At 62.3% G+C, this 57,671-nt stretch carries 48 protein-coding genes (2 of these 48 cut by a window edge); 21 read left to right on the forward strand and 27 right to left on the reverse strand.

Annotation, left to right across the window (positions count from 1 at the left end; all coding sequences use genetic code 11):
• A protein-coding gene (locus MA07_RS21950; protein WP_036356803.1) for a lytic transglycosylase domain-containing protein crosses the window boundary here: on the reverse strand, window positions 1-115 show its beginning. It extends 386 nt beyond the left edge of the window; only the first 115 of its 501 coding nucleotides appear in the window; its start codon is at window positions 113-115; its stop codon lies beyond the left edge, outside the window.
• A gap of 219 nt (window positions 116-334) precedes the next feature.
• Window positions 335-1,549 carry a polysaccharide lyase family 7 protein gene (locus MA07_RS21955; RefSeq protein ID WP_160195474.1) on the reverse strand — a complete coding sequence of 405 codons (1,215 nt, stop codon included), beginning with the start codon at window positions 1,547-1,549 and terminating at the stop codon, window positions 335-337.
• A gap of 819 nt (window positions 1,550-2,368) precedes the next feature.
• Here MA07_RS21955 and MA07_RS21960 point away from each other — a divergent pair.
• The 11 genes from MA07_RS21960 to MA07_RS22015 all read left to right on the forward strand — a co-directional run bounded on the left by MA07_RS21960 (window position 2,369) and on the right by MA07_RS22015 (window position 22,443).
• Window positions 2,369-3,679, forward strand: a complete 1,311-nt coding sequence (locus tag MA07_RS21960; protein WP_036356805.1) for a UDP-glucose/GDP-mannose dehydrogenase family protein — start codon at window positions 2,369-2,371, stop codon at window positions 3,677-3,679.
• Window positions 3,600-5,192: a glycosyltransferase gene (locus MA07_RS21965; protein ID WP_081929115.1), complete on the forward strand. Its 1,593-nt coding sequence runs from the start codon at window positions 3,600-3,602 to the stop codon at window positions 5,190-5,192. The genes MA07_RS21960 and MA07_RS21965 overlap by 80 nt, the downstream gene beginning before the upstream one ends.
• 30 nt (window positions 5,193-5,222) lie before the next feature.
• Complete coding sequence (locus MA07_RS21970) at window positions 5,223-6,428, forward strand: PilZ domain-containing protein (RefSeq protein ID WP_036356808.1); 1,206 nt, start codon at window positions 5,223-5,225, stop codon at window positions 6,426-6,428.
• Between the two features lie 54 nt (window positions 6,429-6,482).
• Window positions 6,483-7,901, forward strand: a complete 1,419-nt coding sequence (locus MA07_RS21975; protein WP_036356811.1) for a mannose-1-phosphate guanylyltransferase/mannose-6-phosphate isomerase — start codon at window positions 6,483-6,485, stop codon at window positions 7,899-7,901.
• A complete protein-coding gene (locus MA07_RS28070; RefSeq protein WP_081929116.1) occupies window positions 7,879-11,619 on the forward strand; it encodes a right-handed parallel beta-helix repeat-containing protein in 3,741 nt (1,246 codons plus the stop codon). Before MA07_RS21975 ends, MA07_RS28070 begins: the two co-directional genes overlap by 23 nt.
• A 7-nt stretch (window positions 11,620-11,626) precedes the next feature.
• A complete protein-coding gene (locus tag MA07_RS21985; RefSeq protein ID WP_052003426.1) occupies window positions 11,627-12,724 on the forward strand; it encodes an alginate lyase family protein in 1,098 nt (365 codons plus the stop codon).
• A 137-nt stretch (window positions 12,725-12,861) separates the two neighbouring features.
• Complete coding sequence (locus MA07_RS21995; RefSeq protein ID WP_160195475.1) at window positions 12,862-15,654, forward strand: SEL1-like repeat protein; 2,793 nt, start codon at window positions 12,862-12,864, stop codon at window positions 15,652-15,654.
• A 72-nt stretch (window positions 15,655-15,726) separates the two neighbouring features.
• Window positions 15,727-18,579, forward strand: coding sequence for a sel1 repeat family protein (locus MA07_RS22000; RefSeq protein WP_081929118.1), 2,853 nt, complete (start codon window positions 15,727-15,729; stop codon window positions 18,577-18,579).
• Between the two features lie 102 nt (window positions 18,580-18,681).
• Window positions 18,682-19,977 (forward strand): SEL1-like repeat protein, encoded by a 1,296-nt coding sequence (locus tag MA07_RS22005; RefSeq protein WP_160195476.1) that lies wholly within the window; start codon window positions 18,682-18,684, stop codon window positions 19,975-19,977.
• 490 nt (window positions 19,978-20,467) lie between these two features.
• Window positions 20,468-21,124 carry a response regulator transcription factor gene (locus tag MA07_RS22010; protein WP_160195477.1) on the forward strand — a complete coding sequence of 219 codons (657 nt, stop codon included), beginning with the start codon at window positions 20,468-20,470 and terminating at the stop codon, window positions 21,122-21,124.
• Between the two features lie 776 nt (window positions 21,125-21,900).
• Entirely contained in the window at window positions 21,901-22,443 is a 543-nt protein-coding gene (locus tag MA07_RS22015; protein ID WP_160195478.1) for a response regulator transcription factor, read from the forward strand.
• Window positions 22,444-22,531: 88 nt separating this feature from the next.
• Here MA07_RS22015 and MA07_RS22020 read toward each other — a convergent pair whose 3' ends face one another.
• The 6 genes from MA07_RS22020 to MA07_RS22045 form a co-directional block, all read right to left on the reverse strand.
• Window positions 22,532-24,172, reverse strand: a complete 1,641-nt coding sequence (locus MA07_RS22020) for a choline dehydrogenase (protein ID WP_036356831.1) — start codon at window positions 24,170-24,172, stop codon at window positions 22,532-22,534.
• A 69-nt stretch (window positions 24,173-24,241) separates the two neighbouring features.
• On the reverse strand, window positions 24,242-25,216 hold the full coding sequence (locus MA07_RS22025) for a branched-chain amino acid ABC transporter permease (protein ID WP_036356833.1): 975 nt from the start codon (window positions 25,214-25,216) through the stop codon (window positions 24,242-24,244).
• A 4-nt stretch (window positions 25,217-25,220) separates the two neighbouring features.
• Complete coding sequence (locus MA07_RS22030) at window positions 25,221-26,108, reverse strand: branched-chain amino acid ABC transporter permease (RefSeq protein ID WP_036356836.1); 888 nt, start codon at window positions 26,106-26,108, stop codon at window positions 25,221-25,223.
• A gap of 6 nt (window positions 26,109-26,114) precedes the next feature.
• Entirely contained in the window at window positions 26,115-26,822 is a 708-nt protein-coding gene (locus MA07_RS22035) for an ABC transporter ATP-binding protein (RefSeq protein WP_036356839.1), read from the reverse strand.
• Window positions 26,815-27,573 carry an ABC transporter ATP-binding protein gene (locus tag MA07_RS22040; protein ID WP_036356842.1) on the reverse strand — a complete coding sequence of 253 codons (759 nt, stop codon included), beginning with the start codon at window positions 27,571-27,573 and terminating at the stop codon, window positions 26,815-26,817. Before MA07_RS22040 ends, MA07_RS22035 begins: the two co-directional genes overlap by 8 nt.
• A gap of 130 nt (window positions 27,574-27,703) precedes the next feature.
• Window positions 27,704-28,912 (reverse strand): ABC transporter substrate-binding protein, encoded by a 1,209-nt coding sequence (locus MA07_RS22045; RefSeq protein WP_052003428.1) that lies wholly within the window; start codon window positions 28,910-28,912, stop codon window positions 27,704-27,706.
• Between the two features lie 308 nt (window positions 28,913-29,220).
• Between MA07_RS22045 and MA07_RS22050 the strand changes: the two genes are divergently transcribed.
• Window positions 29,221-30,711, forward strand: a complete 1,491-nt coding sequence (locus MA07_RS22050; protein ID WP_036356845.1) for an NAD-dependent succinate-semialdehyde dehydrogenase — start codon at window positions 29,221-29,223, stop codon at window positions 30,709-30,711.
• 37 nt (window positions 30,712-30,748) lie between these two features.
• Here the strand turns inward: MA07_RS22050 and MA07_RS22055 are convergent, their stop codons facing one another.
• Window positions 30,749-31,549, reverse strand: coding sequence for an HAD-IIB family hydrolase (locus MA07_RS22055; RefSeq protein ID WP_036356849.1), 801 nt, complete (start codon window positions 31,547-31,549; stop codon window positions 30,749-30,751).
• 189 nt (window positions 31,550-31,738) lie between these two features.
• Between MA07_RS22055 and MA07_RS22060 the strand changes: the two genes are divergently transcribed.
• Window positions 31,739-32,992, forward strand: a complete 1,254-nt coding sequence (locus tag MA07_RS22060; RefSeq protein ID WP_036356852.1) for a glycerate kinase — start codon at window positions 31,739-31,741, stop codon at window positions 32,990-32,992.
• 15 nt (window positions 32,993-33,007) lie between these two features.
• On the opposite strand, the gene MA07_RS22065 is transcribed toward MA07_RS22060, so the two are convergent.
• Window positions 33,008-33,682: a HAMP domain-containing sensor histidine kinase gene (locus MA07_RS22065; protein WP_036356854.1), complete on the reverse strand. Its 675-nt coding sequence runs from the start codon at window positions 33,680-33,682 to the stop codon at window positions 33,008-33,010.
• Window positions 33,683-34,125: 443 nt separating this feature from the next.
• Here MA07_RS22065 and MA07_RS22070 point away from each other — a divergent pair, with 443 nt between their 5' ends.
• A complete protein-coding gene (locus MA07_RS22070; RefSeq protein WP_036356858.1) occupies window positions 34,126-34,302 on the forward strand; it encodes a CsbD family protein in 177 nt (58 codons plus the stop codon).
• Window positions 34,303-34,347: 45 nt separating this feature from the next.
• On the opposite strand, the gene MA07_RS22075 is transcribed toward MA07_RS22070, so the two are convergent.
• The 3 genes from MA07_RS22075 to MA07_RS22085 are packed head-to-tail and all read right to left on the reverse strand — an operon-like array spanning window position 34,348 to window position 36,340.
• Entirely contained in the window at window positions 34,348-34,578 is a 231-nt protein-coding gene (locus tag MA07_RS22075; protein WP_036356861.1) for a sulfurtransferase TusA family protein, read from the reverse strand.
• A complete protein-coding gene (gene mobA / locus MA07_RS22080; RefSeq protein ID WP_036356864.1) occupies window positions 34,575-35,204 on the reverse strand; it encodes a molybdenum cofactor guanylyltransferase MobA in 630 nt (209 codons plus the stop codon). The genes MA07_RS22075 and mobA overlap by 4 nt, the downstream gene beginning before the upstream one ends.
• A gap of 11 nt (window positions 35,205-35,215) precedes the next feature.
• Window positions 35,216-36,340, reverse strand: coding sequence for an Mrp/NBP35 family ATP-binding protein (locus tag MA07_RS22085; protein ID WP_036356866.1), 1,125 nt, complete (start codon window positions 36,338-36,340; stop codon window positions 35,216-35,218).
• 218 nt (window positions 36,341-36,558) lie between these two features.
• On the opposite strand from MA07_RS22085, the gene MA07_RS22090 reads away from it, so the two are divergent.
• The 3 genes from MA07_RS22090 to MA07_RS22100 all read left to right on the forward strand — a co-directional run bounded on the left by MA07_RS22090 (window position 36,559) and on the right by MA07_RS22100 (window position 39,221).
• Entirely contained in the window at window positions 36,559-37,062 is a 504-nt protein-coding gene (locus MA07_RS22090; protein ID WP_036356869.1) for a pyridoxamine 5'-phosphate oxidase family protein, read from the forward strand.
• Window positions 37,063-37,158: 96 nt separating this feature from the next.
• Window positions 37,159-38,451: a nicotinate phosphoribosyltransferase gene (gene pncB, locus MA07_RS22095; protein WP_036356872.1), complete on the forward strand. Its 1,293-nt coding sequence runs from the start codon at window positions 37,159-37,161 to the stop codon at window positions 38,449-38,451.
• Window positions 38,452-38,456: 5 nt separating this feature from the next.
• Window positions 38,457-39,221: a 5-oxoprolinase subunit PxpA gene (locus MA07_RS22100; protein WP_036356875.1), complete on the forward strand. Its 765-nt coding sequence runs from the start codon at window positions 38,457-38,459 to the stop codon at window positions 39,219-39,221.
• Window positions 39,222-39,243: 22 nt separating this feature from the next.
• On the opposite strand, the gene MA07_RS22105 is transcribed toward MA07_RS22100, so the two are convergent.
• Together MA07_RS22105 and MA07_RS28075 are read right to left on the reverse strand one after the other, a co-directional pair.
• Window positions 39,244-40,116, reverse strand: a complete 873-nt coding sequence (locus MA07_RS22105; RefSeq protein WP_036356878.1) for an alpha/beta hydrolase — start codon at window positions 40,114-40,116, stop codon at window positions 39,244-39,246.
• A gap of 111 nt (window positions 40,117-40,227) precedes the next feature.
• Window positions 40,228-40,770, reverse strand: a complete 543-nt coding sequence (locus tag MA07_RS28075; protein ID WP_052003429.1) for a D-Ala-D-Ala carboxypeptidase family metallohydrolase — start codon at window positions 40,768-40,770, stop codon at window positions 40,228-40,230.
• A 336-nt stretch (window positions 40,771-41,106) separates the two neighbouring features.
• On the opposite strand from MA07_RS28075, the gene MA07_RS22115 reads away from it, so the two are divergent.
• Complete coding sequence (locus MA07_RS22115; protein WP_036356880.1) at window positions 41,107-41,544, forward strand: DUF4112 domain-containing protein; 438 nt, start codon at window positions 41,107-41,109, stop codon at window positions 41,542-41,544.
• The gene (locus tag MA07_RS22120; RefSeq protein WP_036356883.1) at window positions 41,545-41,934 is read left to right on the forward strand and encodes a hypothetical protein; all 390 of its coding nucleotides are present in this window, start codon (window positions 41,545-41,547) and stop codon (window positions 41,932-41,934) included.
• Between the two features lie 134 nt (window positions 41,935-42,068).
• Here MA07_RS22120 and MA07_RS22125 read toward each other — a convergent pair whose 3' ends face one another.
• The 9 genes from MA07_RS22125 to mbfA form a co-directional block, all read right to left on the reverse strand.
• Window positions 42,069-42,878, reverse strand: coding sequence for an ATP-binding cassette domain-containing protein (locus MA07_RS22125; protein ID WP_052003430.1), 810 nt, complete (start codon window positions 42,876-42,878; stop codon window positions 42,069-42,071).
• Window positions 42,871-43,596, reverse strand: a complete 726-nt coding sequence (locus MA07_RS22130) for an ABC transporter permease (RefSeq protein ID WP_036356889.1) — start codon at window positions 43,594-43,596, stop codon at window positions 42,871-42,873. Before MA07_RS22130 ends, MA07_RS22125 begins: the two co-directional genes overlap by 8 nt.
• Window positions 43,596-44,318 (reverse strand): ABC transporter permease subunit, encoded by a 723-nt coding sequence (locus MA07_RS22135; RefSeq protein WP_036356892.1) that lies wholly within the window; start codon window positions 44,316-44,318, stop codon window positions 43,596-43,598. The genes MA07_RS22130 and MA07_RS22135 overlap by 1 nt, the downstream gene beginning before the upstream one ends.
• A 139-nt stretch (window positions 44,319-44,457) precedes the next feature.
• Window positions 44,458-45,303: a lysine/arginine/ornithine ABC transporter substrate-binding protein gene (locus tag MA07_RS22140; protein WP_036356895.1), complete on the reverse strand. Its 846-nt coding sequence runs from the start codon at window positions 45,301-45,303 to the stop codon at window positions 44,458-44,460.
• A 228-nt stretch (window positions 45,304-45,531) separates the two neighbouring features.
• Entirely contained in the window at window positions 45,532-46,380 is an 849-nt protein-coding gene (locus tag MA07_RS22145) for a lysine/arginine/ornithine ABC transporter substrate-binding protein (protein ID WP_036356899.1), read from the reverse strand.
• 124 nt (window positions 46,381-46,504) lie between these two features.
• Complete coding sequence (locus tag MA07_RS22150) at window positions 46,505-47,203, reverse strand: fumarylacetoacetate hydrolase family protein (protein WP_036356902.1); 699 nt, start codon at window positions 47,201-47,203, stop codon at window positions 46,505-46,507.
• Between the two features lie 157 nt (window positions 47,204-47,360).
• Window positions 47,361-48,185 carry a DUF4142 domain-containing protein gene (locus tag MA07_RS31250; protein ID WP_036356905.1) on the reverse strand — a complete coding sequence of 275 codons (825 nt, stop codon included), beginning with the start codon at window positions 48,183-48,185 and terminating at the stop codon, window positions 47,361-47,363.
• 240 nt (window positions 48,186-48,425) lie between these two features.
• A complete protein-coding gene (locus MA07_RS22160) occupies window positions 48,426-49,340 on the reverse strand; it encodes a metallophosphoesterase (RefSeq protein ID WP_036356909.1) in 915 nt (304 codons plus the stop codon).
• 54 nt (window positions 49,341-49,394) lie between these two features.
• Window positions 49,395-50,366, reverse strand: a complete 972-nt coding sequence (mbfA, locus tag MA07_RS22165) for an iron exporter MbfA (RefSeq protein ID WP_036356912.1) — start codon at window positions 50,364-50,366, stop codon at window positions 49,395-49,397.
• Window positions 50,367-50,702: 336 nt separating this feature from the next.
• On the opposite strand from mbfA, the gene MA07_RS22170 reads away from it, so the two are divergent.
• Both MA07_RS22170 and MA07_RS22175 read left to right on the forward strand, forming a co-directional pair.
• Window positions 50,703-51,185, forward strand: coding sequence for an NUDIX domain-containing protein (locus tag MA07_RS22170; RefSeq protein WP_036356915.1), 483 nt, complete (start codon window positions 50,703-50,705; stop codon window positions 51,183-51,185).
• Between the two features lie 152 nt (window positions 51,186-51,337).
• Entirely contained in the window at window positions 51,338-51,850 is a 513-nt protein-coding gene (locus MA07_RS22175) for an N-acetyltransferase (RefSeq protein WP_036356918.1), read from the forward strand.
• 134 nt (window positions 51,851-51,984) lie between these two features.
• Here MA07_RS22175 and MA07_RS22180 read toward each other — a convergent pair whose 3' ends face one another.
• The 3 genes in view from MA07_RS22180 to MA07_RS22190 are tightly spaced (at most 13 nt apart) and all read right to left on the reverse strand, a layout consistent with a single transcriptional unit that may run on beyond the window.
• A complete protein-coding gene (locus tag MA07_RS22180) occupies window positions 51,985-54,057 on the reverse strand; it encodes a membrane protein (protein WP_036356921.1) in 2,073 nt (690 codons plus the stop codon).
• A gap of 13 nt (window positions 54,058-54,070) precedes the next feature.
• On the reverse strand, window positions 54,071-56,875 hold the full coding sequence (locus tag MA07_RS22185; RefSeq protein WP_036356924.1) for a DUF4159 domain-containing protein: 2,805 nt from the start codon (window positions 56,873-56,875) through the stop codon (window positions 54,071-54,073).
• A 3-nt stretch (window positions 56,876-56,878) separates the two neighbouring features.
• Window positions 56,879-57,671, reverse strand: partial view of a DUF58 domain-containing protein gene (locus MA07_RS22190; protein WP_036356927.1) — the 3' portion only. Its footprint extends 134 nt past the window's final position; only the last 793 of its 927 coding nucleotides appear in the window; its start codon lies beyond the right edge, outside the window; the stop codon is at window positions 56,879-56,881.

Consider the following 57,671-nt stretch of genomic DNA (forward strand, 5'->3'; position numbering starts at 1 on the left):
CGCCGTGGACCCTGGCATGCTGAGCGACAAGCGAGTTGATCGTCGTGCGATCCGATGCGGCGGCAGGCACGGAGCAGGCGACAGCCGCGCAGGCAAGAAGAAGACGAGAAATCATGCATATCCCCTTGGTTGGGGAAATTTCTCACCATCAATCGTGGCAATAGGAGGTCAGCTTGGCTGTAAGCTGCCGAAAACGGCGCATGCGAGCGCACGCAAGAGAGACACATCCGTTAAATATCGAGCCGTCTACCTTTTCCGGGTGAGAAGCCACTCGTCTCATCCGGCGATTGTCGCCCGATCATGGAGGACACGTCTAAAGCGGAGCGTTCTTTCATTAGATGACCAGGAAGTCGGCTGCCGTTAACTTCAGGCCTGCATCGACCTTGGCAAACTGGATGGCACGGGTTTGACCTGATCCATCAGAATCATAGAACAGACCGCCTGTCTTGTTGTTGTAGATAATGTGATCCTGCTCATCCAACGCCTTGGGTCCAACGACGAAGCTTTCCGCTGGCAGCCTTCCAGATTTAAGGTTCTTGAATACAGTGTCATTGAGGCGGATCGTATCATCCTTGACGCTAAAGTTCAGAATGACGTCAATGTTGCTGGGTCCGAGCCTCGTATCGAACGTGAAGGAGTCCTTGCCGGCCGAACCGACGAGAATGTCGTTCCCGCTCTTTCCCCAGATCATGTCGTTGCCGCCTTTGCCCTCGATCCTGTCGTTCCCGCTCGAGCCCGTGAGCTTATCGGCTTTGCCTGTGCCGGCGTATGTCTTCGACGTGGATGGTAGCCCGTTTGTCTTGAACAGCGCTTGAGGCGCTTTGACGGGGTGGCTGAACTTCAGATCGTAAAATGATGTTTGACCATAGCCAGTCCCCTGCGTTTCGTTCACTCCAAGGTACGTGCCTGCCTTGAAGTAGAAGGCATCGCTTCTCCATGCCTGATTGATATGGTCCGTCGCCGTATAAGTTTGACCGTCGGCCGAGACCGTTACTTTGACGCGGTCGGCTGTGACGTCGATCGAATAGCTAAATCTCTCATTGAGGCCGACGTTGGGCTTTGCGCCGGCCTTGCTGGTCAGAGCAAATTTCGTCTCCTGACCTGTGGCGCCGGCAATGTCATTGACGAAATAGAGGGTGCTCTTCTCCCAATAGAGGCGGACGAGCTCATCGTCCTGGCCATGAACCTGACCGACAACGATGCGCCCCTTTGCTCCATTGAAGAGAGTCGGAGCTTGGTCGATCTCGAGCGTTGCCTTCATGAAACCGCCTTCGGCGACGCTCCATGCTGCCCGTTCTGAACCGTGCATCTCCCGAAGCTCAGAGCGCGCATATCGTGATCCGCTCGTCGTTGCTCCTCCCACAGGAGCTTTGAAGACCATGGCTCCATCAGATGCGGTATAGAAGTACTTCGGGTTCACATAGCCATTGAGGTTCTTCACCTCAGAGGCAGTGCCTGAGACAGTGCCATTCCGGTCTGTTGGAAGAGTGATTTTCCAATAAGTTAGATTGAAATTGCGGCTCGGCGAAAGCGACGAATACAAAGCCATTGATGATGCCCCAGGTCCATGCATTTTTGATCGATCGAGTCTTGATGTAACTCTATTTGCTTTGGTGCCTTCTATAAAGCTGCACTTTCGATCGTATTATCGGAAGGGGCTTGCTTGAGAGTTTCGATGCCGAGAGGTGAAATTCTCTACCGGCAGCAATGGCGGTGTCAAAAGCCTATGGTGCACATGGTAAAGGCGCGCTGCCTGAGCCGCACGCTTTCAGCCAGCTTTCTGCGCTTCGCTCGTCCTGACGAACTGAGCACGCACCAAGGTGCAAAAGCCGATCGTAATGACCTCACTCAAACGGGTTATTCGATATATCGTCGCAATAACCTTCATGCGCCCCATCGATGGAAGTCTTCGACCTAGCGGGGGCATGCCCCTCAAAATTCTGATGCATACGGGGTGAATAGGGAATGCATTCCGATCTCGGTGCCGTTCACTAAGCTGGGATATCGGAAAGAAGAAACTCATGCAGTCCGATTTCTGAGTTGTTCACCGGCGTAGAGAATGCCTTCGGATTCTATCTGCAGTGTCCGCTTATACAATTCAATTGACCCAACTTGCAAGTCGAATTGTAGTATAACTGCAGAATATCTGCCGTGTGCGGTGCAGCATAATAATCAAGTGGGGGCAGGTACTCTTATGAGTTAAGTGGGATCTATTGATAGGAGTAGTTCTCTACTTAACCCCTAGGGGGTATCTCTCCAGCCGAAATAGTGAAGAGCTTTTGAGTAAAGCAGGAGTATTTATTGGCCTGCACCCGGCGCAATTCTATCTGGCGCCTCGATTTCACTGTTAGTTGGCAGGAACAGCCTAATGCAAATTAGTGTCTTTGGGATTGGCTATGTCGGAGCGGTCTCATCGGCGTGCTTGGCCAATGATGGCCATCACGTCATTGCAGTCGATCCGAACCCCCAGAAAGTGGGTCCGCTCAACGAGGGCATCAGCCCGATCGTCGAACCAGGATTGGGAGAACTGATACAAAGTGGGATCAGCAGCCGGCGCCTCATAGCAACCAGCGACGTTCGCGAGGCTGTCAACAGTACGGATCTATCGTTCGTTTGTGTTGGAACGCCTTCGCGTCCAAACGGCTCTCTCGACACCTCCTATGTCACCGCCGCGGCTGAGCAAATCGGTGCTGCGATCCGGGAGAAAAACTCGTTCCATTCAGTCGTCATGCGCTCGACGATCTTGCCGGGCACTATGGAGAGCATCGTTCTGCCTGCTCTCGAGCGCGCCTCCGGCCGTCAGGCCGGCGTGGGCTTCGGCGTCGCATACTACCCCGAGTTCCTGCGGGAAAGCACCGCGATCAGCGACTACTATGATCCAGGCGCAATCATCTTCGGGCGGCATGATCAGGCGACTGTTGATCGCCTGCTGGAGATCCATAAGATCTTCAAGGTCGAGCCCAGGATCGTTTCCATCAGAACCGCCGAAGCGGTGAAGTACACCAACAATGCTTGGCACGCTCTCAAGATCAGCTTTGCCAACGAAATCGGCAATATCTGCAAGGAGGCAGGCATCGACGGTCATGCCGTGATGGACGTGCTCTGTGCGGACAATCGGCTCAACATCTCCAAAGCCTACCTCAAGCCCGGCTTCGCGTTCGGCGGATCCTGCCTGCCGAAGGATCTGCGAGCCCTGCGTTTTGCTGCCCGGAAACTGGACGTCCCGACGCCCATCCTGGATGCAACGATGGACGCCAATGAGGAGCAGTTGCGGCGTGCATACTCGATGGTTGCTGCAACCGGTAAGCGCCGGATCGGCATCATCGGCTTGAGCTTCAAGCCGGAGACCGACGACCTGCGCGAGAGCCCGCTGGTGGAGCTTGCGGAGCGCCTCTATGGTCGCGGATACGACATCCGCATCTACGATCCGAATATTCAAGTCTCCAAGCTGACCGGCGCAAACCTTCAGTTCGTAAAAGCGCATCTTCCTCATTTGACGTCACTCCTGACGGCTGATGTCAACGAGGTCGTCGATCACGCTGAAGTGTTTGTCCTCGGGAATCGTGACGAAGCCAAGCGCCTTCTGAATGTCGTGCAGGATGACCGGCCTCTCATTGATCTCGTTCGTATCGACCAAGCAAGGTGCTCAGGTGACTTCTATCAGGGAATCTGCTGGTAATGGCAGTATCCGTCTCTCGGAGTCGATAGGGGCACATATCCTCTATGTGGTTGCGCTGGTGGCATTTGCTGCCGCGCTTCCACCTGGAGCATATGTTTCCGTCGGAGCCGGTGTGATCGGAGCCATCGGAATATTGGCCATGTGGCGCTACGGATGGGGGCTGCTGCACTTCATCCGTGCGCTCATCTTCCGGAAGCTGGTCTTTCCGCGTCAGCGGAAGGCTGCCGACGAAGCAGTCAGGCGCGATCCTCCCAATACGTTTCTTCTTGTGACGACGTTCCGGATCGACAGCGCGGTCACTACACGCGTTTACAGAGCAGCCTTCGAGGCTGCGTTGGCCGCGCCCGGAAAGGCCACGGTGGTCGCGTCGATCGTCGAGGCTGGTGATCAGCGGCTCATCAAGAGCCTGTTTCAGGCGGTATGCGGTCATCAGGACAAGGTGGACTTGGTCATCGTCAGGATCGCCGGGACGGGCAAACGGGATGCTCTCGCTTACGGCTTCAGGGCCGTCGCCAGGCGTGCTCCGGCGCCCGATGACGTCGTTGCCGTGATCGATGGTGACAGCATCGTTCCGCGCGATCTCGTGCAGAAGTGCGTCGGCTTCTTCCAGCTCGACTCGAACGTCGGCGCGCTCACAACCGATGAGTTGAGCGAAGTTCGCGGCAGCCGCATTTTTCAAGAGTGGTATGCCCTGCGGTTCGCACAGCGGCATACTCTGATGTCCTCCGTAGGTTTGTCTGAGCGGGTCCTGACATTGACCGGCCGCATGTCGATGTTCCGCGCAAGCATCGTCTGCAACCCGGAGTTCATCCGCCAGGTGGAACTCGATTATATCGATCACTGGCGCCTCGGCCGTTTCAAGTTTCTCACCGGCGACGACAAGTCGAGCTGGTTCTGGCTTCTGCGGAACGGCTATAAGATGCTCTATGTCCCGGATGTGGTCGTCCTGACGGTGGAGGACCCACCGTCGGAAAACTTCGTCTCGGCTGCAGCTATGCTGATGGTGCGCTGGTTCGGCAACATGCTGCGCACGAATTCGAGAGCTCTTGCTCTCGGACCTCGGAAAATCGGCTTGTTCACGTGGTGGTCGATCCTTGATCAGCGCATGTCGATGTGGACATCGCTCGTCGGATTCTTTGTTGCGCTTCTCGCCGCTATCTTCATCAGCGGGTACGCACTCCTTCTGTATGCACTCTGGATCCTGACTACCCGCTATATTCTGACCCTCTCTCTCCTGGCCTCTCGCCAAAGGGTGTCGGTTTTCTATCCCTTCCTTCTCTACTTTAACCAGATTTTCGGATCGCTGATCAAAGTCCACGTGACATTCCGGCTCGATCGTCAGAAGTGGACACGACAGAAGACGACCTCTGCGAATGTGGCAAAGCGCCCGCTGATCGCAAGCAACTTCATGTCAGCATACATGCACAGTGTTGCGCTTATCGCATTCGTATCGGTTTTAGCGTGGGGCATGAAGGTCCTTCCGACGCCAAATCCCATGTTCTTCCTTCCTTGATCACAGCGGTGCCGCTTGGAGAACGTATCAATGACGAAAATTACGCATGAGGCCGAGGTTCAAAGGCAGCACCCGCGCTATCGCCTGCCCGTGAAATGCATTCACAATGGAGCGCAACTCGCGGTCGTTGACGTTTCCGTGGGCGGCCTCGGGCTTCGCACCGGATCGTTGGACGCCAAGCCGGGCCAAGTGCTCGATCTCACGCTTGCCTTTCCATTCAGCGGTTATGAACTGACGCTGCCTATCAACGCGGAGGTTCGCTACGTCGCAAACGAGCATAACCGGATTGGTCTTCGCTTCGTCGATGTCTCTCCACGGCAGCATAGTCTCCTGCGATTCATCCTCGATGCCTATCTTGCCGGTGAGGTCGTGGAGGCAGGAGACGTGCTGGATGTCGTCGCCCGGCGCAATGAGGGAAAGACCCGGGAGGTTCCTCCGCGGCCCCAACCCCAAGGTTTCGTAGCCGGCCTCGCCCACCGCGGACGAAGCGCTGCGGGCTACGTTGGCCTCGGGGTGGCGACCTTGCTTCTCCTGGGCTTCATCGCAACGAGCTTGTTCGACCGCTTCTACTTGATCCCGGCTCAATCAGCCCAGATCACCGCCGATCTGGTCACTGTGCCTGCTCCATCGAACGGACAACTCACCTTCGTGGCTGCTGGAAGCGAGGTCAAAGCCGGTGAGCCGCTCCTGACGATCCAAGGCACGCAAGGCAACAGCATCGTCATCGATAGCCCATGCAACTGCGTGGTTCAGGCCCGATACAGCCGGGCTGCCAACTTCGTTCGGGAGGGAGCACCGATCCTTACGTTACGGGAGAAGACCAGCAACCCCTACATCACCGCCAGCATTCCGCAGGATCAGGCATTGCGGTTCTACAAAGGAGCCAATGCCGTGATCGAATATGCTGACGGCACCCGCGTAAGGGAGGCCAATATCGAGCGCCTGCCATCCTTCGAAGATCCTTCCCTTGCCGGGAGACTGATCGTCAGACTGGCCCCTGGTCGGGAACTCGGGGCGTCGACGATCGGTCAGCCTGTATCGGTGGTCTTCAATACGTTTCCCGGGTCCTCAATCGGGTCTGCCGTCGGCAAGCTCCAAACGGCTGTGAACTGGGCAGGAAACAAGATTGCAGCTATCCTGTCGAAGGACAGCGCGACGGCCAATGCACAAAAGAAGGCCACAGAGCCTCAAGGTGAGAATGGAAGGCGGCTAGCCGGGCTCAATTCCGGGGAATGAATGGGTCCGGGCCATCAACCGGAGGACATCACTTGGATTTTCTGGAGATCAACAATGGACAATATTATTCCGGTTCTCATGTGCGGTGGCTCAGGCACCCGTCTATGGCCGATTTCGCGGTCCAGTGAGCCAAAGCAATTTCATGCTCTTTCTGGCAGCGAGAGCCTGTTCCAGCAGACGGTTCAGCGCTTCCGCACGGAGCAGTACGCCGAACCTCTGATCGTCGTTAACACCAATCATCGCGACCTTGCATTGCGAGAGATCGGCCAGCTGAGCACAGGTTCGGCCCGGCTTCTGGTCGAGCCATGCGTGCGAAGCACGGGTCCGGCCATTGCTGCCGCTGCGGCTCTGATTGCCGAGGAGGACCCGGAGCGGTTGATGCTCGTTGCACCGAGCGATCACGTCATTGAGCAAACTGAGGTGTTTACGCAGGCTGTATCGCAAGCCGCGATGGCAGCTCGCCGGGGGCAGATCGTTCTCTTTGGTATTCGTCCAACCCACCCGGAGACGGGCTTCGGCTATATCGAGGTCAATGAGGCTTTCGATGAGGCCAGCTTCAAGGTTGCTGGCTTCGTCGAGAAGCCGAATCGAGCTGTGGCTGAGACATTGGTGGCCGGAGGCCGTCATCTCTGGAACAGCGGCATCTTCATGTTCACCGCCCGTACCATTCTGGAAGAGCTTGAACGGTATGCGCCGGAGGTCCTGGCCTGCGCCCGTCGCGCCCTGTCTACGGCCCAACGCGGCAACGATACGATCCGTCTCGCCGCCGACTTCGATACGGCTCCGGTCATCTCGATTGACTATGCGGTCATGGAGCGAAGCGACCGGCTGGTCTGCGTTCCCGTGGCGCCCGAATGGCGCGATCTTGGGTCTTGGTCGGCTCTGTGGGATGTGGGAAACAAGGACGGCAACGGGAATGTCTCCCGCGGAGACACGCTCCTCCAGGATGTGCGCGACAGCTATGTTCTCGGCAATTCCAGGCTCGTTGCCGTCATGGGTGTCGAGAAGGTGGTCGTGATCGATACGGCTGATGCGGTCCTCGTGAGCTCCTTGGACCAAGCCCAGAATGTCGGCCGCCTCGCAGCCGAGCTCGCCGCAGCGAAACGGCCGGAAGCCAATTTGCACAAGAGGGTCCGCCGCCCTTGGGGATCTTATGAGTCCCTGCGCGTCGGCGAGACTTTCCAGGTAAAGCACATTGTGGTCGATGTGGCAGGACGACTGTCGCTGCAGTATCACCACCATCGCTCCGAGCACTGGACCGTCGTTTCTGGAACTGCCCGCGTCACTGTCGGCGAAAGAGTCTTCGTCATGAAGGCCAACGAGTCGGTCTATATCCCCAAAGGGGACGTTCACCGGCTGGAAAACATCGGGGATGACGAACTTCATCTGATCGAGGTTCAGTGCGGCACCTATCTCGGCGAAGACGACATCGTGCGTCTGGAGGATCAGTATGACCGCATCGTCACGATCTGACGGTCGACGTCGACTGCGTACCGCCCTCCTTTTCATGTCCATGGCGCTGGTTTCCAGCGCCATGGCGCAGGGCAGCAATGAGGTGTCCCGCCTTGCAGACGAGGCACGCCAAGCTTTTCTTTCCGCCGAGCAGAATGGCGTCAACCTGAAGCAGAAGGCTGGCTATTATCAGGTTGCAAGGGCCAGGGTGAGGTTGCTTGAGAAATTCGCCAACCAGGATAATGCAGGCTCGGCGGAGCTGCGCGATGGGGCTCGGACCGAGTTGATGCGGCTTGCAGATGATGGTTTGAGCCATGACATTCTCAGCTCCTTCCTTCTGCAGTCTTCGCTCAATGATATTATGGGCGCTCCATCCACTGCGGATCGGGTGGAAGTGGGCGTATCGCTGCATCAAATTGCAGGCGAGCAGAGATCGCCGGCCTACCGGTCTGCCGCTTTCGTGGATCTCGCGCATGCTTATGCCAAGGCCGGCGCTCAGGACCGCGCATTGAGATATGCTTCTCTCGCGATAGAGACCGCCGATCAGATCCCTGAGCAGGGCACACGAGGGGGAGCTTACAAGGCTGCTGCCCGCGTAGCAGCAGGGCTGGGACCAGTGGGAACGGATCTCGCCGATCGTGCCGTCACCCGTATTCCACAATCCCGTGATCGCGCCTATGCGCGCCATGAGCTGGCGCGGATACAGCTCAAGGGCAGCCCCTGGGAGAAGGCGGCGGATGTCAAGCTGACCGCAGAGGCGAAGAAGCGTCTTGAGGCGGGGGATCTTCCCGGGAGCACCTTGCTGGCGCTTTCACTTCTGGACAGCAAAGCAAGGGATGAACTGCTCTCCAGCCTGATCGAATCTGCGATCTCCAGGCAGGAGGACAGGATTGCCCTTGTGGCGGCACAAGGGATCACACATTCGAGCAGCCAGGACAAAGCCATCAGCGCGGTTGTCAGGAGCTATGTTGACCGAGGTGCCGCGCTCCGGGCTGCCGAAGTGCTCAACGTCATGCAGGACAGCCCAGGCAAAGTCTCGATCCAGCTGAAACTTGCCGCCGACCTGAAGCAGGCTGGCTATGACGCCATGGCCGCTCATCTCCTGTCCGAAAGCACCCGGCAAATCGATACTTATGGCGAGGCCGTGCAACGCGCGGCTCTTCCCGATGTCGTCCGGGCGCTCACACGATCCGAGCGCCTAGACGAAGCGCTGCGCTATGCCAAACGGATCGAGCCTGGTGCCGAGGGATCCTCCATCCTCAGCGAACTGGCAAAGAAGCTGGCGGACCGTGGCCGGGTGCCCGACGCCGAGGCTCTGCTGCCACGCCTCGTCGACAAGGATCATCGCTCCCATGCGCTGAGTGGCATAGCGAGGGCGAAGGCGAAGGTCGGAGACATAGCCGGTGCCACGCAGATCGTTCCCGAACTTGTCGGAGCGAAGGACGTGGGACGTGCTCTCGCGTCCGTCGTCAGCGCCCATTCCCGGTCTGGAGATCTCAGCCAAGCGATGTCGTTGGCTGAACGTATAGAAGATACGGATTCCCGTCTTGCGGCTCTCTCGGAGGTTGCACGTCAGGCCAGGCAGCAAAGCAGAGGGGAGATGGGAGACCGCGCGTTGAACGAAACGGTGCGGGATGCCGAGGGGCTGGAAGCGGGGGCGCGGGACAAGCTGTTCCTGGAGATCATCAGATCTTTAGCTTTGGAGGTGAGTAAGGCTCGGGCGGGTGAACTCGCCGGACGCATCGCCGACGCCGGAATTCGCACGCGCGCCGAACAGCTGATCGTGGCAGCCGAAGTAGCGGATCTGGTCGCGAAGAGGAAGCGTGGTGAAATCCCCGAAGTCTTGCTGTTGCGCGGCATCAAGAAAGTCGAAGCGGACGAAGACAAGGCGGAGCTAGCACTCCAAATTGCCACTCTCCCGGAGGGCGGCATCCATGCTGCCGATCTGATCCGCACAATCCAGGACGAGCGGCTCCGTAGAGCGACCTTCCGGCGCTTGGCCGAGTTGCAGGCTGATCTTCTCAGGGCTCCCTCAGCCGAGGAACCCGGCATCGGCACACCGCAGGATGTGCAGACGGTCGCATCCATTTCCGATGAGGCCGAGGAAACAGCACAGGAAATCCAGACCAGAAGGGGTCTCGCGCTCATTATGGGTGATGCCGGAAAGGCCACAAACGCTGTCGCGCAACTTCCCCAGAGCTTCGTGACGGCTGCAGACGTCAGGGCCGGTACGCCATGGCCCGGCGACGCGGTAGTCGGAAGCACCTTTGCGAACCACAACCCCTACATAGCGAAGTTTTTTGAGGATGATGAGCAGGGAAGTACGCGGCTGGAGCAGGCAATCCGGCATCAAGGCCTGTCCTCGCCTCGAGTTATCGTGGTTCAAAGCGGTGCTGCGACACTAGGAATGGTGGCTCGCCAGCTGCAGGGCACCGACGCACGGGATCTCATCGGCTATAGTGCCGATGCCGTCACGGTGCGCGCACCGATCTTCGTCGCTCCAGGAGCCACACTCATTCTGTCCCGCCTTGACAGCCCGGTCTATCGGCTCAGTGCGAGCGCCGGCGCTTTCATCATCAATGCAGGCAATGTCCACATCATCGATGCCGAAGTCGCCGGATATGACGAGACATCACGGCAACCCCTCTGGGCTGACGCTGACAAATCCACCGGCTTCCGGCCTTTCCTCCTTACCTGGGGAGACGGACGCATGAACGTGGCTTCGTCCTCTCTCGTGGCTCTGGGCTATGACAACGCCAAGTCGTTCGGGTTGAGCTATTCATCAGGGCCGGAGCGGGTGGCCGAGCTGCGTGATCAGGCGCGTCCTACAGGAATGATCGTCGACAGCGTCTTCCATAACCTCTATTTCGGCCTCCAATCCTATGAAGCGGAGCGCATCCAGGTCGTCGGCAACGAATTTCGCGACAGCGTCGTCTATGCTCTGGACGCTCATGACCGCACAAAAGAAACCGTCATCGCCCTCAACACAATCTACGGCACGAAGCATCGGCACGGGATCACCATCTCGCGCGAGGTGGATGATGGGCTGGTCATCGGCAATATGACGTTCGACAATGCAGGTTCGGGAATCGTGATCGACCGTAACAGCACGAACAATGTCATTCATGCCAACAGTTCCTTCCGGAACGATCAGGACGGAGTCACCGTATTCGAGAGCTCCTGCAACGTTCTGACCAACAACTATCTTGCGAGCAACAGGAGAGACGGCCTGAAGGTGCGCAACAGCATCGACGTGGGGGCGTATTCAAACCGCATCGAGGCCAACGCCAATTCCGGCGTCAGCGCCTATATCGCCAACATCGTCGCGCAGAAAGGTGGAGCAAGCCAAGGCCCTGATCTCGCCAGCTACCTTCCGCTGACAAGCCTGTCTCTCAAGCACAATCGCTTCTCGGCCAATGGAGTCGGCATCAACGCGCAAGGGGTCTCGAGCCTGGCGATGTCATCCAACAGGTTCGTGAAGCAGTCCCGGCGTCTCCTCGGCGGCGACATCCGCGGGCTGGAAGGTCAGATCCTGCGCCTTACTTCTCAATCGGATGTTCTCGTCGCCAGCACATGCCGCCCGGCGAAGCCGGTTACAGCGTGCCGCCTGCGAGACCGGGGCTTCTTTGAGGGTGAGAGCGAGTTGCAGGTCTTCAGTCCCCAAGGAGGGCCCGATTGTACGGATGTCAATGGAAGCGTGCAGCATCGTGCGTTCTCCAGCACACCTCAAGGCACATAGAGGCAGCATGAAACCGGTACTCATCGTTCTTCTGCTGAATCTTCTGGCAATCGGCTCGTCTCACGCTCAGACCAAGGGGCATGGACTTTTCGATGTGGAGGCCCGCCGAGCCGCACTAGGGCAGTCGGCTTTCACAAGCGTACGTGCGGCTTGCCTTGCCATACCGCGAGATCCGGCATGGAGCAGCCTCAAACCGTTTGACCGCTTGAAGGCGACTGAAGGCTACGGGACGGACGGGACTGCCAATGATTATGCCTGGGCCGTCATGGTGCTGACCGGGCGCGCGCTTGCGGGTGACGCAGCTTCAGAAGTCTCCCTACGTGATCTTCTGCTCGCCTGGGCGAGGGCAAAGGCCTTCACCGATACAGAGGTCGAGCACGATGCCTATTATGCCCTGAAGCGCGTCCTTTTGCCTACCGTGGTGGCATTTTCCGTCCTGCAGCGCGGGCTGGATGAGGGACAGAAGTGGATGCTCGCCGACTGGATCGATCCTCTGGTCCGCAAGACCGATCGAGTTTTCGATGGCGTCGTCGACCGTAACAATCACCGTTACCTCGCAGACAGCCTGCTGATGACGTGGGGAGCCGTCGTCAAGGACGAGGCTCTCTACGCCAAAGGATACGACCGGTACCGCGCGGTTCTAGCTGAGGCGCGTCCTGATGGAAGCCTTGCTCTGGAGACCAGGCGGGGCGCCAGGGCTCTCTGGTACATGCGACAGTCCCTGGCGAGCCTTACTGTGATGGCCGAGGTGGCTGCCACACGCGGCACCGACCTCTACGATCTTCGGGTCGGAGAGGTGAATTTCGACCGGATCGCGTCCTACCTTCTGAATGGCATAGCGGAGCCCAACGTCGTTATGGCTTATGCGTCCGAGAACTACATTCCGGGCGGGGAGACGGATGCCCGCCGCCAGGATCTTGGCTTCATCACGAAACGCAGCCACGGGCGGCACTACATGGCCTGGGCCGAACCCCTGATGACACGTGATCGGGCAGGCCTCGCCACGAAAAGACTGAAGGCATTGTTCGTGCGCAACATCCGTTCGGATCGACCACTCATCGATGAATTCGTCGGTGGCAATGCCACATGCTTCTGGGGACGCTGATGGTTAGAGTCAAATCGCTCCTCACCAGCACTGTCGCAGTTTTCGCTGTGCTGTCGTGTTCGGCAGTTCAGGCGCAGGACTCAGCAAGTGCTGAACTCCAGGCTCGCTATCGCGCTGCAACGGCGAAGATGGAGGAATTGAAGCAGCGCACAGATCCCAATGCTCTCGTCGAACAAGCGCAACTGCTTCAGGATGGAGTTCCGGTCAGCGAAACCAACCCTCTCAAATCTCGTCGCTTCGAGGAGGCAGAGCGCCTTTACGACCGGGCGCTCGCAACGCCAGGAGCCCACTGGCCCTCTGCTGCTGTGCGCCGGGCCAAGCTAATCCTGTCGCGGGATAAAGACCAGCCTTCCATTCAGAGGGCGATGGACCTCCTGCGCCGCGCAGCAGCGCTGCAGAACCATGAGGCGGCCTTCCTTCTGGCCGGCTTGATGGAAGCGGGTCTCGGAGGGAAGCGCGACCTCGAAGCAGCAAGAAATCTCTACCAGATCGCTCTGCGCTCGGGGCACGGTCCCTCGGGACTTGCTCTTGCGCGGCTGGAGACGGAACCCGCCAAGGCAAACGTGTTTGCAACGCAGGGATTACGGCTTCTCTTTCAGGAAGCCAGGCAAGGGTCCGCCGAAGCGGCAAGAACATTGGCCGATCACTACAGGGCGACGGGTGACGGGCCAGAGCGCCTGAGCGCCGCGATCGAGTGGTATCAGCGGGCCATTGAACTCGGCGATGCGGAGGCTGCCTTGCAGTTGGGGCGCCTTCGCGTCGATCCGAAGTCGCCCCTGCGGCAGCCGCAGGAGGCCCGGAACGCATTCGTGAAGGCTGCCGAGCGCGGTTCGGTCGAAGCTGCCATGGTTCTTGCGGAGGACCCTTATAATGGCGCCGCTCTCGGTGTTCAAAACAGTGTCGCGGATGTGTGGCTCAACCGCGCCATTGAGACGAAAGCTCCTCGCGCGCTGGTCCTGGCAGCAGAGATCCGCAGCCAGTTTGGCGATGAGGGACGAACAGCTGCCAAGAGCCTTCTGCACGAGGCGCTGCAGCGGGTGGATGACGATGTAACGGCGCTCCTGGCTCTTGGGCGTCATGTGCGCGATGGCGTTCTGATCGAGCGCGATGTTCCGCTTGCCCTGAAGCTCTTCGACAGAGCAGCGGCGGGCGACAACACGACGGCCTTTTATGAGTTCGCCCGTACCGCTCTGAGCCACCAGGATGCCGTTGCGGACGGAATGCTAAAATCAGCCGTCGACCGTCTCAGAACTGCCGCCGATCGCGGGCACGTCAAGGCTGCCGTCGCAATGGGCGACGCGCTGCTCCTCGGCCAGGGTGTCCCGGAATCACAAGCCGCAGCCATGGAATGGTATCAGCGAGCAGCGGCCAGCGGATCTCCCGTTGCCTATATCCGCCTTGGAGATGTCTATGCTGCCCGCTCCGCAGGATTGGAGGCGCCACAGGCCCTGGAATGGTACCGCAAGGCGGCGGAAGCCAACAGCGCAATCGGGATGGTTCGCCTCGGCAAGATGTTCAACGAGGGCAGGGGGGTGCCTCAGGATCAGGCGCTTGCCGCCACATGGTTCAGCCGCGCGGCCGCCGCAGGCAGCGGTGCCGCAATGGTGGAGTTGAGTTCTCTCTACTCCCGCGCTGGGGGACCGGGACATTTCAATCTGGCTCGCGATTCACTCGAGAAGGCGATCCGTGCCGGTGATACCCGTGCGCCTATCGCCTTGGCCAAGCTTTACCTTGTGCGCGGGGAGCGTACCCTCGCCGAGATGACGCTCAAGAGGTCCGCAGACAGCGGCAGCGCGGAAGCCGCACTGAATCTGGCGGAGCTCTATTTGTCCGGACAGGCGACTGCGGAACAACAAGGCGCCGCGCGCCGGTGGCTCTCCATTGCCGAGAAGGCCATGGCGCATGATGACGGTCAGGTCAGTAGGATCGCCTCGATGTATCTGCGGCTCCCCGACGCAGGATCCACTGAGCACGGTTCATCTGCGCTGGAAGCGTTGGTCAGAAAGAATAACCCGGAAGCAATGACGTTGCTGGCAACGGCACTTCTGCATGGAACCGGCATCCAGCGCGATCCGGCGAGGGCCGAAGCTTTGTTCCGCCGCGCCATTCAGCTCGGACATGACGGTGCGCGCTTTATTCTGGCCAAGGCGTATCGGGATGGCGATGGGCTGCAGCGCGACCCTGCTCGTGCATTCGCACTCTATCGGGAGATCTACAGGGAAGAACCAGGCGATACAAAAATTCAGATCGCTTTGGGGGATGCCTATGCCCGTGGTGAAGGGGTCGCTCCGAACCGGCGTCTGGCTGCTGAATTCTACACGCAGGCGGCCCGTCAGGGAGATCCGGATGGGCAGGTTCGACTTGGGACTGCATATCTCTATGGCGCAGGAGTGGATCGCGACAGCCAGAAGTCAGATCATTGGCTTTCCCGCGCGGGCGAAGCAGGGGTGATTGAAGCAAAAGTTGAACTCGGCAGCGCGAAACTGTCTGGCCTTGCAGCGACGGTCGATGCAGAGGGAGCTTTTGCTTCCTACCTCCGCGCCGCAGAGGCGGGCTCGCAAGTCGCGATGATCGAGGTTGCACGCGCTCTGATGAAGGGCTTTGGAACTCTCGCTGACCCGGCTCTGGCGAAGACCTGGCTGGAGCGGGCTGCTGCTCTCGGATCGCCCGATGCGATGTTCGAGCTCCACCGTCTGTACGATGTCGGGACGAAGCCCAATGCTCGGGAGGCTGAGCGGTGGCTCAGGCAGGCGGCGCAGAGCGGCCACGCCGCCGCCATGTACCGCCTTGCACTTCGCCATCAGCAAGGAGCCTCCGAGCAAGACAAGACGATGGCTCGTGAGTGGCTCGAAAAGGCTGCTCGGGCCGGCCATTCGCAGGCTGCCAAGGCACTTCAGAAGCTTGGTGCATCGGCAGCAACACCAGGATGAGAGGCTGACGACGTGGCAGCGAGTGTGACACAGCGAACCTCAAGACAGGTTCAGGCAGAGCGGGCCGTGACAATGACGATCCTCACCCGTTCCACCGGCACGAAAGTAGGAAACGGCATGGTGCAATCCTTAGCGACTCTTGCCGGAACGGCATTGACCGCGATCATGGTGATCGTCGGTTCTGCCGAGGCCCAGGTCCCGTCGCCTCAACCTCTGGCACCCACCTCGGACTTCAGCAAGATCTGCTCGCCAGCTCCGAAGCCCTTTCTGACGCGGGATTGGAGCCAATGGGACAAGTCCCAGCCGGTCATCGACCCTGAGGAGATGTATGACGCGGCGATTGCGTATGCGGAGGGAAGTGCCTCTCTCAAGCGCGATCCGGTCACGGCGAAACGCCTGCTTGAAGACCTTTCCGACAGGTCATGGGCAGGGCGAGGCCGGGCTCACTACCGCCTCGGTAAACTGCTTCTCGAGCCCGTTGCAGGACCTGTCGACCCTGAACGAGCCGCAACGCACCTTGCGACAGCCTCATCCATGCTGAACCTGGATGCGTCCGTCCTTCTGGCGGAGCTTCATGAGCAAGGCCGCATCGGCCGTGCCAGCCTGGCAGAGGCTGAACGTCTTCTTCGTGCCGCATCTACGGCAGGTCATGTCGACGGTCTTATTGCCTTAGCCCGGCTTCAGCGCAGCGGACGGCTTGGCACGGCTCCTCAGGCTGGAACCAGCGATCTGATCACTCTTGCCCTGCAGTCCCTTCACGGCGACCTGAGCAGGGGACGGTGCTCCGCGCTTTATCGCATCGGGCTCATTCTCAGCGACGAAAGCCTCGTTCCGGGCGGCTTGCAGGAGGCGATCAAATGGTTTGAGGCTGGCGCCCGCCAAGGCGACACAAACGCCGACCTGGCTCTCGCCGAGATCTACCTGCAGGAGCGTGTCAAGGCTACTCCGGATCGATTCATCCGTCACCTCGAGCGAGCTGCGGAAGGTGGCAGGCCACGCGCCATGACTCTGCTCGGCGAACGTCTCATGCTCGGAGGTAAAGCGCCCAAGGATGTCCCGAAAGGCATTGCATGGCTGGAGCGTGCCGGCCTCAATGCGGATCCTGAAGCGTACAAGCTTCTTTCTCGCCACTACCGGGGGGAGTTCGGAGCTGCTCCCGATCTGCCGAAGGCCGCGGATGCCCTCCTGAAAGCAAGCCGGCTGCCAAGCCACAGCACGAGCATCCTTGTCGGTCTTGCGCGGCTCTATGCCATCGGAGTGAGTGGCCAGCCCGACGTCAAGGCGGCGCTGACCTACTATCGTCAGGCCGCTGATAGGGGCGATGTGGGAGCCCTGACCGATATGGCAAAACTTCTGTTGAGCCATCCGCAGGAGGGATCCCCGGAGACTCCCTTGCGACTGCTCAAGGAGGCGGCCGCCCGAAACCATCCGGAAGCCATGGGGGTTCTCGCGGAGCTTTATGCCTGCAGCACGATCGTCCCGCCCGATGCCTCTCAAGCAAGGGCCTGGCTGGATCGTGCAGCGGAGATGGGGCATGTCCGCAGCATTCTGGCGGTTGCATCCCAAAATGCAGCCGATCAAGGATCAGCTCATAAGAGCGCAGCGGCTCTCCTTCGCGCTGCAGAGCGAGACGACCGGGAAAGCATGGTTCTGCTCGCCCATGCTTTTCGGTCGGGACTGGGTGTGAAGCAGGATAGTCAGGCAGCTGATCGCTGGCGGGGTGCTGCGCTTGCACCGGGGGAGGGACGGTCCCGTGCGCTGCTTCTCCTGGCCCGCAGGATCCTGAGCGGTGAGGAAGGCAATCGGGATGACGGTGCAGCAAAAGCGCTTCTCGAGCAGGCCGCGCAGGAAGGGGAGCCGGGCGCCCAGTTCGAGCTTGGACGCCTTCTGATCGGGCACCGGGGGGATAGGGCGCATCTGCTGCAGGGCTTGCAGCTTCTCCAGGCTGCCGCAGCCTCCGGAAATGCCGCAGCCATGCTGGCGCTGTCCGAGGCCCCGGCCGATCTGCTGTCTTCGACCGGGAGGACTGCACAGGACTGGAAGAGAGCGGCAGCAGAGGCGGGCAATGTTCGAGCGGCGATCGCCCTCGCGTCGAGTGCAAAGGAGGCGGGGGACGCAGCACGTTGGCTTTCGCGTGCTGAGACGCTTCCGGTCTGCGGAGCCCGGGATATGGTCGAACTTGCGCAAGCCTATCATAAGGTGACCGGCCCTCAGCATCCTGAGCGCGCACGGTACTGGATGGAAAAAGCCCTTAGCAATCTTAACAGCGGTCCGAAGGATCCTGCCGCATTGTTTGCGGCGGGGCGAGCCATGATCGATGGTGTTGGCGGAATGGCTGACAAAGAGGCAGCCATCAACCAGATCAAGCTTTCTGCCGATGCCGGACGGCCTGATGCAATGCGCTACCTGGGACGCGGCTATATATCCGGTCAGTTCGGTGAGCAGAGCATGCAGATGGCCGTCGAATGGTTGTCGAAGGCTCTGCGCAGTGGGGACGGCAGCGTGGCCGCCGATCTCTCCCGCCTGGCTGCTATGCCTGGCAGCGAGGGAACTGCGGCAATTGCCGTCTTGAAGGAGAGCGCAGAGAGCGGCTTGGCGCCCGCCATGCGGGAATACGGCCGCAGCCTGCAACTCGGCCTGGGGATGGCTCCACAACCGGATATCGGCGCCTCCTGGTTGCGAAAAGCCGCAGAGGCTGGCGATACTGCCGCAATGAAGGAACTTTCCCGCGCCTATGCGTCCGGTTATGGCGTCGAACTTTCAGCCAGCGCCAGCACTGAATGGCTGCAACGGGCTGCACGGGCCGGCGATGCAGAGGCCATGCAAGGCTTGAGCCTTGCCATGACCCTCGGCTTTGGGACGGATGTGGATCCTATCGCAGCACAGGAATGGTTGAAGACAGCCGAAGGGGCGACCCGGAAGTGAACTAGCCTTTGGAACGTAGAGCGGATGTGACCGTCTATATTGGGCGGTTTGGAGATACAAATGATGAGAACAACCCGAATTGTGCTCCTGAGCTCCCTTGTGATGAGCATTGCGCCGGGCGTGATGGCAGCTTCCAATCCGGGCACCAGAACACAGCCGCGCCCATCCCAGGCTGCCGTTCCAACCTCTCCGCCGACTCAGGCTCAGCTCAAGGCCATGTCCACCATGCGGCTTCTGAAGCTCGGACAGAAGGCGCTGACCGTGGAGATGGACACGCAGGATTTTGTGACCGGGCTCGACGCCGTGAAGATCGCGTCCGCACGTGGAGACCGCGAGGCGACGCGCCTCATGGCCAAGATCATGGCTCGCCATCAGATCATTCTCGGAGCGGACGTTCGCGCAAGGCTTGAACGGCGTTTCCGCTTCGAGGCTCTTCGGGGGGCATCGAGTTCGGTTCTCGCCATCGCCAGCATGTATGACCGCGGCGACGGAGTCCCGGCCGATACGAAGAAAGCGGCGGAGTGGTATCTGTGGGCTGCACGGGTCGGGCATGAGCGGGCCATGGCGCACGTGGCCTATGCCTATGGCACGGGCCGCGGATTGGAGCGCAACGAGGGCACTGCCTTGAAATGGCTGGAAGGTGTGAACGAGGGGCGCCAGCGGAGCACTCTTCTTGAGATCGGGTGGGCTCTCGTGTTGAGCACGGAAGGCTCAAAAGATATGCCGGCCGCTCTCCGGTTCTTCGAGCGCGCCGCCCAGATCAAGCCCAGCACCGTCTATCAGGTCGCTCTCGATCTCGAGAGAGGAGCGCGGGGTGTCCAGGATCGCGAAGCCGCGGGCCACCTGATCCGGGTTGCCGCCGAACGGGGTGACAGCGGCGCTGCCACTCATCTGGCCAATGCACTCTCGGGCAGCAGCGACGTCGAGGATCAGCGGCGAGCGGTGCAGTGGTATGGCCTTGCCGCTCAGGACAAGACCAATATCGCAGCTGGACAAAGCCTCTCGCGCCTCCTTGCGCTGCGGCCGCAAGGGGGGCTTGTGTCGGACATTGTCGCAGCTCTGGAAAAGGCAAAGGCGGCCGGCAATACTGAAGCACTGATCGGCCTCGCCCACGCCTACTCGGAAGGCATCGGCGTCGATGCCTCGCCAGAGAGAGCCGCCACCCTGCTGCAGGTAGCCTCGGACGCGGGACATGCAGAGGCGAAGTACAAATTAGGGCTCATGTATAAATCGGGTTTAGGCGTCACGGCCGATCTCAACAAGGCGGTCGAGCTCATGACAAGCGCCCGGGACAGCGGCTACCCTCTTGCTGCCGTAACCCTGGGCTCGATGATGGAGCCAGTCACGACAAACTCTGTCGGGGAGCCTGCTCAAGCAAGTGAAGCTGCCGTGCAGTGACCTAGTCTTGAGCGAAAACACCTGATGTCACTTGTTCCAACACATGTGATGCAGTGCATGTGCTCATCTTCCTATGGAGCACAGACTTTCTTATGCCGGCAAAGACCGTTGTTCTACTCAAGGCGAATGTTGTCCCATTGATGTAGACGCCGGACTAATTTCAAGATGAGTAAACGTTTTAGTATATCGCGTTTCTATATTGTTCGATTATGAACCATCCTAAGAGTGAAGCTTGATCCCGTCTAAATTATAGCGAACAATATTCGCGGCGGTGTTCTGTTCTACCTCCTAAGCATAGTTCTTTACCTCTTTATTAGGGATGTTTGATGAAGGGCTAAATTGTAGAATCGGAGGTAATCTCTGCGGAAAGGCACATCGCATGTCGAACCTGTTGCCGGTCACCACTGTCTTGAGCTGCAAGAACTCAATGCTCCGCGAAGGCTTGAAGCACGTTCTATCAAGCACTCGCTTCAAGCTTCGTTCGGAGGGAATGACCCGCGACGAGATCATTCTGGATCAGGATGTGCCGGGTTCGTCCTTTCTTGTCATCCTCGATGCGAATCTTTTCCCTTCGAGGCTGGCTCATGCGATATCCTCCATCAAGGACCAGTATCCTCAGGCGCGAGTTGTCATTCTCTCCGACAGCTTCAACCTCGATGACATGAAGTCAGCGTTCCAGTCAGGGGCAGATGGCTACTGCCTTGCGACGACGGGCTGTGAGGCTCTGATCAAGTACCTCGATCTTGTGATGCTGGGTGAGTTGGTTTTCCCATCAGCTGCGTTCCTCAGCGCGATCTCGGATACCCAGTGCGAGGCAGATGTAAAGGAGCCTCTGGCGATCACCGTTCTTCCCACTCATGCTCCTTTGGGTCTTGAGATCCATGACTCACCCATACGGACGCTTTCGAGTAGGGAATCCGAAATCCTTCAGTGCCTGATGCAGGGGGCGCCGAACAAGGTGATTGCACGCAAGCTCGATGTGGCGGAGGCAACAGTCAAAGTGCACATCAAGGCCATTCTCCGCAAGATCCGGGTTGCCAACCGAACGCAGGCTGCCATGTGGGCCGTCAATCATCTCTCTTCCGGTAGAAGCGAGGATTTGGCTCTCTCTTCTGGTGAAGGGCTGGCGTTACAGAGTCTGCGCTGAACCATGTCCTGGGTGTAGCGGAATACGAATGGCTTGAGCCGGTCGCAGTCGAATGCAATCCCCATCGGAGGTGCATTCGACTGCAGAGGTGCTTACTTCCCGTAGTGGGTGATCCGCCTGATCATCATTGAACACGAGTGGCTGAACCGGAGGGTTGCCAAGAGCTCGCGTCCTGCTCGGCATGAGCTTTTCGAGCCTCCTGAGATGCCAAGTCAGTCTTCACCGGCCCGATAAGACCTTGTCGCAGTAGCGGTCAGAAGCCTCTTCTCTATTGATCTAATATTGCATGCAGTTCAGGCGTGCGTGAAAGTAAAGAGGCAAAACAACCTGCTTGTGCGCTGAATATTGTTACGATGTAACTTAGTGATACCTTTTGATAAACAATTGTTAAAATGTTTTGAATGGGTATTGATTGCCTCCCATAAGATTTTAAGCTAGATACCTTGAGGGAATTTTTACTTTCAACTCGCCGAATCAAGACGAGAAAGGCATCTGCAATGCGGAACACCTACGATCTTGATAGCCTTCCTCATCCAGGTGCCTCATCGGCCAAGGATGTCGCGTATTCCAGGTACATGGAATTGGCGCGCTCGGTTGAGCCCTCGGCGGCAGATCATGCAACTGTCAGACCCATCAGGACATTTCTCGTCGAGCCGAATGCGCTATTGAGAGAAGGCCTGAGGCGAATTCTGTCAGAGACCGTCTATGCCCCGTCACTTGCTGCTGGAAGCCTCAATGAGGTCAGTTCCCAATGCGGTCCCGACAGCGGTACGGTTGTGCTCATCGCGGACGCAAGCCGCGATCATGAGGAGTTCTGCCGTCAGACGAAGCTGCTGAAAGAGCAGAACGCAAACGCAAAAGTCATCATGCTGGTCGAGCAATACGATCTGAACCACGTGCTCACGGCATTCCGTTCAGGGGCGGATGCCTACCTCAAAAAGTCCATCTCCTATGAGGTGCTCGTCAAATCGCTGGATCTGGTTCTCTTGGGAGAGGTCATCTTCCCCAGTGCGATCATCGATCTCCTGCGCGACCAGGAAACCCGTGTCGAGCAGAACAAGCAAGAATCGGCTTCAGAGGGGCCTCAAGAGATGAGCCCTCCGACGAAGGGCTTGTCCGTTCGTGAGACCGTTATCCTACGCTGCCTCATGGACGGCGACTCGAACAAGCTCATTGCGCGCAAGTTCGACATCACGGAAGCGACCGTGAAGGTTCACGTCAAAGCCATTCTGCGCAAGATCCAGGCCAAGAACAGAACTCAGGCGGCGATCTGGGCTGCAAGCCACTTGTCTGCGAGCCGGGGGGCGGCCGTCAGCTGATTGGTCCGACTGCTCGGAAGCGCCGTTCAAGGGAGCCGTTGGCTCCCTTTCTTTTTGGGCCGAGCCGAACAGGCGGCTTCTTGGAGACTCACGCTGAGCGGAGCACCTCGACGCGGGTTTGCGCCTGATCCTCAAGGATCATCGCGGCTCCCTTGTCGGCGATCATCAACGTGGGCGAATTGGTGTTGCCGCTCGTGATCGTCGGCATGATCGACGCATCGACGACACGAAGGCTCTCGATGCCACGGACCCTCAAGCGTGCGTCCGTCACAGCCATCGGGTCGTTGTCGATGCCCATCTTGGCTGTGCCTACCGGATGGAAAATTGTCGTGCCGATATCCCGTGCGCCCTTCAGGAGTTCCTCGTCCGTCGTGAGCGCTGCGCCTGGCTTGTATTCCTCGGGACGGTACTTCTGGAGCGCCGGCATCGCAACGACCTGCCTGACGAGACGCAGGGCATCCACGGCCACCCGCTGGTCCTCCTCGGTCGAGAGATAGTTTGGACGAATGGACGGAGCCTCTCCGGCCTCCCCACTGCGGATCCGGACCGTCCCGCGGCTGGTGGGCCGCAGGTTGCACACGCTCGCGGTAAAGGCCGGGAAGGGGTGCGGATCCTCGCCGAACTTGTCGAGCGAGAGCGGCTGGATGTGAAACTGGAGATTCGGAGTGGCGTATTCCGGTGAGGAGCGCGTGAAAGCCCCCAACTGAGAAGGCGCCATGGTGAGCGGCCCTTTGCGGAAAAGCGCATATTCCAGCGCCATCTGGCCCTTCTTGAACAGGGAGCGGTATTCCTCGTTGAGGGTCCTGACGCCGCTGACCTTGTAGATGGGGCGCAGCTGAAGATGGTCCTGCAGGTTCTCGCCGACGCCCGGAAGGTGGTGGACGACGTCGATCCCATGCTCCTGCAGGAAGGCCCCGTTGCCGATTCCGGACAATTGCAGAAGCTGCGGCGATGCGATGGCGCCCGCAGACAGAATGACCTCCTTGCGGGCCAGGATCCTCCGTAGGTTGCCATGCTGGAGGATTTCCACGCCGATGGCACGCTTCCCTTCGAAGAGAATGCGCGTGGCATGAGCGTGCGTCTCGACCTTCAGGTTGGGGCGCGACAAGGCCGGCCTGAGGAAGCCGCGCGCGGACGACCAACGTCGCCCGTTCTTCTGGTTCACATGGAAATACGAAATGCCCTCGTTGCTGCCGGTATTGAAATCGCTCACTCGGGGAATGCCGGCTTCCACGGCAGCCTCGATGAAGGCATCCAGGATCTCCCAGCGCATCCGGGGCGCTTCGACCCGCCATTCTCCGCCCGCGCCGTGATGCTCGCCAGCACCGAGGTAATGGTCGAGGTGATGACGGAAGATTGGCCGCACATCGTCCCAGCCCCAGCCTTCGAGACCCATCTGGCGCCAATTGTCGTAATCCTCACGCTGGCCGCGCATGTAGATCATGGCATTGATGGCGGAGCTGCCGCCCAGGACCTTGCCGCGGGGGTAGTTGAGGATGCGGCCGTTCAGGCCCGTCTCCGCCTCGGTCTTGAACATCCAGTCGGCACGCGGATTGCCGATGGCGAAGAGATACCCGACCGGAATATGAAACCAGATCCAGTTGTCCTTGCCGCCGGCCTCAAGGAGGCAGACCGCGTTGCTTGGATCCTTGGACAGGCGGTTGGCCAGAACGCAGCCGGCCGAGCCGGCGCCGATGATCACGTAATCGAATGTTTCGCTGTCTGGCATGGTCCAGCTCAATGAATGAGCCGGCGCTCGCGACAAAGAGCGCCGGCAGGGTTACCGATGCCCCTTAAGCTACGCGGCGCTCTTCGACCTGCGTTTCGTGAATTCCAGGATCTCGCCCACAATCCCCCGGCGGAACAGCAGCACGCAGATCACGAAGATGATCCCGATCAGTACGGTCACAGGGAAGTCGGAGGCTGCAAGATACTTCTGCAGGGCGATCACGAGGCCGGCGCCGACAACGGGGCCGATCAGCGTACCGATGCCGCCGAGCAAGGTCATGAGGATCACTTCGCCCGACATCTGCCAGGCGACGTCGGTAAGGGTCGCGAACTGGAAGACGATAGCCTTCGTGCCGCCTGCCAGGCCCGCCAGCGCGGCCGACATGACGAAGGCGCCGAGCTTGTATCGGTCGACCCGGTAGCCGAGCGAGATCGCCCGCCGCTCGTTCTCGCGGATGGCCTTGAGAATGTTGCCGAAGGGCGAGTGGACGATGCGCCAGATGGCGAAGAAGCCGAACAGGAAGATCGCCAGCGTGACATAGTACATCGTAAGCGGCTGATTGAGGTCGAGGATGCCGAGGAGATGCCCGCGCGGCACGCCCTGAATGCCGTCCTCACCGTGGGTGAAAGGTACCTGCAGGCAGATGAAGGCGAACATCTGCGACAGGGCAAGCGTGATCATGGCAAAGTAGATGCCCTGGCGCCGGATGGCCAGGAAGCCCATCACGAGGCCCATGGCGGCAGCGCCCACGACGCCAAGCAGGATGGCCGCCAGAGGCTCCCAGCCCCACACTTTGGCGGCATGGGCGGTGAAATAGGCGGCGCCGCCGAAGAAGGCCGCATGGCCGAAGGAGAGCAGGCCCACATAGCCGATGAGCAGGTTGAACGCGCAGGCAAACAGCGCGAAACAGAGAATGCTCATCAGGAGCACGGGATAGAAGAAGAACGGAGCTACCAGCAGGGCCGCGATGGCGACCGCGCCCAGCACGATGGCGGAGGTGCGCAGCTTCGGCTGCTCTGCGAGATATTCGGTTCCAACAGCCATGATGTTACTCCTCCCGCCCGAAGAGACCTGCCGGCCTGACGAGCAGAACGATGGCCATGATCACAAAGATAACGATGCTCGAGGCTTCAGGGTAGAAAACCTTGGTGAGGCCTTCGAGAACGCCGAGCACATAGCCGGTCACGATGGCGCCCAGGATCGAGCCCATTCCGCCGACCACCACCACGGCGAAGACGATAATGATGAGGTTCGTGCCCATGAGCGGGCTGACCTGATAGATCGGCGCCGCGAGCACGCCGGCGAGCGCCGCCAGCGCGGCTCCCAGGCCGTAGGTGAGGGTCAGAAGCAGCGGCACGTTCACGCCGAAGGCCTGGACGAGCGTGGCATTCTCCGTTGCAGCACGGAGGTAGGCGCCGAGCCGGGTCTTCTCGATGAGCAGCCAGGTGCCGATGCAGATGACCAGGGAGGCGATGACCACCCAGCCGCGATAGACCGGCATGAACATGAAGCCCAAATTGACGGCGCCGGTCAGCTGCGCTGGGGCGGCATAAGGCTGGCCGGCGGCTCCGAACCAGTAACGGAACGCGCCTTCGAGAATGAGCGCGAGGCCGAAGGTCAGCAGAAGGCCATACAGGTGATCGACGCCATAGAGCCTGCTCAACATGGTGCGCTCGATAATGACCGCAACCACGCCGACGGCCAGAGGCGCCAGGACAAGGGCGAGCCAATAATTGATGCCGAGCCAGTTCAGGAGCAGGTAGGCCGCGAAGGCGCCCAGCATGTATTGCGCGCCATGGGCGAAGTTGATGACCCGCAACAGGCCGAAGATCACCGCCAGGCCTAGGCTCAGCATGGCATAGAACGAACCGTTGATCAGTCCGATGAGGATCTGGCCGTAGAGGGCCGGGGTGGGAATGCCGAAAATCGTATTCATGCTGCTCTACACCCCAAGAACTTCGTGAAGTTCGTCCATGCGCGCATCGAGCTCGTGCCCGGGGAACGAATTCACCATACGCCCATCCTCCATGAGGTAGAAGCGGTCGGCCACCTTCTTGGCGAAGCGGAAATTCTGCTCGACCAGCAGGATCGTCATGCCGCGCTTCTTGAGCGCCACCAGCACGTCACCGATGCGCTGAACGATCACGGGCGCCAAGCCCTCCGTCGGCTCGTCGAGAAGAATGACCTTCGCGCCCGTGCGCAGGACACGGGCGATGGCGAGCATCTGCTGCTCGCCGCCCGAGAGCTTCGTGCCCTGGCTTGAGCGCCGCTCATGGAGGTTGGGGAAGAGCGTGTAGATCTCCTCCACGCTCATGCCTCCGTCCGACACCGTGGGCGGGAGCGTCAGGTTCTCGGAAACGTTGAGGCTTGCGAAGATGCCGCGCTCCTCGGGCACGTAGCCGATGCCTGCCTGCGCAACCTTGTGCAGGGGCAGGCTCAGAAGATCCTTGCCCCGCAGCCGGATCACGCCCTCGCGGCGGCGCAGGATGCCCATGATCGCGCGCAGGGTCGTGGTCTTGCCGGCACCGTTGCGGCCGAGCAGCGTGACGGTTTCGCCTTCGCGGATGTCGAGATCGACCCCATGCAGGACATGACTTTCGCCGTACCAGGCATTGAGCCCGCGGACTTCGAGGAGAGGAGCGCTACTCATGCTCGGTTCCCATATAGGCTTCACGCACGCGCGGATCCTGGCTGACTTTGTCGTAGGACCCGTCGGAGAGGATCTCGCCGCGGGCCAGAACGGTGACGCGGTCGCAGAGATCGGCGACGACGTTCAGGTTGTGCTCGACCATCAGCACGGTGCGGTTGCGGGCGATGCGCCGGATCAGATCCGAGATGCGTCCGATATCCTCGTGGCCCATGCCGGCCATCGGCTCGTCGAGCAGCAGCATGGCCGGGTCGAGGGCGAGCGTCGTGGCAATCTCGAGCGCCCGCTTGCGGCCGTAGGACAGCTCGGCGGCCGTCAGGTCCCTGTAGGACGAGAGATTGACCGCATCGATGAGCTCCATGGCCCGCTCGTCAAGGGACGAGAGGGCGTTGGAGGAGCGCCAGAACTGCGTTGCAAGGCCTGATGGGCGCTGCAGCGCCACGCGCACGTTGTCGAGCACGGTCAGATGGGGAAACACCGCCGAAATCTGGAAGGAGCGCACAAGCCCCAGGCGGGCGACCTCGGCCGCCTTCAGCCGGGTGATATCCGCGCCCTTGAAGGTGATCTGCCCGCGGGTGGGCGTGAGAAACTTGGTGAGAAGATTGAAGACCGTCGTCTTGCCTGCGCCGTTGGGACCGATCAGGGCGTGGATCGTGCCCTCGTTGACGGACAGGGTCACGTCCTTCACGGCCACGAAGCCACGAAACTCCATAGTGAGCCCGGTGGCGCTGAGGATGGGTTGCGTACTGACCATAGGGTTCGGCCGAGACTCTCTGGATAGGGCGATGGTTGGTTCAGGCATCATGCGCGGTGCCACAAGCTATCGCCGGACAGCAATGGAGGCAGGGCAGCGTTGCACGCTGCCCTGCCTCGTTCAAGACGCTTTACTGCGTGAGCTGGCAGCCGCTGTCGGCAGCCTTCATGTAGGCGCTGTCGCCGGGGATCTTGGCGAGCTGCTTGTACATGTCCCACTCGCTCTTGCTTTCTTCCGGCTTCTTCACCTGGAACAGATACATGTCGTAGACCATGCGGCCGTTCGGCAGCACCTTGCCGTTCTTGGCGAAGACATCCTGAACGGGCATCTCGTGCAGGAGCTTGGCAACCGGCTCGGTCGCATCCGTGCCGGCCTTTTCGACCGCCTTGAGATACTGCGTCACGGCCGAGTAGGTGCCCATGTGGATCATGTTCGGCATGCGGCCGGTCTTGTCCATGAACTTCTTGGCGAAGGCGCGGTTCTCGTCGCTCTGATCCCAGTACCAGCCCTCCGTGAGGGTCAGGCCCTGGGCGGCCTTCAGACCAAGGCCCTTCACTTCGGCCAGGGTGAAGAGAAGTGCCGCGAGACGCGTGCCGCCCTGGGTGATGCCGAACTCGGCCGCCTGCTTGATGGCGTTGGCGGTGTCGAGGCCCGCATTGGCCATGCCGATCACGTTTGCGCCGGAGCTCTGCGCCTGGAGCAGGAAGGACGAGTAGTCGGACGCCGCCAGCGGATGGCGCACGGCGCCGACCACCTGGCCGCCCTTCGACTTCACGAATTTCGAGGTCTGGTCCTCGAGGGAGTAGCCGAAGGCGTAGTCGGCCGTGAGGAAGAACCACTTGTTGCCGCCATTCTCCACCAGCGCGCCGCCGGTGCCGACCGCGAGCGCGTGGGTGTCATAGGCCCAGTGGAAGCCATAAGGGGAGCACTGCTTGCCGGTGAGGTCGGTCGTCGCCGCACCGGTCGTCATGGTGATCTTCTTCTTGTCCTTGGACAGGCCCTGGACGGCAAGCGCCACCGAGGAGGTCGTCAGCTCCATGATGGCATCGACCCGTTCTGTGTCGTACCACTGGCGGGCGATGCTGGCGGCGACGTCAGGCTTGTTCTGGTGGTCCGCGCTCACGATCTCGACCGGTACGCCGAGCACCTTTCCGCCGTAATCCTGTACCGCCATGCGGGCAGCCTCGACGGAGGACTTGCCGCCGAAATCGGCATAGACGCCGGACTGGTCGTTCAGGATGCCGATCTTGACCACGCCGTCGGATGCCTGCTGCGCATAGGCGGATGATGCCAGGGCGGTGCAGCTGAGGGCGAACAGAAGCTTGTTGAGGATGCGCATCGATTTCCTTCCCATTATTCTCAAGGCAGATTGATCCTGCCCTTGCCGGAGCCGCAGCGTAAGGTGTGCGGTCGATGGTCAGAAAGGTACAGACACTTCGTCCCCGATCAATGACAGGGGTGGTCATCCTTAAGTCGCAGAGGTCTTTGATTTTTTATCTTAATTTCGGGGTTCGAGCGTCATGGTCTCAGAAACGTGACTGCTCCACGGACAACCCGGCTCCGCATCTCCTGCGGTTCACAAGTCCTGAGGCGGCGCATATATATCCCTCAGCCTTTCGCGATCGCTTTGCCCGATGGAGTCTTTTGATGACTGTTCATGCCAAACCTCTGGACCGTCGTGTTCTGGATCTGAAGGACGCCTCTCTTCTGGTGGACCGGGCCTACGTAGCCGGGGAGTGGGTGGGGGCATCGGACGGCAAGACCTTTGCCGTCACCGATCCCTTCGACGGGGCTGTGATCCTCGAGCTTCCCGATCTCGACGTCGAGGCTACCCGCAAGGCCATCGACACGGCGCACGCGGTGCAGAAGGACTGGGCGAAGCGTACCGCCAAGGAGCGCAGCGCCATCCTGCGCCGCTGGTACGACCTCATCATCGCCAATGCCGACGATCTGGCGCTCATCCTCACCACCGAGCAGGGCAAGCCCCTGGCCGAGGCCAAAGGCGAGGTGATCTCGAACGCAGCCTATATCGAGTGGTTTGCCGAAGAGGCCAAGCGCATCGACGGCGACGTCATTCCCGGCGCCAGCCCGAGCCAGCGCATTCTGGTGCTCAAGCAGCCGGTGGGGGTGTGCGCGGCCATTACCCCCTGGAACTTTCCCAACGGCATGATCACGCGCAAGGTGGGGCCGGCGCTGGCTGCCGGCTGCACCATGGTGCTCAAGCCTGCGGCGCAGACCCCGCTCTCGGCCCTGGCGCTGGCCGTGCTGGCGGAGCGGGCGGGCGTGCCGAAGGGTGCGTTCTCGGTGATCACCACGACTGATGCCAAGCCTGTCGGCGAGGAATTCTGCCACAACCCCAAGGTGGCCAAGATCACGTTCACCGGCTCCACCAATGTGGGCCGCTGGCTCATGCGGGAAGCAGGCAACAGCATCAAACGCCTGTCGCTGGAACTTGGCGGCAATGCGCCGTTCATCGTGTTCGACGATGCGGACCTGGATGCCGCCGTGGAAGGCGCTCTGGCGTCCAAGTTCCGCAATGCGGGCCAGACCTGCGTGTGCGCCAACCGCATCTACGTGCAGGAGAGCGTGGCTGAAGCTTTTGCCGAGAAGCTTGCGGCCAAGGCCAAGGCGCTCAAGCTCGGGCGCGGCACGGAGGAGGGCGTGACCATGGGGCCGCTGATCGACGAGCGCGCCGTGGCCAAGATGGAGGAGCATGTGGCCGATGCCCTTGCCAAGGGCGGGCAGGTGCTGGTGGGCGGCAAGCGCTCGGAGTTGGGCAGCACGTTCTTCGAACCCACCGTGATGACGGGCATCACGCAAGGCATGAAGGTGACCAAGGAGGAGACCTTTGCCCCCCTGGCGCCGATCATCACCTTTGCCGACGAGGCGGAGGTGATCGGGATGGCCAATGCCACGGAGTTCGGCTTAGCATCGTATTTCTACGCCAAGGACATGGCCCGCGTGTGGCGCGTGGCGGAGGCGCTGGAGAGCGGCATGGTGGGAGTGAACACGCCGGCGCTCGCCAACGAAATGGCGCCGTTCGGCGGCGTGAAGCAGTCGGGCTTGGGCCGAGAGGGCTCCAAGTACGGCATCGAGGGCTTCCTCGAAATCAAATACATCAACCTCGCAGGCCTGTGAGCGCCAACCAAAAGCCCCGCCATGCGGGGCTTTTTCTTTAAGTGCTTTTCGCCTGGAGCAGCAGGTCGGCGAGTTCCGCGAACCCGTCCCCGGAATGTCCCTCGGTGATATAGGCGGGTTTGTGCTTCAGCCGGTGCGCGAAGGCGTGGATGTTGGCGACGCCCACGCTCAAGGGGAAAGCCTCGAACATGGGTTCATCGTTGGGCGAGTCGCCCGCATAGACCACGGCGTTCTTCGCTTCCTCCCAATCGATCCCGAAGACGTCGGCCAGCAGAGTTTTTGCCATGCTGAGCTTGTTGTACTCGCCGAACCAGCCGTTCACGTGGATCGAGCTGACCTTCGCCTGCGCACCGGCCTTCTCGAAGATCGACACGATCCGGTCCACCTCCGTCTCGGGCAGGGCCGGCACGTCCTCGCAGAAATCGATGGCGAGATCCGCCAGGCGGTAGGCCTGATCGCTCGCAAGGGCTGAGCCCGGCACCGTGGCCAGCACCTCTTTCTCGATGGCATCGAGCCTGATCCGGTTCTGCCTCAGCTCCTCGGGGCTGGCCCAGAAGCGCTGCTGCATCGTTTTCCGTTCGCGGTCGTAGCGGAAGTAGAAGGCGCCGTTCTCACCCACCACCGCATCCACCGGCCACATGCGGGCGATGTGATCGCACCAGCCGGCGGGCCGGCCGGTGACCGGGATGACGGTGAAGCCGGCACGATGCAGCGCTTCAAGGGCGCCATAGGCCTTTGCCGTCAGCAGGCCCTCCGTCGTCACCGTGTCGTCGATGTCGGTCAGCACCACGCGAATGCCGCGAGCGGCCGCCAGCGGAAGCTGCGACAGAGGCTTCATATCCCGAACTCCAGGGCAACGGGGCAGGGGAGTGGCATGGGCAAGGCATCCTTGTTCAAGAACGAGCCGTCCAGAATGGTGAGGCGGCTAATTGCGGGTCTTTAAGCACGAGCGAGGGGCGGTCTCCAAGTCTTTGCGCGGTGTTCTCGACAGGCTTCACGGGCGCGATTTCTCACGTAAAGTGGCCCTATGCCAAATGATCGCGACATCCTCCATACCCTGTTCGACGCAGCCCTCCAGGCGGCGCTGCCCGATGGAAAGTTCGACGGCCGCCTGCCGGAAAAGCCGAAAGGACGGACCATCGTGCTGGGCGCCGGCAAGGCCTCGGCCCGCATGGCGGCTGCCTTCGAGGAGGCGTGGTCCCGTGTCGGCGGAACCTGCGAAGGGCTCGTGGTCACGCGCTATGGCCATGCGGTGCCGACGCAGTCGGTCGAGATCGTCGAAGCAGCTCATCCCGTTCCCGACGAAGCCGGCTTGCAGGCCGCCGGACGGATCCTTGCGCTTGCACAGGAGGCCGGGCGTGACGATCTCGTCGTCTGCCTCATGTCCGGTGGAGCATCGGCGCTCCTTTCGCTCCCGGCCGAGGGTGTGACCCTGGCCGACAAGCAGGCCCTGAATCGCGCCTTGCTCAAATCCGGTGCGCCGATCGGCGAAATGAACCTCGTGCGCAAGTCACTCTCGGCCATCAAGGGGGGCAGGCTGGCCGCCGCCGCAGGCCGGGCGCAGCTCGTCACCTATCTGATCTCCGACGTACCCGGGGACGATCCTGCGAGCATCGGGTCGGGGCCGACGATCCCCGAGAGGATCGATCCGGAAGTCGCCCTCGCGATCCTGCGCCGATACGGCATCGATGTGCCGAGCCATGTGGTGCAGGCCATCCGGGCGAGTGCCGTCACGGAGCCTGGGACAGGTGGTGCTGTTCATATGCTGGCCACTCCCAAGATGGCCCTCGATGCGGCGGCTGCCAAGGCGCGTGAACTGGGCTTGAATGCCCTCGTTCTCGGCGATGCTCTCGAAGGGGAGGCGCGGGAGGTCGGGCGCGTCATGGCCGGCATCGCACACTCGGCCCTTATGCATGGGGAGCCTGCCCGGGCACCCTGCGTCCTGCTGTCCGGTGGCGAGACCACCGTGACGGTGGGCGGCCAGGGGCGTGGCGGACGCAACGCCGAGTTCCTGCTGTCCCTGGCTCTTTCGCTGAAAGGAGAGAGCGGCATCTCCGCCATTGCGTGCGACACGGACGGCATCGACGGATCCGAGGACAATGCCGGTGCCTGGTGCGACGACAGCTTGCTTGAGAGCGCCCGTGCCAAGGGCATCGATCTTGCCGCCCATCTGGAGACGAACGATGCCTATACGGCGTTTGCTCAACTCGACAGGCTCGTCACGACGGGGCCGACGCTGACCAACGTGAACGATTTTCGCTGCATTCTCATCCGCCCGTGAGCGGCTGGGATTTCTTCATATGGAGTAGCTGAGGCCGGTCGTGTTCGTTTCCGGCACGATCAGGCTCACCTTGGTGCCGCGCCTCTCGCGGCTTTCCACCTCAAGGTTTCCCCCATGAAGTTTGAGGATGTACCAGGCAAGGCCCAAGCCCAGTCCTGTGCCGGGAAGCTTCTTGGCATTCCGCCCGCGAAAGAAGGGTTGCAGGACGAAGGGCAGGTCCCGCTCCGGGATGCCGATGCCGCGATCCTTGACGGTGATCCTGATCATGCCGTCTTCGGGGCGCGCCGTGATGTCGATTGACTGGTCGTGGCGCGAGTATTTCATGGCATTGGGCACAACGATGACGAAAGCCTGCTCCAGCAGGATGGGATCACCGAGGATCACATCCGGCAGATCCTTGATATCGAAGTGGAAGGGGCGATCAGGCTCCTGGCCGCCCTGCTCACGGCAGACCCGCCTGATAAGCTCCACAGGATTGAACTCACTGGGGTTGAGCACGATTCCGCCGGCGCTGGCGCGGGTATAGGATAAGATCGTCTCCACCAGCTCATCGAGCCGCAGGCTCGCCCGCCAGATCTTCTCGGCTCTGGTCTGAACGTCGATGGGGCTGAGCCGGTCGGCCCGTCTTATGAGACCCTGCGCTAAGGCGTTGATCGTCGACAGGGGGGTCCGGAGCTGGTGCGCCAGCAATGCCAGACGATCCAGGGGAGGCGCCTTGCCCCGCGCTCCCGAGGGAGATGCGCCATGGCGAGAAGACTTTAGCGAAGATTTGGTTGGCCGAGCGGCGGACACGAACATGAAGCCTATAACTTTATAACGTGATGTTATGGATCGGGTCGAATTAGAGCGCCGATATCGGTTGTCCATCCCTCGCCAAGGGACCTATGACATCGATGGGCTGTAGAACACATCTCTATGTAATGGTTAGGTCTGTGAAGGTAAAAATGTGACGGTACTGCCATGTGCAGAGTAGGAGCAGTGATGAAGTTTATTCCTGTTTCTTCATCATTGAGGTTTGCTCCACGTTATGGCCAAGTTTGATCGTTCAATAAACTTTCGTTACGCTAATCTTTTCCAGAACCCTTGGCGCTGAGAGGCGTTGATATTTCAGATAACAGCCATTGGAGAGAAACATGGATCGCGATCGCAGCGAAGGCAGCATGAAGAACGTCAAGGGTCGGATGAAGGAGGGGCTCGGCAAGGCCCTGGGCGACTCGAAGATGGAAACCGAAGGCAAGATGGATAAGACCGAGGGTAAGATCCAGAACACCATCGGTGGGATCAAGGACTCGCTCCGCAAGGACACCTGATCGTCAGGAAGCTCATAGGAAAGGCCCGGTTCGTCCGGGCCTTTCTCATGCCGGGGGGCTGGCCTTGCGGATCAGGAAGCTGATGGTGGCGTTCTCCTGCTGCTGATCCTCCAGGATGTCACCGGTTTCGCGGATCAGGTTCGGAACATCGATCCCAGCCAGGGGATCCGTGCAGACGACCCTCAGCACATCGCCGGGCTGCAGGGCATGAAGGGCTTTGCGGGTCCGCAGAACCGGCAGGGGACACTTCAGCCCGGACAGATCAAGTTCCGTCATTCAACCCTCTCCTGCTGGGCCAAGGCCTCTGCATGCCTGAGATCCTCGGGCGTGTTGATGTTGAAGAAGGGATCGTTGGACGCCACCGGCCAAGCGGCCTCCGCATGCCCATGACGGTCGAGCCAGTCCCTGATGCTGCGCATACCCTCATTCAAGACAGCTTGGCGCAGATCGTGCCGCAGTGAGACGGGCCAGAGACCCACGGCGAAATGCGCCTGCGAACCCGATGCGGCGCAAGCCATGAGCTTACGGCTTTCGGCGCATGCCTCGTGCAGCCGCAGCACCAGATCCATTGGAATGAACGGCGTGTCGGCCGGGGTGCTCACAACCCAGGCGATGTCCGGTCGGTGAGCGGCGCTCCACTCGAGAGCAGCCAGGATGCCGGCGAGCGGCCCTGGATGGTCCGGAATGGAATCCGGAACAACGGGAAGCGACATTTTCCTGAACCGGGATGGATCGCCGTTGGCATTGAGGATGATGCTCTCGCATTGCGGCGCAAGGCGATCAGCGACGTGCTCCACCAAGGGCCGCCCTGCAAGAGACAGAAGAGCTTTGTCGGTGCCGCCCATGCGCCGGGAGAGCCCACCCGCCAGGATGACGCCGAGGGTCGGAGGAGGCAGGCTCATGCGAGAGGCGCTCACTCGATGACGATGCGCGGCGCAGGGCGCGCGGCAGCGCCGCCCGAAAGCGCGGTCCAGACCTGCTGCGCGACATCCTTGTAGATACGGGCATGCGGTCCTTCCGGCTCTGCGACGACGACGGGCTGGCCGGCATCCGACAACTCGCGGATCGTCATGTTGAGCGGAACCTCGCCGAGGAACGGCACGCCGAGACGGGCCGCCTCGTCCCTTGCGCCCCCATGGCCGAAGATGTGCGAGCTCTGCCCGCAATGGGGGCACACGAAGGTGGCCATGTTCTCGACGATGCCGAGGATCGGGATCTCCACCCGCTTGAACATGGACACTCCACGCCGCGCATCGATGAGGGCGAGGTCCTGCGGGGTGGACACGATGACGGCACCGGCGAGAGGCGTGGCCTGGGCCATGGTGAGCTGGGCGTCACCCGTGCCGGGCGGCATGTCGACCACGAGCACGTCGAGATCACCCCAGGCGACCTCCCGCAGCATCTGGGTGATGGCCGACATGACCATCGGGCCGCGCCAGATCATGGCGGCTTCTTCCTCCACCAGGAACCCGATGGACATGACCTTGATCCCATAGGCTTCCATGGGCTCCAGGATTCGGTTTTCCAGCAGGCGCGGCTTGCCATGGATGCCGAGGAGCTTCGGCATGGAAGGGCCGTAGATGTCGGCGTCGAGCAGGCCGACCTTCAATCCGAGGGCTTTCAGGCCGAGAGCGAGGTTGCAGGCGGTGGTGGACTTGCCGACGCCGCCTTTCCCCGACGCCACGGCGATCACGTGCTGCACGCCCGGGATGCGCTGGTTCTTGGGCTGGGCCGCCGAGCGCGGGCGGGCTCCGCCGGGAGATGGTGCTGATGGGCCCGTGACCGAAGGCCGGTCGGCCGTGAGGCTGGCGAAGACGCCTTTGACCGCGGGCAGACCCTGCACGGCCGTCACGGCTGCCTGGCGCACGCGCTCCATGTTGGCGGCCTCGGACGGCTCGATGGTGATGGAGAACATGACACGCCCTGCCTCATCCACGACCACATCGGACAGGCGTCCCGATGCCACGAGATCGGTTCCGTTGGCGTCGACCGGCACGGTCGACAGGGCCTGCAGCACATGCTCACGGGTGATCGCCACTTTGTCATCTCCTGGGCCGTTCAAGGCATGATCTTCCGTGACATCTATAGGCTGTCGGTCGGTTCGTTAAGGCACTCCCGCCGAGAAGATGCGGTATTCCGAACCAAAGCCCACCTTGTCCGTTGTTCACCCGATCCCTCGGGAGCCGGCCCGGCCGGCCGAGCGGCTGCCTTCGCTGATCACATCCCGGGCGTACGACATCAATCGAGGAGACGAGAATGCACCAGCATGGCCATAACGATCCGAATGCTGCAAAGCTTTACTACCTGATCAAGGACGTGAAGATCGCCATGATGACCACCGTCGACACCGACGGCACCCTGCACAGCCGTCCCATGCACAGCCAGGACGCGGACGAGCATGGCGACCTCTGGTTCTTCACCCAGATCCAGTCTCCCAAGATGACGGAGATCTCTCGCGACAACGAGGTCAACCTCGCCTACAGCGATCCGAGCAGCCAGACCTATGTGTCGGTCTCCGGCAAGGCGGAGATCGTGCGCGACAAGGCGAAGATCGAGGAGAAATGGTCCGAGCCCATGCGCGCCTGGTTTCCGAAGGGCACGGATGATCCGCAGATCGCCCTGATCCGCGTCCACCCCGCCAAGGGCGAGTATTGGGACAGCCCGTCCTCCACCCTGGTGCATCTCTACGGATATGCGAAGGCTGTCGTGACGGGCGAGCAGCCGAAGCCCGGCGATCAGGCGAAGGTCAACCTGACCTGATCGTTCAGCCGACTTCTTTCTTTCGCGGGGCTGCCCTTTCATCATGGGCAGCCCTTCGCTATTGTCCTGCTCCCCGTGAGTGGCAAGGAGCAGGCGATGGTGGACATCGCGACCCGCGTCTATAATCATACCTGGAAGATCGACCCGATCGTCCGGTCGGTTCTGGACACGGATTTCTACAAGTTGCTGATGGCGCAGACGATCTTTCGCCGCCATCGGGACGTGCAGGTGACGTTCGGCATTCACAACCGGACCACCCGCATTCGCCTGGCCGATATCATCGATGCCGGCGAGTTGCGCGAGCAGCTCGATCATGTGCGCAGCCTGCGCCTGACCCGGGGTGAGTCCACCTGGCTGCGGGGCAACACCTTCTACGGCAAGCGGCAGATGTTCTCGCCGGAATTCATGGATTGGCTCGAGACCTTCCGCTTTCCGGAATACCTGCTGGAGAAGGAGGACGGCCAGTATGTCCTGACCTTCCACGGCCCCTGGATCGAGACCACCATGTGGGAGATCCCGGCTCTCGCGATCCTCAACGAACTGCGCTCGCGAGGGGTCCTCAGAGGGATGGGCAAGTTCGAGCTTCAGGTGCTCTATGCCCGCGCCATGACCCGGGTCTGGGAGAAGATCGAGCGGCTCAAAAGCCTGCCGGACCTTTCCATCGCGGATTTCGGCACCCGCCGCCGCCACGGCTTTCTCTGGCAGGATTGGTGCGTGCAGGCCATGATGGAGGGCCTTGGGTCGTCCTTCCTCGGAACGTCCAACTGCCTGATTGCCCTGCGCCAGGAGGTTGAGGCTGTGGGCACCAATGCCCATGAGCTTCCCATGGTTTACGCGGCCCTGGCCGAATCCGACGAGGAACTCGCCCAAGCCCCCTACAACGTGCTGTCGGACTGGCAGGAGGACTACGAGGGCAACCTGCTCGTCATCCTGCCCGACACCTACGGCACCACGAATTTCCTGCAGAACGCGCCTGACTGGATCCCCGCCTGGACGGGCATCCGCGTCGATTCCAAGGATCCCATCGAGGGCGGCGAGGAGGCCATCGAATGGTGGCGCCAGCGCGGGCAGAACCCGCGCGAGAAGCTCGCGATCTTCTCCGACGGGCTCGACGTGGATGTAATCGAGCGCATCCACCAGCATTTCCGTGGCCGCATGCGCATCGGCTACGGCTGGGGCACGCTGCTCACGAATGATTTCCGTGGGCTGGGCCCTGAGGGAAAACTCGATCCGATCTCCATCGTCTGCAAGGTCATCTCGGCCGATGGCCGCCCGACGGTGAAGCTCTCCGACAATCCCACGAAGGCCATGGGGCCGAAGGCGGAAGTCGAGCGTTACAAGCGCATCTTCCATGTGGGCGAACAAGCGGCGAAACCGGTATTGGTGTAACGAGCATGATCATCGATCTCAACTGCGACATGGGTGAAGGCTTCGGTCCCTGGCCGATGGGAGACGACGAGGCGATGCTCGACATCGTGTCCTCCGCCAACATCGCCTGCGGTTTCCATGCCGGCGATCCCTCCATCATGTTCCGCACGGCGGAGATCGCGAAGCGCAAGGGCGTGGCCATCGGGGCGCATCCCGGCTTCAACGATCTGCACGGCTTCGGCCGCCGCATGATCCGCGGCGATTCTCCTGCCGAGATCGAGCGCATGATCGCCTATCAGATCGGCGCCATGCAGGCCGTGGCCTCGCTTGCAGGCCACAAGGTCACTTACGTGAAAGTGCACGGGGCGCTCAACAACATGGCTAACGAGGACGAGGACCTCGCTCTTGCGATCGCCCGTGCCATCAAGGGAGTCGATGCGAGCCTCATCAACATGTGCATGCCGGGCGTCCTGATGGAGAGGGCGTCCCATGATGTCGGCATCCCGGTCGTGCGCGAGATTTTCGCCGACCGCACCTATGAGGACAACGGCACACTCACCAGCCGCAAGAAGCCCGGCTCCGTGCTGCACGATGCCGAGTTTGCGGCGGAACGCATCCTGCGCGCCGTCCAGGACAGGGCGATCACGACGGTTTCAGGCAAACGCATCCCGGTCGAGATCGACACCATCTGCGTGCACGGTGACGAGCCGAGCGCAGTGGCCATGGCACGGACGGTGCGTGCGAAGCTGGAGGCGAACGGCATCAGGATCGCGCCTTTCGCGGCTTCTTGAAACTGAAGAGGCGCCGCCTCGTTTAGCGCGCGAAAGCTTTGGCAAGGAAGGGCTGCAACGCAGCCAGCGTATCCTCGGGCGCTTCCTCTGCAAGATAGTGGCCGCAATCGATAGCGTGTCCCTCAACCTGATCGGCCCAGTCGCGCCAGACGGCCGGCACGTCATACCATTGATCGAGTCCGTTCTTCCGACCCCAGAGGGCCTGGACCGGGCACCTGATCCGCCGGCCCGCCTTCTGATCCTCTTCATCGAGACGCATGTCGATGGTCGCACCGGCGCGGTAATCCTCGCACATGGCGTGGATCGTCTCCGGGTTGGTGAAGCAGCGGCGGTATTCGGCAAGTGCTTCTTCATCGAACATCGCGCGCCCGCGGCGAAGATACATAGCGTCAGGATCTGACGCGATCAGTCGCTCGGGTAATGGATGGGGCTGCGCAAGGAAGAACCAGTGCCAGTATCCCATGGCGAAGGCCATGTCGGTGCGCCGGAAGTGCTCTGCGGTTGGAATGATGTCGAGAACCGATAGCGCGACGATCCGCTCCGGGTGGTCGAGCGCCATGCGGTAGGCACAGCGTCCGCCGCGGTCGTGACCGACGACGGCAAAGCGCTCGAAGCCGAGGGCCTGCATCACCTCTACCTGATCGCGCGCCATGGCGCGCTTGGAGTAGGGCTCATGCCCGTCATTCGTTGGAGGCTTGGAACTGTCGCCATAGCCGCGCAGGTCGGCGCAGACGACCGTGTAGTTCTCGGCAAGCTGCGGTGCCACCTTGTGCCACATGACATGGGTTTGCGGGTGCCCATGCAGCAGGAGCACGGGTGGGCCGTTGCCGCCGACTCGCAGGTTGATGACGGCTCCGGATGTTTCGATGCGGCGGTGGGTGAAGGTCTCGAACATCCTGTGAGTGTCTTACAGTTTTTTCCTCGAAGCCAGGGGCTGACGCTGAGGGGCTGCGTCCGGAGAGACGCAGCCCCGTGGTTGAGATTGAATGTGAAACAGGCAGGAGTCTCACCAGGAGCGGCGCTCTCCATTGTCGATGTGGATGATGCCGTTTCGATAGATCTTCAGGCCTCCCACCTGTGGGTGAGCCCGCAGAAAGGCCATGACGCCGCGCACGCGGGTGCGTACCCTGAAGTCGATTGCGCGGCAGGAGAGATGGAGAGATTGGCGAGCACCGCCGGCGCGCCAGTTGCGGGAGCGGTTGCGGTGGGTGGACTCGACGCTGACAGGGCCGAACTTCGCCGCCACGGAGGCGACCACCTCGCGCAGATTGCCCGGTACGCAATTGGTCGGGGCACTCGCCCGTAGCATGATCGTTCCTTGTGACACCAAGGACGCGAAACCGGTGATGGTTCTCGCACTCGGCAGGCTTCCCGTTGTCTTGGGATCGTTCATTTCATCCTGGGAAGGGAGGCTGGCATATTGAGCCGGCGGAACGAGCCCTTCGTCACCGTCTCCGGCTTTGAGTGCAGCCGGTGATAGCCCGAACAGAAACGCGCTGGTCACAAGATAGAATTTGGACGCGAGGCGAACTCGGCGGGTGATGCTCATCGGGTTCTCCCGTTCTGAGCCCCTACAAAATTTGTGCCGCCGAAATGGCCCTCCCAACGGCATTGTCTTATTGGCCAGATAACTGACGGTTGCGTGCGGAACGCTACGGAAGGCAACCTAAAAGAAGCTTGGCACTAGGCAAGAGTGTGCAGGCGGGAAAGAGGGGCATCGATGAGGTGGATGGTTGGCAAAGCTTTAACCTGCAAGGAATCCAAGCGCCTGAGAAATTTGGTGTTAGTTTTGAAATAACAGAGCTTTAACCCTTGCGGTTCGTGGGTCCGATACACACATTTCGCACATTGGACCAATCAAGCTTTTGGTCTGCTGGAGACTGGAATGAACGCTGCCCGTAGTGCTGTTTTCGATGCGATCAAGACTGCCGGCCCGGGCCGGGAGGATGCGATGGCGCGCATCACGCTGGTTGCAAATCTGATGGACAGTGCCTTCCTGGTTCCGGGCCTGAACCGGCGTGTCGGCCTGGACGCGGTGCTGGGCCTCGTGCCGGGTGTCGGCGATGCGCTCTCTGCGGCGCTTGCGAGCTATATCATCTGGGAAGCCCGTCAACTCGGTCTGCCGCGCTGGAAGATCGCCCGGATGATCGGCAACGTCGCTGTCGACACTGCCATTGGTGCGATCCCGTTCGCGGGCGACGTCTTCGACGTGTTCTTCAAGTCCAACCAACGCAACCTGCGCATCATCCACGAGCACCTCGGCACGCCCAAGCGTGGACCGAAAGAGATCGACGGCACGGCCGTGCGCATCGAGGAGCGCTAAATGAAGCGCCTGCTGTGGGTTCTGGCCTGGATTGGCGTCGCCGTCTGGTCCCTGTTCGCCTGGGGTGCCTACGGGCTTCTGGACTTCTTCGGCGGAGTTGCTGCCCGCAATGCCGACATCGTCACGGGACATCCTGAGACGGTGGAGTGGCTCTCCTGGGCTCTGATGGCTTTGAGAGGACTGGGCCTTGGCGCCATCGTGTTCGTCTGGGCTCTCGTGTCGCTGCTGATCCTTGCCGTTCCGGCCGTGCTGGGCCTTTTTCTCGGCGGTGCGAGACGTCAGCATCATGGTGGCGGATGGCACGGTTCGCCGATCGATCCTCGATCATCGGCACCGCCATTCCCGCCAGCATCAGGACAGCCTCCGATCCGGCGTATTGAAAGACATTGATACAAAAAGGGCGAAGCGGCATCCGCTTCGCCCTTTCTTTTGAATTGCTTCTGCGCCAGCCGCTGTCCTTGTCATCCCCGGCGCACGCAGTGCGGGAAGAGGATCCACGATCAGGCGCGGCGCTGGCCGATGTTCTAGCGGTGGCTTGAGATGAACTGCTTGAAGCGCTCGGATTTCGGAGCGCCGAACACCTCCCCGGGTGCGCCTTCTTCCTCCACCACGCCCTTGTGCAGGAAGACGACCCGGTTCGACACGTCGCGGGCAAAGCCCATCTCGTGCGTCACCACCAGCATGGTGCGGCCTTCCTCGGCAAGGGAGCGCATGACGCGCAGCACCTCGCCGACGAGTTCGGGATCGAGCGCCGAGGTCGGCTCGTCGAAGAGCATCACCTTCGGGTGCATGGCGAGCGCCCGCGCAATGGCGGCGCGCTGCTGCTGGCCGCCCGAGAGGTGCGAGGGGTACTGATTGCGCTTGTCCACGATACCGACCTTCGCCAACAGTTCCTCGGCTTCGGCGATGCATTCGGCCTTCGGGCGCTTCTGCACATGAATGGGCGCTTCGATCACGTTCTCCAGGATCGTCATGTGTGACCAGAGATTGAAGCTCTGGAACACCATGGCGACGCGGGACCGGATGCGGTCCACCTGGCGCTGGTCGGCCGGCTCTATGCCCTTGCGGCTTTTCTTCAACCCGATGGTCTCTCCACCGATGGAGATCTCGCCGGAATCGGGAACCTCGAGCATGTTGATGCAGCGGAGCATGGTGGACTTGCCGGAGCCGGAGGCGCCGAGAATCGAAATCACGTCGCCTTCCCTGGCGCTCAGTGACACGCCTTTGAGGACTTCGAGCGATCCGAAGCTCTTGCGGAGATTCTGCACGGAGACGGCGGGAGCCGTCTCGGACGACGCAAGGTGAGACGACAAGGATGCAACTCCGTTAGACATGGGCGGCCTCCAGACGCGGCTCCACGGCCGGTGGACGGCGCAGGTGAGGCGAGAGCCACCATTCGATGGCCATGATGATGCGGGTGATGATGAAGTTTAGAACCAGGTAGATCAGACCGGCGACAACGAAGACCTCAACCGCGCGGAAGCTTTGCGAGATCAGTTTGGCGGCCAACCCGGTGACTTCCATCATGGTGATGATCGAGGCGAGCGATGTGGCCTTCACCATCAGGATGATCTCGCTGCCATAAGCGGGAAGCGCCTGGCGGACCGCGATGGGAAAGACGACGCGGCGGAAGAGCAGGAAGCCCGACATGCCGCAGGCCCGTGCCGCCTCGACCTGGTTGTGGGGCACGGACTGCAGGCCGCCGCGCATGATCTCGCTGGCATAGGCGGCCGTGTTGAGCGTCAGAGCAAGCACCGCGCACCAGTAGGGCTCACGGAAGAAGGTCCACAGACCCCATTCCTGCAAGGTCGGGCGGAACTGGCCGAGGCCGTAATAGATCAGGAAGATCTGCACGAGCAGTGGCGTTCCGCGGAACACGAAGACATAAGCCTGTGCCGGCCAGTCGAGCACCTTGAGACCCGACATGCGCATGAGCGCCAGGATCAGGGCGAGCACGGCGCCGAGCGCCACTGCCATGAAGGCCAGGTTCAGCGTCAGCGGCACACCGCCTATGAGGGTCAGGAAGGTATCCCGCATGAAGGCGAAATCCATCAGGAAGCCCTCCGCATGCCACGCAACGAGTGGGTCTCTGCGCGCTGGAACAGGTAGGTCGAAACCCAGGTGATGAGCAGGTAGAGCACGGCGGCCGTGAGATAGAAATCGAACGGACGGCGGGTGGAGCCGGCTGCGATGTGCGACTGGCGCAGCAGCTCGACGAGACCGGTCACGGAGATGAGCGCCGATTCCTTGAGGACCAGCTGCCATGTGTTGCCGAGGCCCGGAATGGCATAGCGCAGCACCTGCGGGGCGATGATGCGGCGGAACATGAGCCAGCGGGGCATGCCCACGGAACGTGCCGCCTCGATCTCGCCGCGGCTGACGACCTGATAGGCGCCGCGGAAGACCTCGGCCTGGTAGGCTCCCGAGATGATGCCGATGGCAAGGGCTCCGGTGACGAAGGCGGGCACGCCGATGAACCCGTCGGCGCCGAACAGGCTGCCGATGGCGCCCAGTGCCGCGCTACCGCCGAAATAGAACAGGTAGATGACGAGAAGATCGGGGATGCCGCGCAGGACGGTGGTGTAGCCGTCGGCGAGGCTGCGGATCACGAGATTGCCGCCGATCTTGCCCCAGGCCACCAGGGTGCCGACAACGGAGCCTGCGAGAAAGCCGCAGATGGCAACCGCAATCGTCATTCCCGCTGCGGTGAGGAGAGCCCATCCCCATCCATTGGGACCAAACCCGACGAGCTCGAAATAGCTCAATTGCTGCACGCGTCCAAACTTTCTTGAATATGTCTCCCCTCTGTGGAAGGCAGCGGGCGAGACAGCATCCTCAACATCCGGCCTTGGACCGGATCAGATCCCGGGTCTGCGGAGCAAGACCCGGGACTGCATTTCCGGCACGCCGTTGTCAGACTTGCGGGGTCGCGTCAATCTTGAACCACTTCTCGGACAGCTTCTTGATCGTGCCGTCCTTGATCGCAGCCTGGATCGCCTCGTCGAAGCCCTTCTTGAGCTCCGTGTCGTCCTTGCGCATGCCCACGGCGACACCACGGCCCAGCAGGCCGCCGCGCATGCCTGTGCCGGCAACCACCATGTCCTTGAACTCGGGCTTTTCCTGCGTGGCCTTCAGGGCGCCGTGGCCGGCGAAGATCGCGTCGATACGGCCGGCGGTCAGGTCGAGGTCGTGCTGCTCCGTCGTCTTGTACTCGCGGATTTCGATCGTGTCCTTGAGGTAGGTTTCCAGGAACTGCGAGTTCACTGTCGAGCCCTGCACACCGATGGTCTTGCCCTTGAGCAGCGGCTTCCAGGCCTCGATGGCCTTCTTCGCGCCCTCAGGGTCCTTCTCGAAGCTCACCGTGGTGCCGGTCCCTGCCAGCTTCGCGAGTGGGGAGTCCTTCATCACGCCAAAGCCGTGGGGAGTGGCGGCGTAGGGGAGAGAGAAGTTGATCACCTCCAGGCGCTTGTCGGTGATGTTCATGCCCGCCATGATGGCGTCGTACTTCTTGGCATTCAGCGCCGGAATGATGCCGTCCCAGTCCTGAGCCACGATCTCGCACTTCACCTTCATGCGGGCGCACAGGTCATTGGCGAGATCGATCTCGAAGCCCTCGAGCTTGCCGCCGGCACCTGTGAAGTTCCAGGGAGCGTAGGCGCCTTCCGTGGCGATCTTTACCGTCTTCTCCTGAGCGGCTGCTCCACCCATGGCGAGAGCGGAGGCCAGAAGCCCGAGACCCAAAGCCTTGAACAGTTTCATTGTCATCCCTCTGGTCAGTTTCGACTGATCCGTTTGTCGGGTGACAGGCGGCTCCGTGGAGCCGAGCCTTTCACCTTGCGTGTCAAAGCTAACATTCAAAAGCCAAGCCGGTGCAAGCCCTAAACATGTTGAATAAGGTGGCCAAGGTGGCAATTTCGGTCGCAGATGGCGCATATCCATACAAAAAAGCGCGGCCGGAGCCGCGCTTTCGAAGACCGGCGTCGGAGATCAGACGCGCGGAGTGGTGTCGATCTTGAACCACTTCTCGGACAGCTTCTTGACGGTGCCGTCCTTGATTGCAGCCTGGATCGCGTCCTCGAAGCTCTTCTTCAGTTCGGTCTCGCCCTTGCGCAGGCCGACGCCGACGCCGGCGCCGAGCAGGCCGCCGGTGATGGACGGGCCGGCCAGGGTGTAGTCCTTGTTGAACTCGGGCTTCTCAAGGGTGCCGATGATCGCCGTGGCGTCCGCAAGAACGGCGTCGATGCGGCCAGCCGCCAGATCGAGGTCGTGCTGCTCGGTGGTCTTGTACTCACGCACTTCGGCCGTACCCTTCAGGTACTTGTCGGCGAAGTTGGAGTGAATGGTCGACGTCTGAACGCCGACGGTCTTGCCCTTCAGGAGCGGCTTGTAGGCCTCGATCGCCTTCTCGGCGGCTGCCTGCTGGGTGCTGAGGTTGAAGGCCTCGCCCTTGCCGGGCATCTTGGCCAGCGGCGAGTTCTTCGCCACCAGGAAGCCGTTCGGGGAGTTGGCATAAGGACCGGCGAAGTCGATGGTCTTCTTGCGCTCTTCCGTGATGCTCATGCCGGCCATGACGGCGTCGTACTTCTTCGCCTGAAGGGCCGGGATGATGCCGTCCCAGTCCTGGGCCACGATCTCGCACTTCACCTTCATGCGGGCGCACAGGTCATTGGCGAGATCGATCTCGAAGCCCTCGAGCTTGCCGCCGGCACCCGTGAAGTTCCAGGGAGCGTAGGCGCCTTCCGTGGCGATCTTTACCGTCTTCTCCTGAGCGGCTGCTCCACCCATGGCGAGAGCGGAGCCGAGAAGAGCCAAGCTGACGGTTTTTACGAATTTCATTGTCGTTCCCTTAGTTTTATGGGTCCGGTCTGAGCCGGAGCCTAACTTACCGCAGCCCTGAGGACCGCGCCGTGACGCAGTAACGGCCAATCCGGCAAAAAAGGCAAGGGGATGGGGGTAAGCCTTACACAACCCGTAGCCGGATCTCGCCCAGGCCCTCGACGGCCCCGATCATGGTCTGGCCCTTTGCCACCGCGCCCACCCCTTCAGGGGTGCCGGAGAAGATCACGTCGCCGGGGGCAAGCTCGAAATAGGTGGAGAGGTAGGCGATCTGCTCGGCCACCGACCAGATCATGTCCGCAAGATTGGCCTTCTGCTTGACGGCCCCGTCCACCGCCAGGGAGATGGCGCCGTTCGCCGGGTGGCCGACAACGGAGGCCGGATGGATCGGCCCGACCGGGCCGGACAGGTCCGCAGCCTTGCCCAGCTCCCAGGGACGCCGGAGCTGCTTGGCCTCGTCCTGCAGATCCCGGCGGGTCATGTCGAGGCCGACCGCGTAGCCGAAAACATGGTCGAGGGCCTGCTCGACGGGGATGTCCCGGCCGCCCTTGGCCAGGGCCACCACCAACTCGATCTCGAAGTGATAGTTGCCGGTCTTGGGCGGGTAGGGATGATCGATGGTTGCGCCTTCCGCGACGGGTTGCAGGGCATCCGCCGGCTTCATGAAGAAGAACGGGGGCTCGCGGGTCGGGTCGCCGCCCATCTCCCGTGCGTGAGCGGCATAGTTGCGGCCGACGCAATAAACCCGGCGGACCGGAAACAGGTCGTTGGTGCCGGCAACCGGGAGAGCGGGGGTGGAAGGCGCGGGAATGACGTAGGTCATGAGAGCTCGCGAGAGGAGAGGTGAGATACTCCCTTCCTACACCCTGCGGCCCGCACCACAAGCCGGGAAAAGGTCCAACCTTCCTCTTCGGCAGCCCTCATAAGAATGCGGCGGGTCCAATGGACCCGCCGCACCATAAGATCAGACTGGAAGCCGATTAGCGGCGACGGGCGGTCGCGCCGGGAAGGCGACGGGAATCCGCAAGGTGATGTTCGATGTGCGGAACCACCGAGGCCGCGAACTGGCGCAGCGACGGATCGCTGCCGGCCTGAGCATAGCTCGAGTGCAGGGCGAGAGCCTCCTGGTGGCCCATGCGCTGCGCCTGTCCGTAGAGACGGTCGAACTGCGGGCCGGAGGTCGAGGCCATCTGGTTCAGCATGGCCATCTTCTCAGGCGGCAGAGCAACGCCGAGCTGGATCGGGGTCACGGAGCCCGTGGCCTGGACATCAGCCGCAGCACCGGCTGCCGAGCCGGTGGTCGCGCCGATGCCAGCGCCGACAGCGGCGCCAACCGGGCCGCCGACCAGGGCGCCCACGCCGGCGCCGGCCAGAGCGCCGGTCGCCGAGCCGCCAGCCGTGCTGGGCGAGCCGCTGGAGGCAGCACCAGCCGTCGCGCCGGCCGTTGCGCCGATGCCTGCGCCAACGGCTGCACCCACCGGGCCGCCGACCAGAGCGCCGATACCGGCACCAGCCAGCGTGCCGCTCAGGGAGCCGCCAATGAACTGACCGGAGGCGCTATACACAGGACGGCCGCCGTTCAGGGCCTGGCTCGTCATGGAGTGATCCTGGATCATCTGCTGGGCGTAGCGGCGGACGACAGGATTGCGGGAGCGCTCGAGGGCGAGCTGGCTCGTGGCAATCTCGAAGGCATCCGATTGAGCCGCCATCATGCGATAGCTCTGGCTGTCCATGACCATCTGAGCGGAGGCCGGGGCGGCCGAAACGGATGCGAACAACGCCGCGAGGGCAACGTACTTCTTCATGAGATGAACTCCTGGTTTCTCGGGTCGCAGAACACCGTGCGCAGCCCGACAGGCTTGCGAAGTTCATGGGTGGCTGCTGCACCCCTTCAACGGAGAGCGATCTATGCGGTTCCAGGAAAGTGACGGGATTAGGTGAAGAAAATCTATTATGAATACTGAAGCTTAGCTCTGACTATGCTCGCCCGCACCCATAGCTTAACTTGTGTTAGTCGCGGCCAGCCAGGGATCGAGGCTTCTGCCCTAACTCTGCTCGTGAGGCTGGCGGATGCGAGCAAGCGAGAGCATCCCCAGGCCGCCGACCGTTCCGTCGGGCCTCAATCCCCTGCGCTCCGCCATCAGCAGAAAGCCGGTGTCATCCCGGCCGATCGTGAAGAGATGATAGCCGGCCGTATGGGTCAGCGTTCCGCCGCGGGCGGAAGCCGAGGGCGCGCCGATCACCGGGATCGGGCCGCGCGGGCCGTCGAGATGGGCCAGCGATCCCACATGGTTATGGCCGTGGAGCACGAGCTCCGCGCCTGCCCGGCAGAGCATCTTCTCGAAGCGTTTGGCATCGGTCAGGTTGCGGCCGGGATCCGCCCCGCCCACGTGCGGCGGGTGATGGATGAGGATGATCCGGAAGCAGCCAGGATCCTGGCCCAGCTCCTTGAGGATCTCCTCGGTGGCCTTCATCTGCCGGGAGCCGACCCGGCCGGATGCCACGAAGGGCAATGTCGGGATGGCCGATGACAAACCGATAATCGCCACGGAGCCGTAGCGGCGCAGGTAGGGAAAGCTTCCCTCGCGGCCGTCATCGCCCCGTGTCCATGGAGCGATCTCCCTCATGAGCCCTTCCAGGGAGCCTCGGACATAGGCGTCGTGATTGCCCGGCACGAAGGTGACGCGGGATGGATCGCCGAGCTCCTCGAGAAACACCCGGGAGGTCTTCCACTCGTCCGGCAGGCCGATGTTGCAGGTGTCGCCCGTGCAGGTGATGTGGTCGGGCTTCTGGGCATGAATGTCGGCCACCAGCGCAGCCAGGAGCTCCATGTCGTGCATGCCCTGCCGGCTGCGGTGCCAGTTGTACCAGCCGGTCAGGCGCTTGCTCAGAAGCTGCTTCAGGCGCGGCCGGGGCAGGGGGCCCACATGGGGATCGGTCAGGTGTGCGATGCGGAACATGAGGGCCGGATTGCTGCGGGTGGACACGAGAACTCGCGCGGGCGGCCGCTTGCGTCAAGCGCTGCCGATGAAGATACCGGCGAGGAGCACCAGGACGCCACCGACGATCACCTGGTAGGTGGCGCTCCAGAACGGCGTCTCCATGTACTTCGTCCGGATCCACGAGATCGCGACGAGTTCCACCGCCACCACGAGAGCCGCGATGCTGGTGGCCAGGAGGAACGCGTTGGGCCAGGAGTCGGGCACCAGATAGGGCAGGGTGTGGCCGATGCCGCCCGCCGCCGTCATCAGGCCGCAGACGAGACCGCGCAGCCAGGGCGAGCCGCGTCCTGTGATCTCGCCGTCATCGGATAGGGCCTCGGTCAAGCCCATGCTGATGCCGGCGCCCACGGAGGCTGCCAGCCCCACCAGAAAGGTCTCCCAGTTGTTCTGAGTCGCAAAGGCGGCGGCGAACAGGGGAGCAAGGGTCGAGACGGAACCGTCGATGAGACCGGCGAGTCCCGGCTGCACATATTGCAGCACGAAAAGACGTCGGCGGGCATGCTCCTCGGCGGCCTGTGCATTGTCGGTCAGATGGGCTGCGTGGAGTTCGCCGGCCTTGCGCTCGTGCCCGCGCTCGATCTCGGCCAGCCTGGTGAAGAGCTCCCGCAGGGAGATGTCGAGGGTCTGCCCGGCGGCCTTCTCGTAGAAGCTCGCAGCCTGCAGCTCCATGACCTCCGCCTCGCGGCGCATCCGGTCGAGATCGAGGTGAGGGCTCCACCAGACCGCGCGGCGCTTCAGGAAGCCGCGCACGTCCTCCCGGCGGATTGGAGGCAGATGCTCGCCGAACCGCGAGCGATAGAATCCGTAGAGGGAGTTGCGATGCTCGCGCTCTTCCTCGGCCATGCCGTCGAAAATCTCGGCCGAGGCGGGAAAGTCGGGCCGAAGGCGCTCCGCGAAATGCTGGTAGATCCGCGAGTCTTCCTCTTCGCTCGCAATGGCGAGCGCGACGACTTCGCGTTCAGAGAGTTCGGGCAGGGACTTCATGGCGGCTCCAATTTAGAATTATTCTAAAATAGAGCCGCGTCATAGCCAAGCCCCCTGTCCTTGCAGACAGGGCTCGTCCGTACTCAGTACTGAGCGCCCGGGATCAGGGTCGAGTAGACCGTGCGGTCATCGAAATTGAGGGCAGGCGACCACGAGAAGCGGGCGGAGCGGTTCAGGCGGGACAGAATGAAAGCGAGAAACATTGGAACGCCTTTGGTTGTCGCTGTCTTAGACCTTCGTATTATGCGGGTCACGCGCCAAATTGAGACCACTGCTATGCGTTTGATGAATGACTACATTCATCCTCCGGTAATCTTGTTGTGATGGCATGAACCGATGTCCGACTCCCCGCCGTCCCGGAAAGCCTCACGCCTCCTGTCCCTGGGGCTGCACACCTATTGGCGCTTCTCGAGGGGCATGACCCTGGGGGTCCGGGGCGTGGTGCTCGACGGGGAGAACCGGGTCTTTCTCATCAGGCACACCTATGTGCCGGGATGGCACCTGCCGGGCGGCGGCGTCGAGACCGGCGAGACGGCTCTGGAGGCCCTGGAGCGCGAGCTGCGTGAGGAGGCCTGCATCGCCACGGATGAGCCTCCCAGCCTGTTCGGCGTGTTCTTCAACAACCGGATATCCCGTCGCGATCATGTTCTGGTTTATGTGATCCGGCGCTTCACGGTTCTGCAGGCCAAGCAGCCCGACCGGGAGATCGCGGAGGCGGGGTTCTTCCCCCTCGACAATCTGCCCGAGGAGACCACCTCGGCCACCCGGAGCCGCCTGGCGGAGATCCTCGAAGGGCAGCCCCCCTCGGCGCATTGGTGAGTAGCGTTTGCGCCGCGTTCCCGACGCTGCTATGGCCTAATGAACAGAGGAAACGCCGAGCCCCATGAGCATTACCCGGATTCTGCGACGACGACACGGCTGAATTTGTCCAGCCGCCTTAGCCCATTTCGTCTTTCGCCCAAAGTCTGTTCATGACCGAGCTCTCGCTCCAGATCCGCACCGAGCAACCTATCGATTCCGAGGCCATCGAGCGCCTGCACGAGCGCGCCTTCGGCCCAGGCCGCTTCGCCCGCACCGCCTCGCGCCTGCGCGAGGGAGCGCCCCACCTGCTCGACTTGTCCTTTACCGCCATGGTCGGCACGCTGCTGGTGGGCTCCGTCCGCCTGACCCCGGTCATGGCCGGTGACGAGCCGGCATTGATGCTCGGACCGCTGACGGTGGAGCCGGCCTTCGAGGGGCGCGGCATCGGCGCGGCTCTGATGCGCCGGTCGTTGGATGCCGCCAAGGCCAAGGGGCATACCTTGGTTCTGCTGGTGGGCGACGAGCCCTATTACAGCCGCTTCGGCTTCAAGCGCATCCCGCCCCAGCACCTGCAGCTTCCGGGGCCGGTCAACCCGGGACGCTTCCTGGCTCTGGAACTCGAAGAGGGGGCGCTGGCCCGCGCGAAGGGTTTAGTGAGCACGATTTCTGACGCGGGCCGATAGAGCTCAGCCTCTCGCCACCTCTCCACGTCATGGCCGGCCTTGCGCCAGCCATCCCGATAGGAAAAAGCGCAGCACTTCAGGCAATCGGGGTCACCGGCACAAGGCCGGTGATGACGTGGTGGTTTGTGTCTCGCTTATGCCCTTCGCCGTCCCTCGATCAGCCAGGCGGCGAGGGTCGAGCCGATCAGCAGCACCAATCCGATGAAGCCCAGCGCCATCGGGAAGACCGATATGCCGCGCACGATGGCGCTGTCGCTCGGCCTGATGCCGATCCAGTCGCCGCCGGCAAAGCGGGAGCCGGAATGCACCGCGATGATGCGCGGCAGGGTGATGCTCTGATCGCCGGCCATGGCCACGCGCCGCACCGATCCGCCCGTCGCCTGCGCGATGGGCTCCAGTGCCTCGGTGTTGCTGAATACGTCCATCAGCTCGCGCGGATTGGCCGGCCCGATGCTGACGAAGGCGATGAGATCGCCCGAGCGCACCGTGTGCAGCCCGAGTTCCCGGCTCGCCGCCTGGGCGGTGAACAGGCCGGGCCGCGACTCGGCCAGAGCCACGCTGCTCTCCTGGCCGCTGGGCGCGACGACGGTCACCGGTGCGGCCGTCTCCGCCATGGTCTGCCGCTCGATGCGGATGTCGCGCCCCTGGGCGCTCGCCCGAAGGGCCTCCTCCTCCAGGGCCGGCTCCTTCATGAGCCAGTGGGCGAGGCGGCGCAGGAGGTCGAGATGCGGTCCGCCCTCCTGATAACCGCGGGCCCAGAGCCAGGCATGGTCGGAGAGCAGGAGCGCCACGCGGCCCTTGTCCTCCCGGCGCAGCACCAGGAGAGGCAGGTCGTTGGCGCCGGACATGAGCGTCGAGCCCGATTGCACCTGCGAGCCGATGATGCGCAGCCACTCGCCCCAGGCGGGCGGCGATTGCTCCGAGCCCGGCAGGTCGCGGGTCACCGGATGGCGGTCGCCCATGTCGGTGATCTCGGCCTTGTAGGGTTGCTCGACGATGGTGCCGTTGGGCTGGCCCGGGATGATCGGCGAGAGCCGGGTCTGGGCCAGGCTGCCGTAGCTGGCGAATTCCGGACCCGCCGCCACGAGGATCGCGCCGCCCTCGCGCACATAGCGCACGATGTTCTCGAAGTAGCTCGAGGGCAGGATGCTCTGGTTCGCATAGCGGTCGAAGATGATCAGGTCGAATTCCTTGATCTTCTGCTGGAACAGCTCGCGGGTCGGGAAGGCGATCAGCGACAGCTCGTTGATCGGCGTGCCGTCCTGCTTCTCCGGCGGGCGCAGAATCGTGAAATGGACGAGGTCCACATTGGCGTCCGACTTCAGCAGGTTGCGCCATGTGCGCTCGCCCGCATGGGGCTCGCCTGAGACCAGCAGCACGCGCAGCTTCTCGCGGATGCCCTCGATGGGAATGACCGCCCGGTTGTTGGCCTGGGTCAGCTCGTTCGGCAGGCCCTCCACTTCGAGCTCGACCACGTTGGTGCCGCCATGCTCGATGCGCACGTCGAGGGAGAAGGGCGTGTCGGCGCGCACCTGCTGGCGGGTGAGCACCTGCCCGTCCCGGCGCACCGTCACGAGGGTCGAGCCCGTGCCGCCGCGCTCCATCACCTGGGCACGGATGGTCTGGTCCTTGCCGACGATGCCGAAGCGCGGCGCCTCCAGCAGCTTGATCTGCCGGTCGCGCTCGTCGGGCCGGCCCGTGATCAGCGCGTGAAGAGGCGCCCTGAAGCCGAGGCCTTCCACGGTGGGCGGGATGTCGTGCACGACGCCGTCGGTCACGAAGATAACCCCGGCAAGCCGGTCCGGCGGCACGTCGGCAAGACCGTTGGAAAGCGCCGCGAACAGGCGCGTGCCGTCGTCGCCGCTGCCGTCGTCGGCCTCAATGAAGCGGGGGTCGACATCGGCAAGCGAGCCGAAGCGACGCTCCAGCTCGGCGCGCACCTGATCGGTCATGGGAGAGCGGTCGCCCAGGGTCTGCGAGGTGGAGCGGTCGATGACCACCGCCACGATGTCCTTCACCTTCTCCCGGTCCTCCTGCACCAGCGCCGGGTTGGCGAGCGCCAGCAGCACGAGGCCGAGCGCAACGGAACGCAGGATCGCCACGGGACCGCGCGTGACGAGCGCCAGGATCGCCAGAAGGGCGACGACCGCGCCGAGAGCCCAGAGCGCGTAGTCGGGAATGAGAGGAGAAAAGCTGACCGAAAGCAAAGGCACTCTCCCCTTACTGCCCGAGACGTTCGAGCAGGGCCGGCACGTGCACCTGATCGGCCTTGTAGTTGCCGGTCAGCGCATACATGACGATGTTGACGCCGCTGCGGTACGAGAACTCCCGCTGGCGCTGGTCGCTGCCAACGATGGGATAGAGCCACTCACCGCGCGCTCCCACGGCCCATGCGGCGGCGAGATCGTTCGACGTGATGATGATCGGCGAGACGCCGTCGCCCGAGCGGGCCGGGCGGCTGGCCTCGCCCTCCGTCTGCGGCGGCAGAACCTCGACCCAGGTCTGCCCGGTGGAATAGCGGCCGGGGAAGCTGTCGAGGATGTAGAAGGTCTTGGTGAGCACGTGATCGGCCGGCACGGGCTCGACCTCGGGAATGTCGAGGCCCGCGAGCAGCCGGCGCAGATACTGCCCCTCGGCCGTGGGCGCGCCGTCGAGGCGATTGCCGAAGGCGTCGCGCGTGTCGAAGATGACCGTGCCGCCGCCCTTCATGAAGGCGTCGAGACGGCGGATCGCAGCCTCCGACGGAACCGGCCGACTTGCGACGATGGGCCAGTAGATCAGCGGATAGAACGCCACCTCGTCCCGGGACAGGTCGATGCCGATGGGCTCTCCGGGCGACAGGGCGGTGCGCTGGCTCAGCACCTGCGTCAGCCCGGTGAGGCCCGCCTTGCTGGTCTCGTCCACCTGCGAGTCGCCCGTGATCACATAGGCAAGCCGCGTCACGAGGGCGGGGCTGGAGCTTTCCATCGTCATCGACGGGCGGCGCTCCTGCGCGCTTGCGTCCGACACCGGGTTGAGCAGCATGGCCGAGCCGAGCACGATTGCCGCAGCTGCACCGGCCTTGCGCAGGCGACCGGAGAGGTTGGACAGGTGACCGCCGAGCCAGAGCGACGCGATGGTGTCGGCGACGAGCAGCAGCAGGGCCAGCATGAAGAGCGGCATGCGCAGATCGACGGTCTGGGCTCCGGCCAGCGGAGCGATCTGGGCGTTGAGGGGCGCGAAATTCAGTGGTGCCAGCCGGTCGCCCGGCAGGAGCGCATTGACCGCAAGGCTCGAATCCACCGGACCGTAGAAGCCGGGCGGATGCTCGCCCCGCGCCCGCTCGGCATAGTTGCGCGTCACCGCGCGGGCATTGGCTGGCGGCGAGATATAGATGCCATAGCCATCAAGGGTCAGACGGGGCGCCACGGTCTCGTTCTCCGCGTTGCGGGATTCCGCGTTCACATCGTTCGGTGCGCCGGCCAGAGCCGTGGTCCGGCGCAGCATGTCGACGAACAGACCCGACAGGGGCAGGTTCGACCAGGTGGTGTCGGCGGTCACGTGGAAGAGCACGATCATCCCGTCGCCGCGCTTGTCGGCCGTGACGATGGGCGTGCCGTCGGCCAGCGCCGCCCAGGTCTTGGCCGGCAGGTCGCCGTCGGGCTCCGCGAGGATCTGGCGGCGGATGCCGATCTCTTCCGGCACGGTGAGGCCGAAGAAGGGGCTCTCGCGGGTGAAGGGAGCGAAGGTTTTCGGCGTGTCCCAGGACAGGGTGCCGCCGAGGCTGCGCCCGCCGCGGCGCAGGCGCACCGGCACGAGTTCGTCGTTGCCGGCGGACAGCCGCGAGCCCGCGAAGCGCAGCAGCATGCCGCCCTGTTCCACGAAGGCCGTGACCTTGCCGAGGGTCTCGCGGTCGAGCCCGCCCACATCGGCCAGCACCAGCACGGAGACCTGCTCGTCGATGAGCTGGTTCACCGAATCCGCCACGCCGCCGCGGCCGGTGCGAATTTCGGAATAAGGCGCGAGCGCCCGTTCGATGTAGTAGAGCGGCGAGAGGAGGGGCTGGGCCTGATCCGAGGTGCCGCCGAACACGAGACCGACGCGGCGGCGCTTGCCGCGCTCATCGAGAAGATGGACGGCGCCGGCCGAGCCTTCGCCCAGGATCTCGATGCGCGCGATGGCATTGCGGATCTCGGTGGGCAGATCGAAGGCGACCGTGGTCTCGGTGGCATTGGCCTCGAAGGAGAAGCGTGTGTCCGCAAGCGGCAGGCTCTTCAGGTCGAGGACCCGAATGGTGCCGGAATCGCGCCCGTTCGGCTCGGGCCGCACGAGCCTGACATTCAGCTGGCCGCTGGCATTCTCCACGCCGGCTACCGCAAGGGCCGGAGCGCGCTCGGCCTTGAGCACGGTGATCCGCTGAGAGCTGGCCATGGGCGCCAGGCCATCGATGAAGCCCTGCCCGTCAATGCCCGCGACCCCGTCGCTGATCCAGACGATATGGGCGTCCGGCGTCGCTTCCAGGAAGCGCCTGATGGACTCGAGATGCACCTGCCGGTCCTGCAGATGCGGCAGGGGCTTCAAGGAGCGCAGGCGCTCCAGCGCCGCGGCGGGGCTTGCAGGCTCGACGGCGGCAGGCGTCTCCGCCGTTGCCACGAGAGCCACGGTGCGCCCGTCGCGTCCTGCCGCCTCGATGCGCTCGGACGCCAGGTTCATGCGCTCGCGCCAGTCGTGTGCTGCCGCGAAACCGTTGTCGAGCACGATGAGGAGCGGCGAGCGGCTGTTGTCCTCGGCCAGGGGATTCCAGATCGGGCCGGATGCCGCCAGGATGAGGAAGGCGGCGAGCAGCAGCCGCAGGAGCAGAAGCCACCAGGGCGTGCGGGCCGGCATTTCCTGCTCGGGGCGCAGGTCCGCCATGATCCTGAGGGGCGGGAAATCCACGCGCTTCGGCTGCGGCGGCGTGATCCGCAGGAGCAGCCAGATCGCCGGAAGCGCGGCGAGCGCCGTGAGAACCAGCGGAACGGTGAAGGTGAGGGGGAGGCCCAGCATCGATCAGCGCCCTCCCACACCAGCGCCACGGGAGGTCGCCACCAGCGTCATGAGGCGCAGCGCCGCCTCGCTCGCCGGCCGGTCGGTCCGGTGGATGGTCAATGTCCAGCCGCGGCGGCGCGCCAGTTCCTGCAATTCCGCCCGATGCTGCTCGATCCTCAAGCGATAGGCCTTGCCCCAGGACGTGGCATCGCCGATCCGGAGCGACAGGCCGTCTTCGAGATCGTGCAGAACCGCCTGCCCCTGGAACGGGAAGGTTTCCTCGACGGGATCGACGATCATCACCAGATGCCCACGGGCACCGCGGGACGAGATGCCCTCGACCATGGTGGCGATGTCGCGCGCAGGCGACAGGAAATCGCTGATCAGGATCGCTTCGTGCTGCGGCGCCACGGCGGCCTGCGGCGGCAGATCCTCCTCGAGGGAGGCGCGGTCCGCCACCAGGGTCTGGGCCATGGTCTCGGCGATGCGCCGGGTCGCCCGCGGCGACATCAGCCCCAGCATCCCCACTCGCTCGCCGCCCTCGACGAAGCAATTGGCCAGCGCCATTCCCAGCACGACGGCGCGCTCGATTTTGGGCGCCTGGGCGAGGTCGGAGGCGTAGCCCATGGAGGCGGAGCGGTCGATCCAGAACCACACGGTCTGGGCCGTTTCCCATTCACGCTCACGAACATAGAGGCGATCGTCGCGGCCCGAGCGGCGCCAGTCGATCCGTTGCGCGGCCTCGCCGGCCACGAAGGGGCGAAACTGCCAGAAGGTCTCGCCGGTGCCGGAGCGGCGGCGGCCGTGAATGCCG

The sequence above is a fragment of the Microvirga sp. BSC39 genome (assembly GCF_000739015.1).
Taxonomy (GTDB): Bacteria; Pseudomonadota; Alphaproteobacteria; order Rhizobiales; family Beijerinckiaceae; genus Microvirga.

Bases quoted from the DNA above. Each gene is read 5' to 3' on its own strand.
- MA07_RS22140 (WP_036356895.1), bottom strand. From the start codon at position 45,303: ATGAAACTGTTCAAGGCTTTGGGTCTCGGGCTTCTGGCCTCCGCTCTC.
- MA07_RS21965 (WP_081929115.1), top strand. From the start codon at position 3,600: ATGACCGGCCTCTCATTGATCTCGTTCGTATCGACCAAGCAAGGTGCT.
- MA07_RS22125 (WP_052003430.1), bottom strand. From the start codon at position 42,878: ATGTCTAACGGAGTTGCATCCTTGTCGTCTCACCTTGCGTCGTCCGAG.
- MA07_RS22010 (WP_160195477.1), top strand. From the start codon at position 20,468: ATGACCCGCGACGAGATCATTCTGGATCAGGATGTGCCGGGTTCGTCC.
- MA07_RS22025 (WP_036356833.1), bottom strand. From the start codon at position 25,216: ATGGCTGTTGGAACCGAATATCTCGCAGAGCAGCCGAAGCTGCGCACC.
- MA07_RS22105 (WP_036356878.1), bottom strand. From the start codon at position 40,116: ATGTTCGAGACCTTCACCCACCGCCGCATCGAAACATCCGGAGCCGTC.
- MA07_RS28075 (WP_052003429.1), bottom strand. From the start codon at position 40,770: ATGAGCATCACCCGCCGAGTTCGCCTCGCGTCCAAATTCTATCTTGTG.
- MA07_RS22030 (WP_036356836.1), bottom strand. From the start codon at position 26,108: ATGAATACGATTTTCGGCATTCCCACCCCGGCCCTCTACGGCCAGATC.
- MA07_RS31250 (WP_036356905.1), bottom strand. From the start codon at position 48,185: ATGAAGAAGTACGTTGCCCTCGCGGCGTTGTTCGCATCCGTTTCGGCC.
- MA07_RS22070 (WP_036356858.1), top strand. From the start codon at position 34,126: ATGGATCGCGATCGCAGCGAAGGCAGCATGAAGAACGTCAAGGGTCGG.
- MA07_RS21955 (WP_160195474.1), bottom strand. From the start codon at position 1,549: ATGGCTTTGTATTCGTCGCTTTCGCCGAGCCGCAATTTCAATCTAACT.
- MA07_RS22045 (WP_052003428.1), bottom strand. From the start codon at position 28,912: ATGCGCATCCTCAACAAGCTTCTGTTCGCCCTCAGCTGCACCGCCCTG.
- MA07_RS22150 (WP_036356902.1), bottom strand. From the start codon at position 47,203: ATGACCTACGTCATTCCCGCGCCTTCCACCCCCGCTCTCCCGGTTGCC.
- MA07_RS22005 (WP_160195476.1), top strand. From the start codon at position 18,682: ATGAGCATTGCGCCGGGCGTGATGGCAGCTTCCAATCCGGGCACCAGA.
- MA07_RS22000 (WP_081929118.1), top strand. From the start codon at position 15,727: ATGACGATCCTCACCCGTTCCACCGGCACGAAAGTAGGAAACGGCATG.
- MA07_RS21975 (WP_036356811.1), top strand. From the start codon at position 6,483: ATGGACAATATTATTCCGGTTCTCATGTGCGGTGGCTCAGGCACCCGT.
- MA07_RS22075 (WP_036356861.1), bottom strand. From the start codon at position 34,578: ATGACGGAACTTGATCTGTCCGGGCTGAAGTGTCCCCTGCCGGTTCTG.
- MA07_RS28070 (WP_081929116.1), top strand. From the start codon at position 7,879: ATGACCGCATCGTCACGATCTGACGGTCGACGTCGACTGCGTACCGCC.
- MA07_RS22145 (WP_036356899.1), bottom strand. From the start codon at position 46,380: ATGAAATTCGTAAAAACCGTCAGCTTGGCTCTTCTCGGCTCCGCTCTC.
- MA07_RS22090 (WP_036356869.1), top strand. From the start codon at position 36,559: ATGCACCAGCATGGCCATAACGATCCGAATGCTGCAAAGCTTTACTAC.
- MA07_RS22020 (WP_036356831.1), bottom strand. From the start codon at position 24,172: ATGCCAGACAGCGAAACATTCGATTACGTGATCATCGGCGCCGGCTCG.
- MA07_RS22115 (WP_036356880.1), top strand. From the start codon at position 41,107: ATGAACGCTGCCCGTAGTGCTGTTTTCGATGCGATCAAGACTGCCGGC.
- MA07_RS22050 (WP_036356845.1), top strand. From the start codon at position 29,221: ATGACTGTTCATGCCAAACCTCTGGACCGTCGTGTTCTGGATCTGAAG.
- MA07_RS22130 (WP_036356889.1), bottom strand. From the start codon at position 43,596: ATGGATTTCGCCTTCATGCGGGATACCTTCCTGACCCTCATAGGCGGT.
- MA07_RS22120 (WP_036356883.1), top strand. From the start codon at position 41,545: ATGAAGCGCCTGCTGTGGGTTCTGGCCTGGATTGGCGTCGCCGTCTGG.
- MA07_RS22100 (WP_036356875.1), top strand. From the start codon at position 38,457: ATGATCATCGATCTCAACTGCGACATGGGTGAAGGCTTCGGTCCCTGG.
- MA07_RS21970 (WP_036356808.1), top strand. From the start codon at position 5,223: ATGACGAAAATTACGCATGAGGCCGAGGTTCAAAGGCAGCACCCGCGC.
- MA07_RS21985 (WP_052003426.1), top strand. From the start codon at position 11,627: ATGAAACCGGTACTCATCGTTCTTCTGCTGAATCTTCTGGCAATCGGC.
- MA07_RS21960 (WP_036356805.1), top strand. From the start codon at position 2,369: ATGCAAATTAGTGTCTTTGGGATTGGCTATGTCGGAGCGGTCTCATCG.
- mobA (WP_036356864.1), bottom strand. From the start codon at position 35,204: ATGAGCCTGCCTCCTCCGACCCTCGGCGTCATCCTGGCGGGTGGGCTC.
- MA07_RS22185 (WP_036356924.1), bottom strand. From the start codon at position 56,875: ATGCTGGGCCTCCCCCTCACCTTCACCGTTCCGCTGGTTCTCACGGCG.
- MA07_RS22060 (WP_036356852.1), top strand. From the start codon at position 31,739: ATGCCAAATGATCGCGACATCCTCCATACCCTGTTCGACGCAGCCCTC.
- mbfA (WP_036356912.1), bottom strand. From the start codon at position 50,366: ATGAAGTCCCTGCCCGAACTCTCTGAACGCGAAGTCGTCGCGCTCGCC.
- pncB (WP_036356872.1), top strand. From the start codon at position 37,159: ATGGTGGACATCGCGACCCGCGTCTATAATCATACCTGGAAGATCGAC.
- MA07_RS22170 (WP_036356915.1), top strand. From the start codon at position 50,703: ATGTCCGACTCCCCGCCGTCCCGGAAAGCCTCACGCCTCCTGTCCCTG.
- MA07_RS22175 (WP_036356918.1), top strand. From the start codon at position 51,338: ATGACCGAGCTCTCGCTCCAGATCCGCACCGAGCAACCTATCGATTCC.
- MA07_RS22040 (WP_036356842.1), bottom strand. From the start codon at position 27,573: ATGGTCAGTACGCAACCCATCCTCAGCGCCACCGGGCTCACTATGGAG.
- MA07_RS22035 (WP_036356839.1), bottom strand. From the start codon at position 26,822: ATGAGTAGCGCTCCTCTCCTCGAAGTCCGCGGGCTCAATGCCTGGTAC.
- MA07_RS22160 (WP_036356909.1), bottom strand. From the start codon at position 49,340: ATGTTCCGCATCGCACACCTGACCGATCCCCATGTGGGCCCCCTGCCC.
- MA07_RS22055 (WP_036356849.1), bottom strand. From the start codon at position 31,549: ATGAAGCCTCTGTCGCAGCTTCCGCTGGCGGCCGCTCGCGGCATTCGC.